66 protein-coding genes and 1 tRNA gene (2 of these 67 cut by a window edge) are annotated in these 54,730 nt (G+C 56.7%); 56 read left to right on the forward strand and 11 right to left on the reverse strand.

What is annotated here, in order from left to right:
• From nuoG to HH1059_RS05405, 12 genes are all read left to right on the forward strand, one after another.
• A protein-coding gene (gene nuoG / locus HH1059_RS05350) for an NADH-quinone oxidoreductase subunit NuoG (RefSeq protein ID WP_096409057.1) crosses the window boundary here: on the forward strand, window positions 1-1,306 show its 3' portion. The gene continues 1,154 nt to the left of window position 1, outside the view; only the last 1,306 of its 2,460 coding nucleotides appear in the window; the start codon falls outside the window, past its left edge; it ends in the stop codon at window positions 1,304-1,306.
• A gap of 25 nt (window positions 1,307-1,331) precedes the next feature.
• Window positions 1,332-2,360 (forward strand): NADH-quinone oxidoreductase subunit NuoH, encoded by a 1,029-nt coding sequence (gene nuoH, locus HH1059_RS05355; protein WP_096409058.1) that lies wholly within the window; start codon window positions 1,332-1,334, stop codon window positions 2,358-2,360.
• On the forward strand, window positions 2,357-2,845 hold the full coding sequence (nuoI, locus tag HH1059_RS05360) for an NADH-quinone oxidoreductase subunit NuoI (protein ID WP_096409060.1): 489 nt from the start codon (window positions 2,357-2,359) through the stop codon (window positions 2,843-2,845). Before nuoH ends, nuoI begins: the two co-directional genes overlap by 4 nt.
• 18 nt (window positions 2,846-2,863) lie before the next feature.
• Window positions 2,864-3,472, forward strand: coding sequence for an NADH-quinone oxidoreductase subunit J (locus HH1059_RS05365; RefSeq protein WP_096409061.1), 609 nt, complete (start codon window positions 2,864-2,866; stop codon window positions 3,470-3,472).
• Window positions 3,473-3,521: 49 nt separating this feature from the next.
• Complete coding sequence (gene nuoK, locus HH1059_RS05370; RefSeq protein ID WP_096409063.1) at window positions 3,522-3,827, forward strand: NADH-quinone oxidoreductase subunit NuoK; 306 nt, start codon at window positions 3,522-3,524, stop codon at window positions 3,825-3,827.
• Between the two features lie 18 nt (window positions 3,828-3,845).
• Entirely contained in the window at window positions 3,846-5,816 is a 1,971-nt protein-coding gene (nuoL, locus tag HH1059_RS05375; RefSeq protein ID WP_096410351.1) for an NADH-quinone oxidoreductase subunit L, read from the forward strand.
• Between the two features lie 42 nt (window positions 5,817-5,858).
• Window positions 5,859-7,379, forward strand: a complete 1,521-nt coding sequence (locus HH1059_RS05380) for an NADH-quinone oxidoreductase subunit M (protein WP_096409065.1) — start codon at window positions 5,859-5,861, stop codon at window positions 7,377-7,379.
• Window positions 7,380-7,392: 13 nt separating this feature from the next.
• Window positions 7,393-8,856: an NADH-quinone oxidoreductase subunit NuoN gene (nuoN, locus tag HH1059_RS05385; RefSeq protein WP_096409066.1), complete on the forward strand. Its 1,464-nt coding sequence runs from the start codon at window positions 7,393-7,395 to the stop codon at window positions 8,854-8,856.
• 122 nt (window positions 8,857-8,978) lie between these two features.
• Window positions 8,979-9,055, forward strand: a tRNA-Met gene (locus tag HH1059_RS05390).
• Between the two features lie 100 nt (window positions 9,056-9,155).
• On the forward strand, window positions 9,156-10,085 hold the full coding sequence (locus tag HH1059_RS05395) for a matrixin family metalloprotease (protein WP_096409068.1): 930 nt from the start codon (window positions 9,156-9,158) through the stop codon (window positions 10,083-10,085).
• 21 nt (window positions 10,086-10,106) lie between these two features.
• Window positions 10,107-10,685 (forward strand): YqiA/YcfP family alpha/beta fold hydrolase, encoded by a 579-nt coding sequence (locus HH1059_RS05400; RefSeq protein ID WP_096409069.1) that lies wholly within the window; start codon window positions 10,107-10,109, stop codon window positions 10,683-10,685.
• A gap of 12 nt (window positions 10,686-10,697) precedes the next feature.
• Window positions 10,698-11,936, forward strand: coding sequence for an iron-containing alcohol dehydrogenase (locus HH1059_RS05405; RefSeq protein WP_096409071.1), 1,239 nt, complete (start codon window positions 10,698-10,700; stop codon window positions 11,934-11,936).
• A gap of 25 nt (window positions 11,937-11,961) precedes the next feature.
• On the opposite strand, the gene HH1059_RS05410 is transcribed toward HH1059_RS05405, so the two are convergent.
• The 4 genes from HH1059_RS05410 to HH1059_RS05425 all read right to left on the reverse strand — a co-directional run bounded on the left by HH1059_RS05410 (window position 11,962) and on the right by HH1059_RS05425 (window position 14,730).
• Entirely contained in the window at window positions 11,962-13,134 is a 1,173-nt protein-coding gene (locus tag HH1059_RS05410; RefSeq protein ID WP_096409072.1) for a trans-sulfuration enzyme family protein, read from the reverse strand.
• Window positions 13,135-13,292: 158 nt separating this feature from the next.
• Window positions 13,293-13,433, reverse strand: a complete 141-nt coding sequence (locus HH1059_RS14060) for an EAL domain-containing protein (RefSeq protein ID WP_238639346.1) — start codon at window positions 13,431-13,433, stop codon at window positions 13,293-13,295.
• Between the two features lie 44 nt (window positions 13,434-13,477).
• Entirely contained in the window at window positions 13,478-14,233 is a 756-nt protein-coding gene (locus tag HH1059_RS13935) for a GAF domain-containing protein (protein WP_096409076.1), read from the reverse strand.
• 5 nt (window positions 14,234-14,238) lie between these two features.
• On the reverse strand, window positions 14,239-14,730 hold the full coding sequence (locus tag HH1059_RS05425; RefSeq protein ID WP_096409077.1) for a DUF411 domain-containing protein: 492 nt from the start codon (window positions 14,728-14,730) through the stop codon (window positions 14,239-14,241).
• 416 nt (window positions 14,731-15,146) lie between these two features.
• Between HH1059_RS05425 and HH1059_RS05430 the strand changes: the two genes are divergently transcribed.
• From HH1059_RS05430 to arsB, 3 genes are all read left to right on the forward strand, one after another.
• Window positions 15,147-15,806: an ABC transporter ATP-binding protein gene (locus HH1059_RS05430; protein ID WP_096409079.1), complete on the forward strand. Its 660-nt coding sequence runs from the start codon at window positions 15,147-15,149 to the stop codon at window positions 15,804-15,806.
• Window positions 15,803-16,600, forward strand: a complete 798-nt coding sequence (locus HH1059_RS05435) for an ABC transporter permease (protein ID WP_096409080.1) — start codon at window positions 15,803-15,805, stop codon at window positions 16,598-16,600. Before HH1059_RS05430 ends, HH1059_RS05435 begins: the two co-directional genes overlap by 4 nt.
• A 313-nt stretch (window positions 16,601-16,913) precedes the next feature.
• Window positions 16,914-18,023, forward strand: coding sequence for an ACR3 family arsenite efflux transporter (arsB, locus tag HH1059_RS05440; RefSeq protein WP_096409082.1), 1,110 nt, complete (start codon window positions 16,914-16,916; stop codon window positions 18,021-18,023).
• 207 nt (window positions 18,024-18,230) lie between these two features.
• Here the strand turns inward: arsB and HH1059_RS05445 are convergent, their stop codons facing one another.
• Both HH1059_RS05445 and HH1059_RS05450 read right to left on the reverse strand, forming a co-directional pair.
• Window positions 18,231-19,190 (reverse strand): SDR family NAD(P)-dependent oxidoreductase, encoded by a 960-nt coding sequence (locus tag HH1059_RS05445; RefSeq protein WP_096409084.1) that lies wholly within the window; start codon window positions 19,188-19,190, stop codon window positions 18,231-18,233.
• A gap of 27 nt (window positions 19,191-19,217) precedes the next feature.
• Window positions 19,218-19,871, reverse strand: coding sequence for a phage integrase N-terminal SAM-like domain-containing protein (locus HH1059_RS05450; RefSeq protein ID WP_096409086.1), 654 nt, complete (start codon window positions 19,869-19,871; stop codon window positions 19,218-19,220).
• Window positions 19,872-20,027: 156 nt separating this feature from the next.
• On the opposite strand from HH1059_RS05450, the gene HH1059_RS05455 reads away from it, so the two are divergent.
• From HH1059_RS05455 to HH1059_RS05645, 37 genes are all read left to right on the forward strand, one after another.
• A complete protein-coding gene (locus HH1059_RS05455) occupies window positions 20,028-20,885 on the forward strand; it encodes an HNH endonuclease (protein WP_197710738.1) in 858 nt (285 codons plus the stop codon).
• A gap of 69 nt (window positions 20,886-20,954) precedes the next feature.
• Entirely contained in the window at window positions 20,955-21,746 is a 792-nt protein-coding gene (locus HH1059_RS05460; protein WP_096409087.1) for an abortive infection family protein, read from the forward strand.
• Between the two features lies 1 nt (window position 21,747).
• On the forward strand, window positions 21,748-21,930 hold the full coding sequence (locus HH1059_RS05465) for a hypothetical protein (protein WP_096409089.1): 183 nt from the start codon (window positions 21,748-21,750) through the stop codon (window positions 21,928-21,930).
• Between the two features lie 13 nt (window positions 21,931-21,943).
• On the forward strand, window positions 21,944-22,990 hold the full coding sequence (locus tag HH1059_RS05470; RefSeq protein WP_096409090.1) for a DUF3800 domain-containing protein: 1,047 nt from the start codon (window positions 21,944-21,946) through the stop codon (window positions 22,988-22,990).
• A gap of 611 nt (window positions 22,991-23,601) precedes the next feature.
• Window positions 23,602-24,960, forward strand: a complete 1,359-nt coding sequence (gene ltrA / locus HH1059_RS05475; RefSeq protein ID WP_231902035.1) for a group II intron reverse transcriptase/maturase — start codon at window positions 23,602-23,604, stop codon at window positions 24,958-24,960.
• Window positions 24,961-25,092: 132 nt separating this feature from the next.
• A complete protein-coding gene (locus HH1059_RS05480; protein ID WP_096409092.1) occupies window positions 25,093-26,010 on the forward strand; it encodes a restriction endonuclease in 918 nt (305 codons plus the stop codon).
• A 244-nt stretch (window positions 26,011-26,254) separates the two neighbouring features.
• Complete coding sequence (locus HH1059_RS05485) at window positions 26,255-27,844, forward strand: AAA family ATPase (protein WP_197710739.1); 1,590 nt, start codon at window positions 26,255-26,257, stop codon at window positions 27,842-27,844.
• Window positions 27,845-28,084: 240 nt separating this feature from the next.
• The gene (locus HH1059_RS05490; protein WP_231902036.1) at window positions 28,085-28,714 is read left to right on the forward strand and encodes a hypothetical protein; all 630 of its coding nucleotides are present in this window, start codon (window positions 28,085-28,087) and stop codon (window positions 28,712-28,714) included.
• 274 nt (window positions 28,715-28,988) lie between these two features.
• Entirely contained in the window at window positions 28,989-29,726 is a 738-nt protein-coding gene (mauJ, locus tag HH1059_RS05495; RefSeq protein WP_162549377.1) for a methylamine utilization protein MauJ, read from the forward strand.
• 105 nt (window positions 29,727-29,831) lie between these two features.
• Window positions 29,832-30,032: a hypothetical protein gene (locus tag HH1059_RS13240; RefSeq protein ID WP_162549378.1), complete on the forward strand. Its 201-nt coding sequence runs from the start codon at window positions 29,832-29,834 to the stop codon at window positions 30,030-30,032.
• A 54-nt stretch (window positions 30,033-30,086) separates the two neighbouring features.
• The gene (gene tnpA / locus HH1059_RS14065; RefSeq protein ID WP_420809692.1) at window positions 30,087-30,242 is read left to right on the forward strand and encodes an IS66 family insertion sequence element accessory protein TnpA; all 156 of its coding nucleotides are present in this window, start codon (window positions 30,087-30,089) and stop codon (window positions 30,240-30,242) included.
• 1 nt (window position 30,243) lies between these two features.
• Entirely contained in the window at window positions 30,244-30,396 is a 153-nt protein-coding gene (locus HH1059_RS05505; RefSeq protein WP_096409098.1) for a DUF4160 domain-containing protein, read from the forward strand.
• On the forward strand, window positions 30,377-30,643 hold the full coding sequence (locus HH1059_RS05510; protein ID WP_096409099.1) for a DUF2442 domain-containing protein: 267 nt from the start codon (window positions 30,377-30,379) through the stop codon (window positions 30,641-30,643). The genes HH1059_RS05505 and HH1059_RS05510 overlap by 20 nt, the downstream gene beginning before the upstream one ends.
• A 29-nt stretch (window positions 30,644-30,672) precedes the next feature.
• Window positions 30,673-31,011, forward strand: a complete 339-nt coding sequence (locus HH1059_RS05515; protein WP_096409101.1) for a hypothetical protein — start codon at window positions 30,673-30,675, stop codon at window positions 31,009-31,011.
• Between the two features lie 514 nt (window positions 31,012-31,525).
• The gene (locus HH1059_RS05520; RefSeq protein WP_096409102.1) at window positions 31,526-32,026 is read left to right on the forward strand and encodes a hypothetical protein; all 501 of its coding nucleotides are present in this window, start codon (window positions 31,526-31,528) and stop codon (window positions 32,024-32,026) included.
• A gap of 117 nt (window positions 32,027-32,143) precedes the next feature.
• The gene (locus HH1059_RS05525; RefSeq protein WP_096409104.1) at window positions 32,144-32,431 is read left to right on the forward strand and encodes a BrnT family toxin; all 288 of its coding nucleotides are present in this window, start codon (window positions 32,144-32,146) and stop codon (window positions 32,429-32,431) included.
• The gene (locus HH1059_RS05530; RefSeq protein WP_096409105.1) at window positions 32,428-32,643 is read left to right on the forward strand and encodes a BrnA antitoxin family protein; all 216 of its coding nucleotides are present in this window, start codon (window positions 32,428-32,430) and stop codon (window positions 32,641-32,643) included. Before HH1059_RS05525 ends, HH1059_RS05530 begins: the two co-directional genes overlap by 4 nt.
• Before the next feature lie 79 nt (window positions 32,644-32,722).
• Entirely contained in the window at window positions 32,723-33,151 is a 429-nt protein-coding gene (locus tag HH1059_RS05535) for a phospholipase D family protein (RefSeq protein WP_096409107.1), read from the forward strand.
• 3 nt (window positions 33,152-33,154) lie between these two features.
• The gene (locus HH1059_RS05540) at window positions 33,155-33,907 is read left to right on the forward strand and encodes a hypothetical protein (RefSeq protein ID WP_096409108.1); all 753 of its coding nucleotides are present in this window, start codon (window positions 33,155-33,157) and stop codon (window positions 33,905-33,907) included.
• Window positions 33,908-34,298: 391 nt separating this feature from the next.
• Window positions 34,299-34,712, forward strand: a complete 414-nt coding sequence (locus HH1059_RS05545; RefSeq protein WP_096409110.1) for a reverse transcriptase domain-containing protein — start codon at window positions 34,299-34,301, stop codon at window positions 34,710-34,712.
• Window positions 34,663-35,127, forward strand: coding sequence for a reverse transcriptase domain-containing protein (locus HH1059_RS05550; RefSeq protein WP_162549379.1), 465 nt, complete (start codon window positions 34,663-34,665; stop codon window positions 35,125-35,127). Before HH1059_RS05545 ends, HH1059_RS05550 begins: the two co-directional genes overlap by 50 nt.
• Window positions 35,128-35,436: 309 nt before the next feature.
• Complete coding sequence (locus tag HH1059_RS05555) at window positions 35,437-35,715, forward strand: type II toxin-antitoxin system RelE/ParE family toxin (RefSeq protein ID WP_096409113.1); 279 nt, start codon at window positions 35,437-35,439, stop codon at window positions 35,713-35,715.
• 10 nt (window positions 35,716-35,725) lie between these two features.
• Window positions 35,726-36,040 (forward strand): HigA family addiction module antitoxin, encoded by a 315-nt coding sequence (locus tag HH1059_RS05560; protein ID WP_096409114.1) that lies wholly within the window; start codon window positions 35,726-35,728, stop codon window positions 36,038-36,040.
• 67 nt (window positions 36,041-36,107) lie between these two features.
• Complete coding sequence (locus HH1059_RS05565; RefSeq protein WP_096409116.1) at window positions 36,108-36,572, forward strand: DUF1643 domain-containing protein; 465 nt, start codon at window positions 36,108-36,110, stop codon at window positions 36,570-36,572.
• 80 nt (window positions 36,573-36,652) lie between these two features.
• Entirely contained in the window at window positions 36,653-37,465 is an 813-nt protein-coding gene (locus HH1059_RS05570) for a DUF3800 domain-containing protein (RefSeq protein WP_096409117.1), read from the forward strand.
• Between the two features lie 130 nt (window positions 37,466-37,595).
• On the forward strand, window positions 37,596-38,753 hold the full coding sequence (locus HH1059_RS05575; RefSeq protein ID WP_231902038.1) for an SIR2 family protein: 1,158 nt from the start codon (window positions 37,596-37,598) through the stop codon (window positions 38,751-38,753).
• A 5-nt stretch (window positions 38,754-38,758) separates the two neighbouring features.
• Window positions 38,759-38,944 (forward strand): DUF4160 domain-containing protein, encoded by a 186-nt coding sequence (locus HH1059_RS05580; RefSeq protein WP_231902076.1) that lies wholly within the window; start codon window positions 38,759-38,761, stop codon window positions 38,942-38,944.
• A gap of 102 nt (window positions 38,945-39,046) precedes the next feature.
• Entirely contained in the window at window positions 39,047-39,319 is a 273-nt protein-coding gene (locus HH1059_RS05585; RefSeq protein ID WP_096409120.1) for a DUF2442 domain-containing protein, read from the forward strand.
• Window positions 39,320-39,790: 471 nt separating this feature from the next.
• Window positions 39,791-40,021: an addiction module protein gene (locus HH1059_RS05595; RefSeq protein WP_096409123.1), complete on the forward strand. Its 231-nt coding sequence runs from the start codon at window positions 39,791-39,793 to the stop codon at window positions 40,019-40,021.
• The gene (locus HH1059_RS05600) at window positions 40,021-40,317 is read left to right on the forward strand and encodes a type II toxin-antitoxin system RelE/ParE family toxin (protein ID WP_096409125.1); all 297 of its coding nucleotides are present in this window, start codon (window positions 40,021-40,023) and stop codon (window positions 40,315-40,317) included. The genes HH1059_RS05595 and HH1059_RS05600 overlap by 1 nt, the downstream gene beginning before the upstream one ends.
• Before the next feature lie 135 nt (window positions 40,318-40,452).
• On the forward strand, window positions 40,453-40,719 hold the full coding sequence (locus HH1059_RS05605) for a DUF4160 domain-containing protein (protein ID WP_096409126.1): 267 nt from the start codon (window positions 40,453-40,455) through the stop codon (window positions 40,717-40,719).
• 8 nt (window positions 40,720-40,727) lie between these two features.
• Window positions 40,728-40,976 carry a DUF2442 domain-containing protein gene (locus tag HH1059_RS05610; RefSeq protein ID WP_096409128.1) on the forward strand — a complete coding sequence of 83 codons (249 nt, stop codon included), beginning with the start codon at window positions 40,728-40,730 and terminating at the stop codon, window positions 40,974-40,976.
• Between the two features lie 442 nt (window positions 40,977-41,418).
• Window positions 41,419-41,691, forward strand: a complete 273-nt coding sequence (locus tag HH1059_RS05620) for an antitoxin (RefSeq protein WP_096409129.1) — start codon at window positions 41,419-41,421, stop codon at window positions 41,689-41,691.
• 453 nt (window positions 41,692-42,144) lie between these two features.
• Window positions 42,145-42,438 (forward strand): BrnT family toxin, encoded by a 294-nt coding sequence (locus HH1059_RS05625; RefSeq protein ID WP_096410355.1) that lies wholly within the window; start codon window positions 42,145-42,147, stop codon window positions 42,436-42,438.
• Window positions 42,431-42,682, forward strand: a complete 252-nt coding sequence (locus HH1059_RS05630) for a BrnA antitoxin family protein (protein ID WP_096409131.1) — start codon at window positions 42,431-42,433, stop codon at window positions 42,680-42,682. The genes HH1059_RS05625 and HH1059_RS05630 overlap by 8 nt, the downstream gene beginning before the upstream one ends.
• Before the next feature lie 259 nt (window positions 42,683-42,941).
• Window positions 42,942-43,532 (forward strand): reverse transcriptase domain-containing protein, encoded by a 591-nt coding sequence (locus HH1059_RS05635; RefSeq protein WP_231902039.1) that lies wholly within the window; start codon window positions 42,942-42,944, stop codon window positions 43,530-43,532.
• 395 nt (window positions 43,533-43,927) lie between these two features.
• Window positions 43,928-44,140: a type II toxin-antitoxin system HicB family antitoxin gene (locus HH1059_RS05645; RefSeq protein WP_096409134.1), complete on the forward strand. Its 213-nt coding sequence runs from the start codon at window positions 43,928-43,930 to the stop codon at window positions 44,138-44,140.
• Window positions 44,141-44,298: 158 nt separating this feature from the next.
• Here HH1059_RS05645 and tnpA (HH1059_RS05650) read toward each other — a convergent pair whose 3' ends face one another.
• Window positions 44,299-44,739 (reverse strand): IS200/IS605 family transposase, encoded by a 441-nt coding sequence (gene tnpA / locus HH1059_RS05650; RefSeq protein ID WP_231902040.1) that lies wholly within the window; start codon window positions 44,737-44,739, stop codon window positions 44,299-44,301.
• On the opposite strand from tnpA (HH1059_RS05650), the gene HH1059_RS05655 reads away from it, so the two are divergent.
• Window positions 44,738-46,012 carry an RNA-guided endonuclease InsQ/TnpB family protein gene (locus HH1059_RS05655; RefSeq protein ID WP_096409135.1) on the forward strand — a complete coding sequence of 425 codons (1,275 nt, stop codon included), beginning with the start codon at window positions 44,738-44,740 and terminating at the stop codon, window positions 46,010-46,012. The two genes, tnpA (HH1059_RS05650) and HH1059_RS05655, sit on opposite strands and share 2 nt — an antisense overlap.
• 121 nt (window positions 46,013-46,133) lie before the next feature.
• Window positions 46,134-47,453, forward strand: a complete 1,320-nt coding sequence (locus HH1059_RS05660; RefSeq protein WP_096409137.1) for a glycerate kinase type-2 family protein — start codon at window positions 46,134-46,136, stop codon at window positions 47,451-47,453.
• A 196-nt stretch (window positions 47,454-47,649) separates the two neighbouring features.
• Here HH1059_RS05660 and HH1059_RS05665 read toward each other — a convergent pair whose 3' ends face one another.
• The 4 genes from HH1059_RS05665 to HH1059_RS05680 all read right to left on the reverse strand — a co-directional run bounded on the left by HH1059_RS05665 (window position 47,650) and on the right by HH1059_RS05680 (window position 52,669).
• Entirely contained in the window at window positions 47,650-51,213 is a 3,564-nt protein-coding gene (locus tag HH1059_RS05665) for an SNF2-related protein (RefSeq protein WP_096409138.1), read from the reverse strand.
• 88 nt (window positions 51,214-51,301) lie between these two features.
• Window positions 51,302-52,075: a sulfate transporter CysZ gene (gene cysZ / locus HH1059_RS05670; RefSeq protein ID WP_096409140.1), complete on the reverse strand. Its 774-nt coding sequence runs from the start codon at window positions 52,073-52,075 to the stop codon at window positions 51,302-51,304.
• A gap of 32 nt (window positions 52,076-52,107) precedes the next feature.
• Window positions 52,108-52,383, reverse strand: coding sequence for a BrnA antitoxin family protein (locus tag HH1059_RS05675; RefSeq protein WP_096409142.1), 276 nt, complete (start codon window positions 52,381-52,383; stop codon window positions 52,108-52,110).
• Window positions 52,358-52,669 (reverse strand): BrnT family toxin, encoded by a 312-nt coding sequence (locus HH1059_RS05680; RefSeq protein WP_096409143.1) that lies wholly within the window; start codon window positions 52,667-52,669, stop codon window positions 52,358-52,360. Before HH1059_RS05680 ends, HH1059_RS05675 begins: the two co-directional genes overlap by 26 nt.
• Before the next feature lie 560 nt (window positions 52,670-53,229).
• Between HH1059_RS05680 and rimP the strand changes: the two genes are divergently transcribed.
• Both rimP and nusA read left to right on the forward strand, forming a co-directional pair.
• Window positions 53,230-53,688, forward strand: coding sequence for a ribosome maturation factor RimP (rimP, locus tag HH1059_RS05685; RefSeq protein ID WP_096409145.1), 459 nt, complete (start codon window positions 53,230-53,232; stop codon window positions 53,686-53,688).
• Window positions 53,689-53,725: 37 nt separating this feature from the next.
• Window positions 53,726-54,730, forward strand: partial view of a transcription termination factor NusA gene (gene nusA, locus HH1059_RS05690; protein WP_096409146.1) — the 5' portion only. Its footprint extends 495 nt past the window's final position; the window shows 1,005 of its 1,500 coding nt (coding positions 1-1,005); it begins with the start codon at window positions 53,726-53,728; its stop codon lies off the right edge, out of view.

Raw genomic sequence — 54,730 nt, forward strand, 5'->3', positions numbered from 1 at the left:
GATTGGTAGTTATCCGCGTCATGAACAGCCACTGATCAACCACCGGCTGCGTAAGGCAGCGCAGGCTGGTGGTGATGTTATGGCGATCAACCCGCGCGGCTTTGACTGGAACTTTGATTTGGCAAGAGAACTCGCCGTTGCCCCCGATAAACTCCTCGCGGAGCTAGCAGGTGTGGCGCAGGCCCTAGCTGAAAAGCGCCAACAGAAGCTTCCCCAGCACCTCGGTGCTGAGATAGGCCAGATCAAGGTAACTGATGCGGCGCGAGATATAGCGCAGCGCTTGCTCGATGGCCAACAATCTAGCGTACTGCTTGGCAATCTGGCTATGAGCCATCCTCAGGCCGCTACTCTGCGGGCCCTAGGTAGCCTTATCGGTGAGTGGAGTCGATCCCGCTTTGGGGTGCTTGCAGAGGCGGCTAATAGCGTTGGTGGATGGTTAGCTGGTGCGTTGCCTCATCGCAGGGTAGGTGGTGCTAGTTCGGCAAGGCAAGGACTCGCCGCTAATCAGATGCTGCGCGCCGGTTTGCGCGCTTATCTGCTCTTTAACGTGGAGCCGGATAACGATCTATGGGATCCGGCAGCGGGCCGCGCAGCGCTGGAGCAGGCTGATCACGTGGTGGCAATAACCACCTTTGCCGATGAGCGTCTGCGCGAGGTTGCCGACCTGCTTTTGCCGGCGGCGGCGTTTGGCGAGACAGCTGGTACTTACGTCAACAATGAAGGGGCTTGGCAGAGCATTCGCGGCGTCGCCAAACCCTATGCCCAGGCTAGGCCGGGGTGGCGCATTTGGCGGGCCCTGGGTACTGTGCTTGAGTTGGATGGTTTTGATTACGAGGATATTGCCCAAGTTCATGCAGAGATAGCGGGCAAGTGTCGTGATATCACTCCCGCAGCGCAATATCCGGTAGATGCTTTGCAGGCTTCAAAACAAGCCACATCTAGTGATACTAAGCAGGACCATAAGCGGAATGAAAAGAATAAAAGCAAACAAACAAATTGCCTGGCGCTGGGAGGAGACGTGCCCATCTATTCAGGCGATCCTTTGGTTCGGCGCTCAGCGCCGCTGCAGCAGGCCCCAATAGCCGGGGCCCTGGGAGTAGCTGTCGCGCCGCAGACGGCCCGGCAGCTAGGGGTAAACACAGATCAGGTCACCCCGGTTAGGGTGCGGGCTAACGGCGCGGCACTTGAGTTGCCGCTAACCGTTTGCTCACATATCCCCGCGGGTACGGCTTGGATCCCGGCAGGGCTTGCTGAGCGGGCGCCGCTCGGCCCGGCTTACGGGACCGTGACCATAGAAGCGCTCTAGGCGGCAGCAAAGGACGATCAAGGGCATGTTCGAGACACTTTTGTGGCATTCCGCCAAGATCTGGGCCATATTGATACCGCTGTTCATAGCTGTGGCTTATTACACCTATGTTGAGCGGCGTGTTATAGGCTATATGCAGGATCGGCGTGGCCCTAACCGGGTGGGATATGCGGGGCTACTCCAACCCATTGCTGATGCCCTGAAGCTCCTGTTCAAGGAGATCACGGTTCCGAGCAACGCCAACCGCGTACTGTTTTTGATTGCGCCGACCATGGCCATCATGCCTGCCCTGGCAGCCTGGGCGGTGGTGCCTTTCGGCGAGGGGATGGCGGTAGCCGCTATCAATGCCGGGGCTCTCTACATCCTGGCAATGACCTCATTGGGTATATACGGCCTGCTGCTTGCCGGGTGGGCTTCCAACTCTAAATACGCCCTGCTGGGCACTTTACGGGCCTCGGCGCAGGTCGTCTCTTACGAGATAGCCCTCGGATTCGCCTTAGTCGGTGTTTTAATGGCTGCCGGAACTATGAATATGGGCGGTATCGTTGAGGCTCAAGCCGGGCCGTTCTGGGAGTGGTTCTGGCTGCCTCTGCTCCCCCTGTTTATCGTCTATTGGATCTCCGGTGTAGCAGAGACGAACCGGTCACCGTTCGATATAGCCGAGGGTGAGTCGGAGATTGTCGCCGGCTTCCACGTCGAGTACTCAGGTATGGCCTTTGCCATATTCTTTTTGGCCGAATACGCCAATATGCTGCTTATCTCGATCCTGGCGGCGACCTTCTTCCTCGGTGGTTGGTATTCACCTTTTGAGGGGTTGCCGGTACTGGGGCCGGCCTTCGACTGGGTGCCGGGGACGGTATGGGTACTGCTTAAGACAGCTTTCTTTGCCTTCTGCTATCTGTGGTTCCGCGCTACCTTCCCGCGCTATCGTTATGATCAGTTGATGCGCCTGGGCTGGAAGGTTTTGATCCCAGTGACAGTGGTATGGCTGGTGGTGCTTGCCGGCCTTATCTATGTCGGCGTCGGCCCCTGGTTTGATGGAGTGAGCACATGAGGCCGCTAAGCGATTACTTGCGAAGCTTTTTCCTGGTGGAGTTGTTGCGCGGGATGCGCCTTACCGGGCGGCACTTTATTAACCGCAGCATCACCCTGGAATTCCCCGAGGAGCGCGCGCCGAAGTCACCGCGCTTTAGGGGCCATCTGGCTTTGCGCCGCTATCCGAATGGCGAGGAGCGCTGCATTGCCTGCAAGCTCTGCGAAGTGGTATGTCCGGCGCAGGCAATAACCATCGAATCGCACCAGCGCGAGGATGGGACACGGCGTACAACCCGCTACGAAGTGGATATGTTCAAGTGTATCTATTGCGGTTTCTGTGAAGAGTCTTGCCCGGTAGATTCAATAGTGTTGACCCGTTTAGATACTTATCACGCTGAACAGAGTAGTGAGCGGGTGATAGATAAACAGAAGTTGCTGCATATGGGCGATCAGTATGAGAGTCAGATCGCGGCAGATCGCGCCGTCGACGCGCCATACCGATAAGCGAGGGCGGTACTGACGATGGAACAGATAATTTTCTACATCTTTGCCGGCGTGTTGCTGTTCGCGGCAACGATGGTCATTAGTGTCCGTAACCCAGTGCACGCCGCCTTATTTCTGGTCTTGGCCTTTTTTAATGCGGCGATTATTTGGGTGCTCTCCGGCGCCGAGTTTCTCGGCCTTGCCTTGATAGTGGTCTATGTCGGAGCAGTGATGGTGCTGTTTATGTTCGTGCTGATGATGCTCGACATAAATACCGCCGTAATGCGCGAGGGCTTTGCTAGATACTTGCCGGTAGGGCTGCTAGTGGCCGTGTTAATGTTCGTGCAACTGGTTGTGGTGATCCTCTCAGAGCAGGTTGACCTGGTCGGTGGCTTTATTCCCGAGCCATCGGCCGATGTCAACAACATCCGCGCCATAGGCGAGGTGCTCTACACGGTCTACGTCTATCCATTCGAGATAGCTGCGGTGATTCTCCTCGTTGCGATAGTCGCTGCCATCTCATTGACCATGCGCCGCCGGCCGGATACTGCTCGTCAGGATGTGCCTAAGCAGCTCTCGGCGCGCAAAGAGCAGCGCCTGCGCTTAGTACAAATGGGGCGCAAAGACCGGAGGCGCTCGTCAGAATGAGCGGTTCGAGGCGTATTCAACCAACAATGAATATAAGCGGGAAGGCCCAATGATCGAGCTCTCCAATTACCTGATCCTAGGGGCACTGCTCTTCAGCCTCGGTGTGGCGGGGATCTTCATAAACCGCAAAAACGTTATTTTGTTGCTGATGTGCATTGAGCTGATTCTGCTCGCTGTGAACATCAACTTCATCGGTTTCTCCGCCTATCTTGAGGATTTGGCTGGGCAGATCTTTGTCTTCTTCATCCTCACAGTAGCGGCGGCAGAGGTTGCTATCGGGTTGGCGATAGTAGTCGTGCTCTTCAGATCACGCGGTGATATCAACGTCGCCGCCATGGATGCTATGAGGGGGTAAGCCATGGATCAGGTTATGATGGAACCGATTCTGTTAGCCATAGTCCTGCTGCCGCTTGTTGCCTCAATTATTGCCGGCATCGGTGGACCTTGGATAGGCCGTTCCGGGGCACATTGGGTAACCATCAGCGCAGTGGGGATCGCTACGCTGCTCTCTTTTTGGGTCCTAGCCGGCTTGGTGCGCGGTAGCCTCGAGCCGGTAGATTTCACTATCTATACCTGGGCGGCAGTCGGTGATCTTAGCTTCGAGATAGGGTTTCTCGTCGATCGTCTCACGGCGGTGATGATGGCCACGGTGACATTCGTGGCCTTGATGGTGCATATCTACACCATCGGATACATGCACGACGATCCCGGTTATCAGCGCTTTTTCAGCTATATCTCGCTGTTCACCTTCGCCATGCTGATGCTGGTTATGGCGAATAACCTGCTGCAGCTGTTTTTCGCTTGGGAAGCGGTAGGGCTGGTCTCCTATCTGCTGATCGGCTTCTGGTATACGCGCGAGAGCGCGATATTTGCCAATCTTAAGGCCTTTCTGGTCAACCGGGTAGGGGATCTGGGTCTACTGCTCGGCATCGCCGTCCTCGCTGGCGCCTACGGCACACTGCATTACGGCGAGCTATTTGCGGCTATCGAGCAGAGCGCCGAGCTGACCTTGAACGTATTCGGTGCCGCTGAGTGGAGCCTGATAACTGTTGCCTGTGTACTCATATTCATTGGCTGTATGGGCAAGTCTGCTCAGGTGCCGCTCCACGTCTGGCTACCCGACTCCATGGAGGGTCCGACGCCGATCTCGGCGCTGATCCACGCGGCGACCATGGTTACTGCCGGCATCTTCCTAGTAGCGCGGCTTTCGCCGGTCTTTGAGTTGTCAAGCGTAGCGCTTACTGTGGTGTTAGTAGTGGGGGCTTTGACAGCCTTCTTTATGGGCCTTATTGGCTTGGTGCAGAATGACATCAAGCGCGTAGTTGCCTACTCAACACTCTCACAGCTTGGCTACATGACCGCCGCCCTTGGCGTCTCCGCCTACGCCGCCGGTGTCTATCACCTGTTTACTCACGCCTTTTTCAAGGCGCTGTTGTTCCTCGCCGCCGGATCGGTGATTGTTGCGCTGCACCATGAGCAGGATATGCGCAAGATGGGCGGACTGGCTAAGTACATGCCGATCACCTACGTCACCATGCTGATCGGTACCTTGGCCTTGGTTGGATTCCCTGGCTTTTCCGGGTTCTTCTCTAAAGAGGCCGTGATCGCCGCGGTTGGCTATAGTGCCGGCGGTTGGGCGGTATTCGCTTATTGGCTGCTGGTGCTGGGGGTCTTCGTAACCGCCTTGTATAGCTTTAGGCTGCTGTTCATGGTCTTTCATGGCGAGGAGCGCGTTGATGCCCATGCCCGCGAGCACTTGCATGAAAGTCCGCGGGTGGTCACCTGGCCGTTAATCCTGTTGGCAGTACCGTCGATATTTATCGGGCTGTTCACCTTTGCGCCGATGGTGGTGGGTGATTTCTTCAAGGTTGATGGCTCGATCCAGGTGCTGGCTACAGAGCATGGCTTGGCCAGGCTGGCCGAGGGCTATACCGGTATCATGGGCTTTATCGCTCACGCCTTTGCTACTCCGGTGCCTTATTTGGCGTTAGGCGGTTTCCTGGTGGCCTGGTTGCTATATCTCAAGAGGCCGGAATGGCGGGCGCGGGTTACTGCTCCGCTGTTGCCTGTTCAGCGTCTGCTTGAGCATAAGTACGGTTTCGATTGGCTTTACATCCAGGGCTTTGCCGGTGGTGGCAGGGCAGTGGCACGCCTTTTATCGACGGTTGGCGAGCGGTGGATTATTGATGGCGCGTTGGTTAATGGCTCGGCGCGTTTGGTTGGTCGCCTGGCCGCAGGTGTTCGTCAAGCGCAGACCGGTTATCTGTACCACTACGCTTTTGTCATGGTCATCGGCGTCCTGCTGCTGATCACACTTTTTGTAGTGCGCACGTTGCTCGTCTAAGACGAGACTGGCTAAAGCGCCTAGAAAGCAGGGGAATAACGGATGTTCGACGGTTGGTTGTTGAGCCTGATCATCTGGGTGCCGATTTTAGGCGGTGCCGCAGTGCTCGCGATCGGGGATCGCTCACCGGGGGCTGTCAAAGCAGTGGCGAGCGGAGCAGCCGCTCTGGCGTTATTGCTTAGCCTTATCCTGTGGGTCGGGTTTGATCCCGGCGCGGGTATGCAGTTCGTCGAAAAACGCAGTTGGGTACCGACCTTCGATATCCATTACCACTTGGGAGTCGATGGTATCTCCATGCCGTTGGTCTTGCTGACCACCTTTGCGACCCTGTTGGTGGTGGTGGCGGCCTGGAAGGGGATTGAGTACCGCCTGGCTCAGTACATGGGAGCCTTCCTGATAATGGAAGGTCTCATGGTCGGCGTTTTCGCAGCCCTTGATGCGATACTCTTCTACGTCTTTTGGGAGGCGATGCTGGTACCGATGTTCCTGCTCATCGGTATCTGGGGAGGTGCTAACCGCATCTATGCGACGATAAAGTTTTTCCTCTACACCTTCCTCGGTTCGGTGTTGATGCTCATCGCCTTTCTCTATCTGCGCTGGCAGGCAGATAGCTTCGGGGTATTGGATTTCCACGGTCTGGAACTCGCCTTTGAGGCACAGATACTGATCTTCTTGGCGATGCTCGCCGCGTTTGCGGTGAAAGTGCCGATGTGGCCGGTTCACACTTGGTTGCCTGATGCCCATACAGAAGCACCGACCGGGGGCTCGGTAATCCTGGCGGCCATAACCCTGAAGATGGGGGCATATGGCTTTTTGCGCTTCGCCCTGCCGATTGCCCCCGAGGCGAGCCAAGAGCTAGCCTGGCTGGTTATTGGCATGTCACTCATTGCCATCGTCTACATTGGCTTGGTGGCGATGGTCCAAGAGGACATCAAACGGCTGATAGCCTATTCTTCAATTGCCCATATGGGGTTTGCCACCCTTGGTTTTTTCGTGATTTTCCAAGCTGGCCTGTCAGCAACCGAAGGCGGTGGTCTGTTGGCCATGACCGGAGGCTATGTTCAGCTTATCTCTCACGGTTTCATATCAGCGGCCCTGTTTTTATGCGTGGGAGTACTCTACGACCGTATGCATACCCGGCGGATCGCGGATTTTGGCGGCGTAATTAATAAAATGCCGATCTTTGGGGCCTTTTTTGTACTCTTTGCTATGGCCAATGCCGGTTTGCCGGGTACCTCAGGCTTTGTCGGCGAGTTTATGGTCATCTTAGGCAGCTATCACGCCAGCTTCTGGTATGCCGCCATCGCCGGTCTAACTCTCATAGTAGGTGCGGCGTACTCGTTGTGGGTTGTTAAACGGGTTATATTCGGGCCGGTGGCTAACGAAAGAGTCGATCGGCTCCAGGATCTCGATGGCCGTGAACTGACATTGTTATCGGTATTGGCGGTTGCAGTGCTTGGCCTAGGCCTTTATCCGGCGATACTTATTTCAGTAGCGGAGCCAACCTTGATCAACCTGCTTGAAGAGGTCTCCGCAACCCTGTCCAGCGCTGCTGCCCGGTAAGGAAGGAGAAGCAATGAGCTTCGAGACGCCCGATTTTTCATTAGCGCTGCCAGAAATATGGTTGCTGGGTGCTATCTGCACCATATTGGTCGTGGATCTTTTTGTGCGCGGTTCACGGCGCACAGTGACCTTTTTGCTCACCCAGCTGGCTTTGTTAGTTACCGCGGCATTGGCGATCCTTACCCAGTGGGGGGTGACTGATACCACTTTCTCCGGGCACTACGTTGTCGATCCCTTGGCCGCCATGCTCAAGGCAGCTGTAGCGCTGTTGGCGGCGTTGGCCTTGGCCTACAGTCGGCCTTACCTAGAAGAGCGCGGACTGTTGCAGGGCGAGGTCTATCTGCTCGCCTTATTCGCTACCCTAGGGATGATCATCATCGCCTCGGGCGGAAGCATGCTGACGCTCTATCTGGGCTTAGAACTGATGTCGCTTGCCCTATATGCCCTGGTAGCCTATCAGCGCGACTCCCAGCGCGCAGCCGAGGCGGCCATGAAGTATTTCGTCCTCGGCTCGTTGGCATCAGGGATCCTGCTATACGGCATGTCCATGGTCTATGGCGGTTCAGGGAGCCTGATTCTCACCGAGATAGCCGCAGCCGCAGCGAGTGAGGAGCAGCCTATGCTGCTGCTCTTTGGCATGTCGTTCATGCTTGTGGGTGTGGCGTTTAAACTGGGGGCAGCACCCTTCCACTCTTGGGTTCCGGATGTCTATCAAGGTGCCCCGAGCGCGGTGACACTATTTGTCAGCACTGCTCCCAAAGTGGCGGCCGTCGCGCTATTCTTGCGGCTATTGGCAGACGGCATGGGTCCCCTACATGAGACCCTGCAACCGATGCTGCTAGTGGTCGCTGTTGTTTCGCTGCTCCTGGGTAATTTGGCTGCGATCATGCAGACCAATCTCAAGCGCATGCTCGCCTATTCAGGCATTGCCCATGCTGGCTTTATTGTGCTTGCCTTGGCCGCGGGGACCGATGCGGGACATTCAGCGGCGCTATTCTATGTTATCGCCTATGCGATCATGGCAGCTGGCGCCTTCGGTTTGGTTACCGTGCTTTCCCACACCGGCATAGAGGCCGAAAGGATTGCCGACTATCGGGGGCTTAACGAGCGCCATCCGGTCTTTGCCGGTGTGTTGTTGTTGCTAATGGTCTCTATGACCGGCATCCCGGGCACCGTAGGGTTCTATGCCAAGTACCTAGTACTCAAGTCGGTGGTGGAAGCCGATCTAATCGCCTATGCTGTTCTGGCAGTGGTTGCTGCCGTAATAGGTGCTTTCTACTATCTGCGAGTTCTCAAGGCTGCCTATTTTGATAGGCCTGATAGTGATAGCGCTGATGATGATGAAGTTAAAGAGTTGTCGCCCGGTGCCTCATTGCCGATTAGGGCGCTGTTAGTGGTCAATGGTGTGGCGGTGCTGGTTCTGGGTATCTTCCCGGAACAGCTTATCTCGCTGTGCCAGTCAGCCCTAGGTATGTAGTAGGCCAGGTCGGCTAATAGGGCGGAGGGGCATACTTCTTTACGCAGGGGCATTAATTTTGCATAAAAGTGCTAAAGAAGGTTGCAAACCTCCGCTCTAATGAATACAATACATACATCGATTGCGGGGTGGAGCAGTCAGGCAGCTCGTCGGGCTCATAACCCGAAGGTCGCAGGTTCAAATCCTGCCCCCGCTACCAGATTTCAGTTTCATGCCTAGAGACTTATCCCCTCAAAAAACACCTCATCTGATCCCATTCCGTCTGTAAATTCCTCTGCAGTTACTGAGATCTTGCGGTTTTGTCTGGGTTAGGAAGGCTTTTTCCGGTAGCTTTATCGCTTACGCTGATCGGCCTGGGCGGCTCAGTTCTGTTTGGGCTTGGGGCACAGACACATAATCCCTGCCAGCGCCCCTTGGCCTACAGCATTACCGAGGTAGATGCGCGTTACGATATTGATCGTGATGAGCTGGGTCGGCAGATCGCAGAGGCAGCATCTTTATGGGAAGAGGCCGCCGGGCGAAGCCTGTTTCGTCGCGTAGACGATAACCCAGAGCTGGAAATCCGTCTGGTCTATGGTGAACTTCAGGGACACTTGGAGCGCCAGCGGGACTCCCACGAAGAGCTTAAGCAGGAGCAGGAGCGTCACCGCGAGCGTTGGGATGCTTTTCGCGAGCGTGTCCAGCGATTCGAGCAGCGCTGGGAAGAGCATGAGCAACAGGTAACGGATTACGAACAGCGGCAAGTTAGTTTCGAGAGAGATGTTGAGCGCTGGAACCGCGGTGAAGTCGAGCGTACTGCGCAGGCGCGTGAGCGGCTTAAGAGCGAGCAGGAAGAGTTGCAGCAAGAGGCCGTGACGCTCAATGACCGAGCCGCGCAACTACGCAATCGCTCGGCGCAGTTAGAGCAGCGCCAGAACCAACTCCTCGCCGAGCAGCAGAGACTTAACGATCACGCCGATCGGTTACGCAGCCAAGCTGAGCGCATCCAGGGGTTTCAGGCTGGGGAGTATGAAGGTCGTGGTCGCGAGGGACGGATCACCGTCTACCAGTTTCGGGATCGGCAGGAATTGCGCACTATACTAGCCCATGAGTTAGGCCACGCCCTCGGCATCGGCCATGTTGATGATCGCCGATCGGTAATGTATCCCACGATGAGTGAAGCTAACCGCGATGCAAGCTCGCTCTCGCGACATGATCGTGCGGCATTGCGCGAGGTTTGCGCGCGCTGATCGGTAGTCAGGATTTGATTTATGATTATCTATATTCACGGTTTTGGCGGTAGCGGGCGCAGCCGCAAGGCGGTGGTTTTGCGGCGGCTATTGCAGGATGAAAATTTTTTGGCACCGTCGCTGCCCAATCATCCGCGGTTGGCGTTAGAGACGTTGAGCGAGATCGTGGAGTATGTCACGCGGTTCGAGCCAGTAGGCGTCATTGGCAGTTCACTCGGTGGCTTCTATGCGCTTTGTCTCAGCGAGCGGTTCCCTGAGCTGCGAGCGGTGCTGATTAATCCGGCTCTGCGCCCCTATGAGACGTTGCGCTGTGCGCTGGGTCCGACCGGCGGTGTTGAGCTCCACGACGGCAGCCGTTACGAATGGCACGAAGGCCATTTGGAGGCACTAAAAGAATTGGCTCCAGAGAGATATTGTACTCAGAATCTGTTGTTGCTGAGCCAGCTCGGCGATGAGTTGCTGGATGCCCGTGAGGCAATCGAGGCCCTGAACGGCTGCGCGCAAGTGGTAGAGGATGGTGGCAGCCACAGTTTTGACGGCGTCGAGCGTTACGTTGGGCGTATCCGTGAGTTTTTCGAGGTTTCTTCAAACGTTACGTGAGGGAGTTTGGCCATGGCCCCATCGGTGCTTTCGCCCATACATCTGCCCCAGATAGCCCACCATCCCGGTGCTGCGCAGACGTATCTGGCGAGCTGGGTCCAGGAGCTTGCGCCGGCGCCTGGAGAACAAGGGCAAAGAGAATTGGTCCTGGTCACAGGGGGTACCACCCTGGAGCGTTTACCGTCCGTAGCAGGGGGCCTGGAGCTTCTCCAGGAGCTGGGCTGGCGGATCACGGAAGTGCGCATCAGCGGCGAGCCGAGCGCCGAATGGGTCGATGAGCAGCGGCGGCGGTTGCCGCTCGGCGGAGGTGATGTGGTGGTCGCCATAGGCGGTGGCAGCGTCCTCGACGTCGGCAAGACACTTGCTGCCATGGCCTGCGAGGAGGGTCCGACCAAGGCCTACTTGGAGGGGGTAGGGGATCGCTCACCCAGCGGCAAGCGGCTGCCGTGGTTGGCCGTGCCGACCACCATGGGCACAGGCAGTGAAGCGACCCACAACGCCGTGCTTGGCCGTCCGGCGTTAGAGGGCGGCTATAAGAAATCCCTGCGCCACCCAGCCTTTGTCGCCGACCGTGTTATCCTCGACGCGCACTTGACCCGTACTCTGCCGCGTCGCGTTGTTGCCAGCGCTGGGATGGACGCCTTTGCGCAGTTGCTGGAGAGCTACCTGGCGCCTACTTCGACGCCGCTGCTGGATCGCTGGCTACTCTACGGCCTGGAACTGGCCGGCGGCGCCCTCCCGGAGCTTCTGCGCCGCCACGGCGACGACGATCTCGAAGCAGAGCGTCACGACATGGCGCTGGCAGCCACGCTCTCCGGGGTGGCGCTGACCTATACCGGCCTGGGTGCGGTGCACGGAGTGATCGGCCCGCTCGGCTCTCTGGCGCCGATCGGGCACGGTGATGCTGCCGCCAACGTCCTGGCACCGGCCATGGAATCGACACTGGCGGCAGCGCGCGCCGCCGGAGGCGATACGGAGTCCTTCGTCGAGAGCCGTATGGCCCGTATAGCTCGCCTTATTGCGGAGGATGAGGTGCCTCCAGTTCGTGAAGCAGACCAAGCGGACGCCCTGGTGGCGACCCTCTACCGCTGGCGGGAGGAGGCCCGAGAGTACGCTGGTCTACCAGGGCTGGCAGCGGCGGGAGTGAGCGCCAATCACGTCGAGGCAGTCCTGAGCAAGGTCTCCGAGCGCCGTAATCCGGTCTCGCTCACGGCCGAGCAGTGGCGTGCCCTGGTCGAGAAGGCGCTCTAAGCCGTGCGCAGGAGTTTGGGCGGTGTCATGCCAGCGCCTGCTCCAGGTCGGCGATCAAGTCGTTGGTCTCTTCCAGGCCTACCGAGAGCCGCAGCAAACCATCCTCAATGCCGCGTCGAACCCGCTCCTCGTGAGGCAGTCCATGGTGGGTGGTGGTGCAGGGCTGGGTGGCTAGGCTTTCGGTGCCGCCCAGGCTAGGTGCTAGGGCGAATAGTTTGAGGCGATCGGCTACCCTAGTGGCCGCTTCTCCACCGCCCTCAATATCAATGCTGAGCATGCCGCCGAACCCCTGCATCTGTCGTTTGGCAAGTTCGTGACCCGGAAAATTAGCTAGGCCGGGATAGTAAACGCGCCGAACGCTCTGGTGCTTCTCCATGGATTCCGCGATCGTCTGTGCCGAGGCATTCTGCTGACGAACCCGCACTACTAAGGTGCGCAGGCTGCGTGCTAGCAGAGAGGCGGTCGCCGGAGCCGGCATCGAGCCTAGGTTCTTGCGCCAATTCCAGATCGGACCTAGCAACTCTTTTGAGCCCATCAGGGTGCCGGCAGTCAGGTCGCTGTGGCCGCCCAAATACTTGGTGGCACTGTGGACCACCACGTCGGCGCCCAGCGCCAGCGGCTGCTGGTTGACGGGTGAGGCAAAGGTGTTGTCGACCACCAGGATAGCGCCATGGGCATGGGCTCTTTCGGCAATAGCCTCTATATCGAATAGTTCTAAGGTGGGGTTGGTAGGCGTTTCCAGGAAGACCATACCAGCGCCTTCGGCGAGCAGCTCGTCTAATTGATCGAGTTCGCTGCCGAGAATCAATCGGGTGGGTATGCCCAACTCCGGGAGCTGACTGCTCAGCAGTTCCATGGTTCCGCCATAGGCATCGCCGATACCAATTATGCCCTGGCGCCCATGGGTCAGAAACAGTGCCGTTTCGGCGGCCATTCCCGAACAAAAGACCCAGGCCATCTCGGCACCCTCGAGGCCCGCCAACGTCTCCTCCAGTGCAAAGATGGAAGGATTCAGGCCGAAGCGGGTATAGAAGCTGCCCAGCTTGCGTCCCTCTATTGCGTCCAGCACATCCTGGGTCGTCTCGAAGGTGAAGGTGCTAGTATCGTAGATCGGCATGTGCGGGCTGCCATGGGCATCCTTGAAGCCGTGGCCGTGAATGCTGCGGGTGGCCAGGCCCTGGGCACGGGTGAAGGTCATTCAGCAATCTCCTATCATCAACAACATTAATTTGTTGAATGTTGGCCGGATTGCAATATGGTGTCAATTTTCGTGCCGTAGGTACTCACCCAGGAAGTGCTCTCGCACCGCCGCTTACAGCAATTATCAGCTAGATGGCTTATAGCTTATCGCTCCTACTAGTGGAGCGCCCCTAAAAGAGCAGGCCGGGCATAGTAAAATCCCTGACCGATCTCGCACCCTGCTTCGCGCAGGTAAGCCTCCTGCTCACGGGTCTCGATCCCCTCGGCGATGATGGTTAGACCCAGGCTATGGCCCAAGGCGAGAATGGCATCGGTGATAGCAGTAGCTCGGGATTCGTGATCTATTTGCGGCTGGTAATAGCCGCTTGCTGGAGTTCTTGCTCGCGCAGCCGCAGAGCATGCTCAGTCTGCTTGAGCTGTTCGATCTCAACATGGGTCCCCATTAGCAGCTGCGGTTGGCCATCCGGAGCGCGTTTCACTATGTGTCCCCTGCCCTGTACCCAGAGCCAAGCGCCATCGGCGCATTTATAGCGAAACTCGATGGTAAAGGGTTCGCTGCGTCTGACCTGCGCTATAACCACAGGCTCACCCCTAGCCAAATCATCGGGATGCACCAGATCTCGCCAATCCGCGAACGCCAGTGTTCGCCCCTCGGCAGGGTCGTAGCCGAGCATGCGCCAGCACGCCTCGTCCCAGTGGACTGAATCGTGCTCAAGGTTCCACTCCCAGATCCCGAAGCGGGCCGCCTCCTGCGCAAGGCGATAGCGCTCGCGCTCGGCTTCCTGCTCGCTAAGATCCATGCAGGATCCGGCCACACCAGCTAATTGGTGGTCCTCATCATGCTCGGTGGCCCATGCTAGTTCGCGATGGGCAAGGCGCAGTTCCAGCTCATCGGTGACCATCTGCGCTAGGTCGTGGAGGGGAGTTAAGTCCAACTCAGAAAAGCTGCGCGGGCGCTGATCCTGTACACAGAGGACCCCAATGGCGAAACCGTCCGGCGAGACAATCGGCACGCCTGCGTAGGCGCGCACATGAGGGGGTCCGGTAACGAGCGGGTTATCGTGGAAACGCTCATCTTGGTGAGTATCGTCAACCATGGTTTTTATGGCGAATGGTGATTAAATACTCGTGTTTGGCCATCCTCTTGGAAGGCAATGACATCGAAAGGCTCCGGTGCAGCGCCAGGCACCTCCATACCAGGCGATCCAATCGGCATGCGCGGTACAGCTAATCCGGCTATATCAGGGCGCTCTTCAAGCATGCTCTTGATGTCTTCAGCAGGTACATGTCCCTCAACTGCATATCCCTCTATAACTCCTGTGTGGCAGGAGACCAACTCAGGGGTGATGCCGTGTTGGTAACGAACTTGGTTGATCTGCTGCTGCTCGGCTATGACTGACTCCACATCAAAGCCAGCTTCACGCAAATGCTCTTCCCAGTGATCGCAGCATTCACAGGAAGGGGACTTATAAACAGTTATCTGTTCTTCACCGATATCCCCTTTAGAGTCTGATAAAAGGCCCCACCCTAGGCCGATAGCCCCGAGCACTCCAGCGACACCGCCAATACCCACGTAAGTAAGACTTCTTGGCATTATGTTTGCCCCTGCTGTTGCGTTGAAAAAGAAAGGTCCGCATCTCCTAGATGATCAACATGTATTGATTCATGTCAATAGTAAACTTGGTTGGCGTACGAACCATCGATGGCTTGTCCTCATGTAAGGCGATAGGATGCTCCGCTTCATAAGCAAAGATGGTGCAGAGTGCAGCTGGTGACTGCTCCCCGCCCTGACGGACGAGGCTTTCAACTTCTCAGGCAGCTGCGAGTGCGCAGTCATCCGCTTATATCCCGCCCGTATTGGGCGAGGGTATAGGCGGGGTTTGCTAAAATAGGCCCTCTAAATCCTTTGACCAGAAAATCACCACCCCCGCTCGGGCAATAGCTCGTGCGGCAAGGTAATGCGAAGCTCGCCAGCATGAGCTTCGTTTATGCCTTAAAATACGAGATTAAATGAACAACCAAGAGCTATCTCCAGCTGTCGGCGCACTACTTGTGGGTGAAGGGCAGGGCGAGCCTCCCCGCCTGGAGCTGCGGGAACTTCGGTGTGCCGTGGCAGCCTGGCCCGCGCTATTCCTGCCACCCGGTGGTTGCACCGCGGTCGCCGGGCCGTCCGGCTCGGGCAAGAGCCGGCTGCTGCGTGCCATCGCCGATCTGGACCCCAGCGAGGGCGAGGTTCGTCTCGACGGCGCCTCCCGTGAGGCCTTCACCGGCCATGCCTGGCGGGCGCGAGTAATCTATTTGGCCGCGGACAGCGCCTGGTGGAGTGACCGCGTCGGGGATCACCTCGCGGTGGTCGAGCCCTCAGTACTGGCGCCACTGGGCTTTGAGGCGGATGTCGCTGACTGGTCCGTACGGCGGCTTTCTACCGGCGAGCGCAGTCGGCTGGCCCTGGCGCGGGCCCTTGCCCTGCAGCCGCGGGTGCTGCTGCTGGATGAGCCGACAGCGAACCTCGACGCCGCCACTACCGAGGCCGTCGAGACCGTGACCGAGCAGCAGCGCCGCCAAGGGCTAAGCCTGGTCTGGGTGACCCACGATCAGGAGCAGGTTCGACGCATGGCAGCCCAGCGCTTCGTTATCCGCGACGGGGTCGCCGAGGAGATCGATTCGTGACCGGTGAAATTATCGAGCTGCAGGCCCTGGATCTGGCCATCGCCGGGGCGCTAGTGGTCGCGCTGGCCGGATTGTCGTGGGCCGGTCGGCTCGGCGTCGAGCGCTCCCTGCTCATCGCCGCGGCGCGCACCGTAATCCAGCTTCTGCTGGTAGGTTTGGTGCTGGAGACCCTCTTCGCCCATGCCACGCTGTACTGGGTGGCGCTGATGGGGCTGATTATGCTACTGGTCGCCGGGCGCGAGGTTATGGCTCGGCAGAAGCGTCGCTTTGCCGGCTTCTGGGGCTTCGGCCTGGGGACGCTGGCGATGTTTTTGTCGTCGTTCAGCGTTGCGGTGCTGGCCCTGGTGGCCTTGGTGCAGCCGCAGCCGTGGTATCAGCCGCAGTACGCCATCCCCCTGCTCGGTATGTTGCTCGGCAACACCATGAACGGCATCGCCTTGTCTGTAGACCGGCTCACCGACGGCGCCTGGCAGCAGCGCGATGTCATCGAGGCGCAGCTCGCCCTAGGATACACCTGGAGCGAGGCCGTTGAGGGCATCCGCCGCGATGCCACCCGATCGGGTATGATCCCCATGATAAACGCCATGGCAGCGGCCGGAATTGTAAGCCTGCCGGGGATGATGACGGGCCAGATCCTCTCTGGAGTACCGCCGATGGAGGCAGTCAAGTACCAGATTCTGATCATGTTCCTGATCACGGTAGGCACCGGGATCGGGACCCTGGCTGCAGTATGGCTCGCCTCAGGGCGGCTGTTCGACGAACGCGAGCGGCTGCGCCTGGATCGGCTGCGCTGAGTAAGAACACCGGGAGCACTTCGCCTGCCAGCCTGATTGCTGCTGGGAGCCGAGCATTGGCTCAGGGGGGAGTCTTTAGAGGCACCCGTTAGCTGTGAATTATCTCCGCCTGACATCCTCACCGCTTTGTCCGCTATAGCCGAGCTGTTATTTCCTGCGGCCTATCGGTTGCCGTTGATTACGCTCGAGCAATAGTATATGGTTGTCCGTATATCTGTTAATGCGTATATCATTAAATGTCCTGGCGGAAGGCTAGGGACCTTCTAGGTTGTATGACCTGTCCTCCACCGCTCTAATAACGGGAGAGTGAATAATGAGTGAGAAGCAGCGCACCGCTGCCGACGAAGCGCCCTCTACCAAGGAGGGCATGAACCTCTTCGAGCGCTACCTAACCATCTGGGTAGCGCTAGGGATGATCGCCGGCGTGCTTCTGGGGCAGTTTCTGCCCGTTGTGCCGAATACTCTGGCGCAGTTTGAGTATGCGCAGGTCTCCATCCCGGTGGCCATCCTCATCTGGGCCATGATCTACCCGATGATGGTGCAGATCGATTTAACTTCCATCCTGGGGGTGCGTCGGCAGCCGAAGGGGCTGATCATTACCACTACGGTGAACTGGCTAATCAAGCCTTTCACCATGTTCGCCATCGCCTGGTTCTTTCTGCTGGTGCTCTTTCAGCCATTCATCCCCGAGGATTTGGCTCGGGAGTACTTGGCCGGGGCTATCCTGCTGGGTGCAGCGCCCTGTACGGCGATGGTCTTCGTTTGGAGCTATCTCACTCGGGGGGATGCTGCCTATACCCTGGTGCAGGTATCGGTGAACGATATCATCATGCTCTTCGCTTTCGCCCCTATCGTGGTGCTACTGCTGGGTATTTCTGACATTCAGGTCCCCTGGGATACTGTGGCGCTGTCGGTGTTTCTCTATATCGTTATCCCGCTTACCGCTGGCTATTTGACCCGGGTGCTGCTTATCCGGCAAAAGGGCTTGGAGTGGTTCAATAACATCTTCATGAAGCGCCTGGCGCCGGTGACCCCGATTGGGTTGATTCTCACCCTGATCTTACTGTTTGCCTTCCAGGGCGAAGTTATCCTGAATAACCCGTTACACATCCTGCTGATCGCCATCCCGCTTATCGTTCAGACTTTTCTGATCTTTTTCATCGCCTACCGCTGGGCGAAGGCGTGGCGGGTGCAGCACTCGGTGGCAGCCCCTGGTGCGATGATCGGCGCGAGCAACTTCTTCGAGCTTGCCGTAGCGGCTGCTATTGCACTGTTCGGTTTGCAGTCGGGAGCGGCCCTCGCCACAGTGGTGGGTGTGCTGGTTGAGGTACCATTGATGCTCGCATTGGTGCGCATCGCCAACCGAACGAAGCATTGGTTCCCAGAGGAGACCCAACCGGGGCTTGTGCCGAAAGCGGGATGAGGTAAAAAGTGCCGCTGAGCGGGTTTGGCGGAGCACTGCGGCTCTTGGTTGCCGAGCAGCGGATCGAGGTACTCACGGGCAAGCATCCAGGCACTGAATGGCAGCCATAGCAGAGGGGCTAGCACTAATCGGAACCCACGCAGGAACCAGCGGGCGCCATTGCGGAGGCTGATCGTGAGGTGGTAAGCAGGTCTTTTCATCCGTGGATCAGCCGGATGCGGCTGATGCGCCGTCGGCCTTCACGTCATCGCCGTTGAGGTAGATCGCCTCAGGAGCCGTGATCTGGAGCAGAACCCCGGCGATATCCTCCGGCTCGGCGATGCGGCCCATGGGGTGAGCCTCGTCCGCTCCTTCCAGGGAGCCGCCGCGGAACCGGCGAAGCAGCTCGGTACGTGTTCCCCCCGGAGAGAGGCTCACCACCCGGAGCCCATGGCCGACCTCCGCCGCCGCGGTCGAGCGGGTCAGGCCGATGACAGCGTGCTTCGTCGCAGCATAGGCGCCGGCGTGGGAAGATCCTGTGTGCGAGAGCATGGAGCCTGTGTTGACGATCACCCCGTGGCCCTGCTCGCGCATGACCGGGATCTCGTAGCGCATGGCGTAGTAGACCCCATCGACGTTGGTGCGCATGACATCTCGATAACCGTTCTCACCGGAGACATCGATGGCGTCGAACTCGCCGATCGGACCCTCGATCCCCGCGTTGTTGAAGGCAATATCCAGGCGACCGTAGGCCTCCAGGCACCCATCAACGAAGTCGCGCATGTCGTCGCGCTCACGCACATCCGCGCTCATAAAGGTGGCCTCGCCGCCGGTCTCCCGGATGGAGGCGGCCACAGATTCGCCAAGCTCCTCGCGCCGGCCACAGAAGAAGACCTTGGCCCCCTCCCGTGCGTACGCGCGTGCCGCTGCCTCGCCGATGCCGGAGGTAGCCCCGGTGATCAACACTACGGCGCCGGCATAGCGGCCCTCGCCCTCTCGCATGCCCTCGGGCCACCCACCAAAAGCAGTGCCGGCCGCAGCCATCCCGACCAAGCCTGCGGTGGCTCCGGTCAAAAAGCGGCGGCGCTCGGGGTCGTCGGGGGCCTGGCCGTGCTCACTGCGCCGTGACCGGTCCGGACTCTCGCCGGAGTCTTGCTGTGATTCCAAGGGCATCGGCTGCTTTCTCATGGGTTGAACCTCCCGGTTAGCCGCGTCCTATGGAGCGGCTTGTGCAGTTCTGATCGAACGATCGCGGACACCAGTTTTGGTTAACCTTACCAAGTGGCAAATCCTCGAAGCTAGCATTGCTTGGACCAGCTTGACACCGTCATTGGCCCGGATGAAGCGACAAGCCCAATGCAGATACGTTTTCTCGGTACGGATTGCCTTTCCGCGTAGATGAATCGCATCGGAGAGTCGATGAAAGAGTTCCGGGTGAGAGCGGATGGTATGGGCGAAGCGGGTGTTTCCGGCGCGCTCGGCAAAATGCTCCGCCGAAAGCGCCGGGGTGGTGCGGGCGATAGTGGGATGTTGAGTGGATAGTGTCATCGCGGAATCGAGCCAGTGTTGCCAGTCAATGGCGTTCACTGACGCGTATTGAATGGTGTTCAACAGCGTCCGTATAGCATCGATGGCCTGACGGTATTGCCAGTCTTCGAGGCGGCTATCACGGCCAAGGCTCTTCAAGTAGCCATTTACTTGCTCTGGGTCAATGTTGTGGATTCTTCGGTTGGGGAAAGCGGCGATGAACTGCTCGGCGCGCTTCAAGTACCACTTGGCAGCAGATGGCTTGACACCTTGGGACTGAAGCTGGTGGATGTAGCGATCCCAGAAGCGGGCTACAGAGTTCGCGTCCTTGCTAGAAGGCATGGTAGGTTGCTCCTCAGTCATCCTTGACGTCTGGTACAGGAAGCAACAGGAAGGCACAGAGATGCAAGAGCTGGAAGGTGTTATACAGCGTCCGTATAACACGCAAAAAGCCGCATCCGTTGAATCAACTTATGTTTCCCAAATAGGCTCGACGCAATGAATAAGAACACTGCACGCAATTTGGCAAAAGTCCTGAAGCACGATCTCGGTAGTTGTCCTGAGTTTCATCTTTCGGAGGAAATTCGGCACCTCCCTCTGGGAGGGTTCCACTCATTTGCGGATGGCAAGCCCTGCATGGGTGCGTTCCGAATTGAGCGAGTTGATGGTGAAGCACTTTGGTTGCTAGTCATCGATTGGTATGACGATGGTAATTACTATGTTGTCCTGTACCCGAGTAACAATAATCTTGCCCCAATAGCGGAATTGCACAATCAACGGAACGGACAAGAGTCAGTCGATCTAATCTGGACCTACAGCCCGAGAAAACGCGACGGGCGCAACAACGAAAGGAAAGAAGCTTTCGTTCAAGCGGCCGGATCCGCTGATTATGTTGTGTCGCTTCCAGGCGCCCTCGTGACCCTTGAAGATTTTCTGGAGGATGTTTTTCAGCTCTCGGCCCTCCGACTCGCCGCGGATGAGCTATCGGACTATAGCCATGAGTCAACGCGCCAGTCTTTCCCGGAAGGCAAAAGAATAGAGCGTCTACATAAGTTCAGGGAGCGAGATTCAAGGGCGGTCCGCCAAGCGAAACACCGACACGCCCAGCGAAACAACGGAGCATTGCCTTGCGAAGTTTGCCGCTTCGATTTCGCACGAACGTATGGTCCTCTTGGGGAGTCGTACATCGAGGCGCACCACACCAGGCCCCTAAGTGAGCTTGCTGACGGAGAAATGCAAATTACAGAAGTTGATGATTTTGTGTTGGTCTGTGCGAATTGCCATCGAATGCTCCATAGGAAGCGGCCGTGGGCTAGTGTTGACGAACTCAGGAAGGCACTTAAAAGCGAAACATAACCAAGCCATGTAGCCGACGCTCGTACCTCGCGCGGCTGATGGCTGGCGTTGGGCGTCACTCGAATTACTATGGTAGACCTAAAGCGTTCGCAGATCAGAGCCATTGAAGAGGCCATGGGGTATCCCAGGGGTTTCGGCTACGTTCTTGATTTTTCGGACCGGACTATGGAGGAATTCTTCGAGGACGAGTTCGGGGTCGAGATCTATGATGAGCAGAATCAATCGCTCGGGACTTCCAAGCGAAATTGCCTTACAGGCTTCCTCCTGCGCGCGGACAAGCAGACTGCTCTGCGCGTACTTCGTGCGCTGTGGGAACGGAGGGAAGGCCTGATCGATGCTGCTCCGAGCTCTGCGGATGCGCGGGAGGCAAAGTCGAAGTCGGGGCCATTCCAGGAGGTCATTGATTATCTTGAAGGCGACCTAGGCAGCCCGAACACGGAGGGCGTCGAAACATTCGAGCGCGACCGGACGCTGGAGGAGTTGGTGGCTGATATCGAGCGCACGCTCGCCGCAAATAAGCCAGAGGTCGCGATCGATCACTTGCATACGTACTGTATGAAGAAGTTTGCCCATCTCTTGAAAGCTCGAGGAATCAATTGCGACAAGGATGAGCCCCTCCATTCTCGGTTTGGAAAGTACCGCAAATGTCTTGAGGCGGAGCAAGATCTTCCTGAGTTCACCGTCCGGGCTCTGAAGTCCTTCATTAGCTTGCTCGAGAGTTTTAACGATCTGAGGAACAATCGATCGTTGGCGCACGACAACGAAATATTGAAGCCTGCCGAGGCGCGTTTTATCTTCTCCAGCATCAGCGCGATTTTGGTAATGGTACGCGCTCTTGAAGCAGCCCGGTACGGTGATTGAAATGACGCCCAACAATATACTCCAGCCGACCGCTCAACTGCTGCGCGGTTTCCCGGCGGCTGAGCATAAGCGTTGGGCGGCAGTGGCTCGTCAACATTGCACTGGGCCGATATCCGGTTGCGAGTTACGACCAGACGGTAGAGGCAATACCAGCGATCGGTTAAACGGTACTGGAATCGGATAACAAGAGGTTTCTCATGGAGTGTTTCCGGATCGACGAGAGTGGCTACACGGGGTTCGATTTAATGAACTCTGACCAACCCTTTCAGGGGGCAGCCGCGATCGCGATCAGCAACGAGCACGCTGAGTATCTTATCAAGAAGCACTTCCCGACGCTCCAGGCCGATGAGCTCAAATACCGATCGCTCGCCCGTCGGCCCAAGAACCATCCCCGACTGCTAGGTTTACTAGGTGACATACTGGCTAACTACAAGTCCGTGACCTACGTCTGTGACAAGCGTTTTCTGCTGTTGCTGATGTTCTTGGACTACGCCGTTGAGCCCTTTTACTACGAACGGGGGCTGAACTTTTACGAGTACGGCCAGAACTATTCGCTCGCGTCGCTTCTTTATTTCGTTGGGCCAACGGTATTGGGCAAAGATGCATTTTACGAACTGGAGGCGGCTTTTCAGGTCGCAATGAAGGAGAAGACACCAAAAGCGTTGAACGAACTCGTGCGTTCGGCCCAAAAGACAAAGTGGCATGAGCTACCCGAGGCTCTCGGGCCTCTAGCGGGCTATCGGGCCCCGGAGTGCCTATCGGCTATTGCGACGCCCGGTGTGAGCACGGACGCTGCCTTCATCGTTCTACAAGCGCTGATCAGTCGAATGGAAGTGATGACAGAAGGGCCGTATCGGGTTGAGCACGATCAGTCGAAGAACCTGCGCACTTACCACACTCTACTGGAGCGCTACATTAACCACGACGATGAGATTGAGTTCCGCCAATCGGAAATCGCGAGCATTAGGTTTCCGCTTAAGCTTGTGTCAGTGAGTCAGGTAGATTCAAAGACGAGCCCGGCGGTACAGCTTGCGGACGTGATGATAGGCGCAGCCGTTGAAATGGCGAGAAGCTTAAGTGGGCGGCGGACAGGACCATTGGATCCCGAGGCGGTGTTAGCGCTATATGCGGACAATCAACTAATACATATGCTTCCGTCGTTAGACTTCGAGGAGCAGCGGCGGTTTCGGCAAGGAACACAAGCGGCAGAGGTAATTGACTACTTTTCGCAGTTTCATGATTAGAGGGCTCACCGCCCAACGAGACGCTGCAGCCGACGCGGCAAGGCCGCGCCGCTTAGCTGTGTCGTTATCGCGCCGAGCAAAGCTCGGAGTATCTTGCGGGGTGGATGTCCCCGTCGGGCAAGGGTTAGCCACCCACCCGTATCGAGTCTTGGACCTGTGGCGGAGTAAGGGAAGACGAACAAGGCAGGTTAAGCGTAGACAGAGAATCCTGTAGGCCGTAGGGGTTATCGTGCGCCCTGAAGTGCTGGTACAGCTTCGACAAGCTCAGTTCCGGACGCCGAGGGTTTTAACGTGCCCGAAGGCAACACGAAGCACCCGCAATGGCGAGGGTGTGGAGGTCTGGCGGAGTCATCAGGCCGTGGCATGCAGGGAGAGATACGTCGGAGAACTCGGGAAGCCCCTATGAGCTCCTGTGGTGGTGAAGGCCGGCAAGGGCCTACGGCTATTGAGACACGAAGGGGAAACCCGGAGACGGAGTTATGCCGGAGCCTACGACCGGAGTGACCGGAACCACGCGCAGGTGGGGCGTTGAGAGGCGCCTAGAAGCGCTCGGGGTGTCTTATCAAGCATAGTACTCGGGGGTGGGGAAAGCCCATCACAAGGGGAAGGACTTGACGGAAGTACGCAGCCCAAAAAGGAAACTCATGCCGGACACGGTCGGGCCGGGAGACCATGAGCGAACCTCACTGTGGGGGATAGCCAAGCGGGCGAGGGTCTGCAAGGACCATCGTTTCCAGGACCTTTACCGGCTGCTGGATGCGGAGCTATTGCACGCGAGTTGGCGCGATCTGAACAAGAAGGCGGCGGCTGGCGTGGATGGCGTGGCGATGGCGGTGTACGAGGAGGATCTGGACGCCAACATCGGCGCACTGGTGGAGCGACTGAAGACGAAGCGCTACCGGACCCGGCGGGTCCGGCGTTGCTACATCCCCAAGGAGGATGGCGGCGAGCGTCCATTGGGGATACCGGCGGTGGAGGACAGGCTGGTGCAAGCGGCCTGTGCTCGGATACTGACCGTCATCTACGAGGCGGACTTTCTGGACGTGAGCTACGGCTACCGGCCAGGGAGGAGCGCTAAGGACGCGGTGGCCGATCTGGGTTTCAACCTCCAGTACGGCAAGTTTGGTCACGTGGTCGAAGCGGACATCAAGGGCTACTTCGACGCAATTGACCATGACTGGCTGCTGGAGATGTTGTCGCTGCGGATCGACGACGGTGCGTTCCTGGGGCTGATCCGCCAGTGGTTGCAGGCGGGGATACTGGACATGGACGGGGAGGTCCTGCACCCGGTGACGGGCAGCCCCCAAGGTGGGGTCGTCTCGCCGGTGTTGGCGAACGTGTATCTGCACTATGCGTTGGACCTTTGGTTCGAGCGGGTGGTGAAGCCACGTTGCCGAGGTCAGGCGCTTCTGGTTCGGTACGCCGATGACTATGTTTGCGCGTTTCAGTTTCAGGAGGACGCCGCGCGCTTCTATCGCGTGGTGCCGCGCCGACTGATGCGGTTTGGGCTACAGGTGGCGCCGGAGAAGACGCGATTGATGCGTTTCAGCCGGTTCCACCCGGGCTTGCGGCGACGTTTCGCCTTTCTCGGCTTTGAGTTGTACTGGAATCGGGATAGACGGGGCGAGTTGCGGGTGATGAAGCGCACGGCCCGCAAGAAACTGCAAGCAGCCAAGCGACGGTTGAAGGGCTGGATACGGGCCAACCGGCATCTGCCGGGGCGCGTGTTTATCCAGGAGCTGAATCGTAGACTGGTAGGTCATTACAACTACTTCGAGCTCCGCAGCAATGAGCAGGGTCTAGGGAGCTACTACATCTTCGCCATACGGTGTGCCTTCAAGTGGCTGAACCGGCGAGGTGGCAAGCGCAGTAGTTTCAACTGGGCGCAATACATTGCGGCGTTGAGGAAGCTGGGAGCGGCGCAGCCGCGGATCGCGGAGAGGCAACGAGCGCATGCGGTCTTTGCATAAGGGCACGCCCGGCGCGAAGGCGAGTACAACCGAGGAACCGGATGCGGGAAAACTGCATTTCCGGGTCTGTGCGGCGGCGCCTGGCAACGGGCGTTCCTACCGTGAGATAGGTAAAGAGTATGGGAGAACCCCTTGGCTGTACCTGATTTTCAATCATTGATGTTGCCGTTGCTCAAATTTTCCGCTGATGGCGAAGAGCATACGATGCAGGAAGCCCGTGAGGGTTTGGCTAAAATAATGGAGCTTTCCCAAGAAGATCTCGAGGAAAGACTGCCAAGCGGTCGGCAATCTACATTTGCAAACCGCGTAGCCTGGGCCAAGGTCTATTTGACCCAAGCTGGAGTCCTGGAGTCGCCCAAGCGGGGCAAATTTCATATTTCTGATCGCGGTCGAAAAATTCTTTCAGAAAACCCAGATCGGATAGACATAAAATTTTTGCAGCGGTTTGAGGAGTTTCAGGCATTCCGGCAGGCAAGCAGCAAAAACCGAACCGAGAAAGTAACCCACACGGGCGAAGATGAGACAGCGACTACGACTCCGGAAGAGACATTAGAGCAAGCCTACCAGCAATTACGGGATGAAACGGCAAACGAGCTGCTTCATCTGGTAAAGGACAATACGCCGGAATTTTTCGAAAAGCTGGTTGTTCACCTTATCGTTTCAATGGGCTATGGGGGCTCTGTAAATGAAGCGGGAAGGGCTACCCGGAAAACAGCGGATGAAGGTATTGATGGCGTCATCAAAGAAGATCGTCTCGGTCTGGAAACCATATACCTTCAGGCAAAGCGCTGGGAAGCAGCGGTTGGTCGACCAGAGATTCAGAAATTTGTTGGAGCACTTCATGGCCAACGGGCCAAGAAGGGGGTCTTCATCACAACCAGCCGATTCTCGAAAGAGGCTCTGGATTACGTCGGTCAAATTGATCCGAAGGTTGTTCTGATAGATGGCGCAGATCTCGTGCAACTGATGATTGATCACGGTGTTGGAGTCAGTACGGCAACGATATATGAAGTCAGAAAAGTGGATACGGACTTCTTCATTGAAGATTGACCGAGACACCTATAACAAGACGCGCCACGCGGATGGCCTTTTCTCCGCGTTGCTCCAAAAATGCCACCGGTGCGCTCTGCGTTGGGCCTGTAAAGTCCAAACCCAGTTTTCAAGCAAACATTTTGATGATTTATGTGACTGCATTGTATAAGTTACGCGATAAACGAGCCAAACGGCTTTTACTTTTGGAATCAACAGTAATGAAGTTGATCCGCAGCATGGATGAGCTCGAACCAGTGGAAGTATGATGTCAAATAAGCCTCAATCAATCCTATTTCACATCATTGGCCCGCGCGCCAGCGTTCCGCTTGCCGCCAAAAGATGGTCGGCATACCTGAGTCGCGATCAGTGGGATGACTGGGGGAAGTATTGTACTCAATTTTACTTGACCGTTGTTGGCCAAGACGGAGAGCAACACGACATCGGTCAGGTAAAGATAGGGCAGCGCGGATTAAAGCCTCACGGAGGGTCTGCGGAGCTTCCACCAGGACATCGTAAGCCGAATGTTCCATCTGCCTTCGAACAATTGGAAGATGACTTCTTTTCCGTCGGGCAAGATGACGAGTATTACGCGAATCTTGGGTCCCTTGGCGACACAGTCCGAGAGAGAATTCTCACTTGCCTGCGTGATGTGGCCTGGGATAAGGAGCGTTGGGAATGGGCACAGAAAGAATATGTCATGGAGGAGTCGCTGCTTCGCTCTGTAACCCGTAGCATAGTTGAAGGACAATTTCGCCGTATGGCGCATGGTGATGCACGCGTGACACGTTATGATTTCGCGTACACTCCTCCCAAAAGGTTGGGTGATGGTGCACCACCCTTCACGCTAGATTTCAGCGTCGAACCTAAGTCACCGATTCCTACGAATGTCCATGTTCTCATTGGTCGGAATGGGGTTGGAAAAACCCGGTTACTTTCGCTGATGACAAAGGCGCTCGTCGCGAGGGACGCCGCAGCGAGACAATCAGGAAAGTTCGAGTTTACTGAGTTTAGGGAGCAAGATGGAACTTTTGCCAACGTGGTGGCGGTTTCGTTTAGCGCATTTGATGAAGCGGACCTATTGCCAGATCGAAATCCGGAGCCTGATTCCTTAGGTTTTTCTTACATCGGGCTGCGTGGTTGGTCTAGTAAATTACAATCGTCGTCAACCAAGCCTAAATCTCCTAACATACTTGCGAGTGAGTTCGTGGACAGTTTGAAAGAGTGTCGCGTTGGAGCACGACGAAGGAGGTGGATTAATGTGATAACCACCCTCCAGACGGATCCGGTTTTTAAGGCGGCCCAACTGGCCTCGATGATTGACGTGAACCTTTCCGACAAGGAAGAGCGAGAAGTGGTCTTGAAAACCTTCAAGGCCCTAAGCTCGGGACATAAAATCGTTCTCCTCACGCTAACACGTCTCGTTGAAAAGGTTGAGGAAAGAACGCTTGTTCTGATTGATGAACCAGAGGCTCACCTGCATCCCCCACTGTTGTCAGCAATGACACGCGCAATATCCGAATTTATGGTGAAACGAAATGGAGTGGCGATTGTAGCAACTCATTCTCCCGTGATTCTTCAAGAGGTTCCGAAGTCCTGCGTTTGGATACTCGATCGCATGTTAACAGTTTCGAAGGCGGAGCGGCCCTCAATTGAAACATTTGCCGAGAGCGTAGGCATCCTGAGCCGGGAAGTGTTCCAGTTAGAACTCTCAAAATCGGGCTATCACCAGCTTTTAGGCGGATTATGTCAAAAATCAGCCAGCTATGAAGACGCGCTCGACCAGCTGGAAGGTCAACTCGGTGCAGAAGGCAAGGCTGTACTGAGGGGTATGTATCTGAACGATGAGGAATAATCACTGGTAATGAGATACCTACCACCACCAACAGACGAGGATGAAAAGCCCTTCGCTGCAGGCGACGTCTTCGAGACCTGCGTTTCTATGGTGAGAAACCCCGCTCTGAGAGCACAGCTGCGGGCCATTCGCTCGGATGTGGAGACTGAGGCCTCAGATTACGATGTTAAGGCAGCAGGCAGGCAGCTCTACCGAAAGCAACCTCATGGTCAAGTAGGGTCTGTTTCAGGCGACGAAATAGTGAAGGTTTATACACTCCGGATGGTGCCCAAAAAGTCAAAGGGGCGCTCTATTTACGACCGAATAATGGCAGCGCCCGTGCATGGTAGATGCCCCCTATGTGGCATAGGGACAGTAAACACGCTTGATCACTATCTGCCCAAGACATTTTTTCCGGTCTATTCGGTGGCGCCCAACAATCTGGTTCCTGCCTGCAATTGGTGCCAGGGGGAAAAATCCGAGTATTATCCCATTACAAGAGACGGTCAGCTTCTCCATCCTTATTTTGACAATGTGGGCAACGAGGTTTGGCTTGGGGCCGAAGTGGTGGTTGGTGCGCCAGCTGGATTCCGCTACTTTGCCACACCACCCAGCCATTGGACGCAATCAGAAAAGGCACGAGTAGCGGTGCATATGAAGGAGCTAAATCTCCCGGTGTTGTTCTCCTCAAATGCCGGCAGCCGCCTTTCGGAAATTCGCGCCCGCCTCGCGAGCCTGCATCAAAAAGGTGGAGAGGCTGCCGTCCGTAATCACTTGCGCGATGAGCTTGCAAGCATAGAGGCTGACCATAATAATTCGTGGGCAGCGGCAATGTATCGGGCAGCCGTAGCAAGCGATTGGTTTTGTAATGGTGGATTTTTGGAAACCTGACACACGCCAAACCAAATTGGCAAGATTTTGATATATAGACCAGCCCAACAATGCAATTTCACGCGGACTGCCAAAAACTGCTCCGCTTTGCTATACAGTTTTTGGTATACAGTGATTTGCGGCGTTATGCGGATTACAGTGATGCTGGTGTACAATGCGATGGCTTGACCTTGCGGTTTCTCCCCGTTTCTCTTGGCCTAATCGGCAAGTCGAGATCCCGTTTGAGGGTTATAGGGTTGTTCTCCAGCCTCGCCGCCAAGCTCCAGAGGATGAAGTGGAACTGGCCGCTACGATGTCAGTGTTTGATTCGAATGGTACATCCTTCGAAGTAGGGGGCACGGTTGCAAGTAGGTTCCTCAGCCGGATTGCATGGTCACATAACGGGGGGGTGGTTGAGCTATTTGCGGTCGGATCAAATTTCCCTGGAAGACCAGGACGACTTGGTCAAGGTACTTACGAGCGTTCAGGATGGGCTCAGATTGAGCCTTGGGATTTTATCTATCTTCCCGCTGCCGATGACCAAGAAGCAGATTTGGCACTGGGCTTGTTCCGGGAAGGTATGTCCGTCAACTCAACGCCGTTCGCCTTCCTCAGCTACTTCAAGGTTTTGAACATTCACCACGGCGGCGGGGCGGGTCAGAAGACTTGGATTAACGACAATCTTCACCGCATTTGGTATCGCCCGGCTCTCAATCGTTTGGCTGAGATTCAGAAGAACGAAGCGGATGTTGGAAGATACCTCTATGAAGAAGGGCGGTGCGCTGTTGCACATGCACACGGGACACCTTTGGTGAATCCAGACAGCTATGCTGATAGACGGCGGATGGAAGGTGATCTGAAGCTAATGAAAGAAATAGCAGCCTTGTTTATTGAGACGGAGTTCGGCGTATTGTCCGACAGCTCGTACTGGGAGAGCCTGCGCGAGGGTGGATCTCCGAAGTCTGAACTGTTACGGAAGGCGGTACAAGAGGATGGTCGTATCGTTTATGTGCCAGAACAACTATCCGCATAATCGGGTAAGGGCGGGTTTCTAGCCTGCCCTCCCCACAACACCTAGCATGAGGGTCCGCACTAGGCGGTTCACGAGAATGGAGCACACAATGGATCAGGCATATCCGTGGGCTTTCATCCACTGATCCCGGACGGAGATCAACCCTTGGTTCGCGAGCCAAGCATTCGTCATCCCGGTCTGCATCGCCAGCGTCCGCGACAGTCGCCAATAGCTCTTGCTACTGAGTGCCGTGAGGATCGCGTGGCGTTTGCCCGTCCCGAGGGCCAGCAGGTTGTAAGCGATCAATCCAAGGCGTTATTTAGCTAACTTTTTCTCATCACTATTCTGTCTCTACCATTTATTCAACGGAGACGGCAAGTGATGACGACCACAAGACAAACAACTGTTTTACTCTCAGAGAGCGAGTGGCTAGCACTCCTCGAAAAGCAAGAAGCAAGTGATCTAACCATAAAGGACTTTTGTGCTCAACATGGCGTGTCACGCTCAGCCTTTTTTAGTTGGCGGAGAAGAGTCTAGGATGTATGTTCATGTGATATCGACAGATGGAGAAGCCAAGTTTTGGCTGGAGCCTGACCTTCAACTGGCCCGCAACTATCGGTATGGTCGGCCACAGCTGAGAGAAATCGAAGCCCTAATAGGGGTGCATTACGATGAGCTTGTCGACGCTTAGAAACAGCACTTCGGAAGTTGAAGTAACCAACATTTCGAGTCACGGCGTGTGGCTCCTTGCTCACGATAAGGAGCTTTTTATGCCGTATGAGGAGTTCCCGTGGTTCAAGGATCAGCCGGTGAAGTCGATCCTCCATGTCGAGGAGCCTTCGCCAGGTCATTACTATTGGCCGGATATCGATGTCGATTTAACCGACGAGATTATTGAGCACCCGGAAAGGTTCCCGAATCTTGCAAAAAGTATATAAACCACTGTTAGGCATCAGAAGGATTAGGTATGAGCTTCCAGTCAGGTAGAGTCTTTCTTCACTGGAACTACTACATTGCACTTGAGCAGGATCTGGCCAAGCTGTCGCGCTATATAGAATTTACAGAGGGCAATTTTTCAACGTATTCAATTGAGCTTGCGCACCTTCTGTTGGCCGCTTCCTCCGAAGTGGATGTTGTGATGAAGGAACTTTGCAGTATTCTGAGCCCCAATGACCGACGGAGGAATATAGGCGATTATAAACGGGTCGTTGAGAGAGGGTTGCCCCGTGTTGTTGGCTGCCAAAATCCGTACATATTTGGCGGAGGATTCAAGAATAAGCATATCTACTGGGTAGCTACAAGCTAAGACTAACTACCACGCTCTGTGTCGATTTCTGCTTTCGCTTGTCCCTTCTTTTCCTTATAAACCAGTAGCTGGCTCTGTGGGCCCTGTGGGCGAGAGCCCTGAGAGTCTGGGCAGGCGGCGGGCAACCCGCAGGGTTGTCCACGGGCTGTCCACACGGCCCGTAGGGCTCAGGGCGGCGCGAAGCGCTCGTCCACAAGTCCACAGAGCTATTGCTTAAGCAGCTAAAAGTACTGGAGTTTTGCTTATAAGAGGGTGAGAATCGGTAGGCAAGTAGTAAGGGCGACGCGACATCAGGTAACCAGAGGCTGACAACCCTCCTGATGCCGCGCCCACCGCGTCCTGCGACACGGCACTTATCAGTATCCTCGGGTTTAGCGCCGTTGTCCAGTGTTTGCAATTTACCTGGATAAGCGCGCGGGAGCCCCGCGACAACAGGCCGTATCGGCAGCGCGCGCACACCAGATAAACGCTTCATCGTTGGACGACAGGTAGATGATAGGAGTCAAGGTGGCGTATGGATCCTATTCAGAAAGGCATCGCCGAGCTTGAGCGGCAGCGGAAGGCTGTAAGATTCAATTACTGCGTTTTTGCCGCAGCTCTGCGCGAAAGCTCAGAACACTTTCAGTGCGTCAGGGAAGCCGATTACGGGCGGGTAGCCTCTCTTGACCGAGTCCTTCGCATAGCGCTCGCGGAGCAAAGTGGGGAGGCGCGGTGCCCTCCCTATTGGAGTAAACGCGCCGAGGCCCACGCTACATCTGTGGCAGTCTACAGCAAGTTCTACGCCGCGATGATGGGGGTGTTCGGGTTGGGTACTGCCTACTTCCTTGGGGACAGCAACTGGGCCTTAACGGTTACACTCGGTCTATTGCTCGCGGTGCTGACGAAGGCAAAATGGGGTGTGGACAAGTATGCCGCTGGTCTTCAGCGGGTTCGGGACGCTCTGGAGCGCATTGAAGATTCCCCGAAACCCGATACGCTCGAGCGTCCGAGTGTAGAGCGTCCAACAAAAGCTTGAACCCGACCGGCTTCTCCGCTGGCGCTCCGAAGCCGTCGGGTTAAGCTGGGCGTTGGGCCATGAACTCCTGCACATGACGCGGTTGACCAAGCGGTAGTCCGTGCATACAATGTATGTATGATAGGTTTTGATTGGGATCCGCAAAAGGCGCGTGCAAATCTCGAGAAGCACGGCATTTCTTTTGAAGAAGCGAAATCCGTATTCTTTGATGAATATGCGCGGCAGTTCTTCGATGAAGAACATTCGTCTAGCGAAGAGCGGTTCATTATGCTTGGTTTGAGCAATGCACTACGGATTCTGGTCGTATGCCACTGCGAGCGTTCCGGCGGAGATGTCATCAGAATCATTTCCGCGCGGAAAGCGACTACCAATGAGCGTAAGTATTACGAAGGTCCGCCGCTATGAAAGATGAGTATGATTTTTCGAAGATGAAGTCGCGTCGCAACCCGTACGCTTCGAAGTTAAAGCGACAGGTGACGATTCGCATGGGCGACGACGTCGTGGAGTATTTCAAGCAGCTTTCGGAAGAAACGGGGATTCCGTATCAGAGTTTGATCAATCTCTATTTGCGCGATTGCATGGCCCACGGAAGGAGGCCTGACTTGTCATGGCGTTAATCGCCCAACAAAGCCATGCAGCCGACGCTCGTACCTCGCGCGGCTGATGGCTCGCGTTGGGCCTCAAGGAGATGAAACGTTGCAGCTGATATCAAGCAACAAGAAACTTGCTCGAACACTATCGCGCCTTATTGAAAGCCATGCCGAGGCCAAGTTTGCGGTTGCATGGGCTTCCTCGGGAAACTCCGTTTTTGACCTCATTCAAGAACATACATCGCGGATTACGCGGGCCATAATTGGAACCCACTTCTACCAAACACACCCTGATGTAATTGATGCATTTCAGGGGAAGGAAAACGCCCGGTTTGTGCTTCAGCCGAGTGGTGTATTTCACCCAAAGCTATACCTTTTTACCAGTGAGGATCGATGGGAGGCGCTGATTGGAAGTGCCAATCTCACATCTGGAGCCCTCAGTACAAACTCAGAAGCCATGTTGCTGATTGGAGGCGCCGGTGACGACTCAACTTCAGTGCGGAACGAAGTCGTCAGTCTCATTGACCGCTACTAGGAAATGGCCAAACCAATCAAGAAGAGCGAAGCGGCGGCCTACCGCGAGGTATGGAAACGAAAACAGCCGGCACTCCGCCGTTTGACGGGGCAGTACGGGTCGAGCAAAACAGAGAAGCCGCCTACTGCTTCATCTGTGATGTCAATGGCATGGGATAATTACATCAACGCAGTGAAGGCCGATCGGCATCATGGTTTTGAGGGGCGCTGTGAACTTCTCGCAACTGTGGCCCGTGCCTTTGCCGAGCATCGAACCTTCGAATCAATGCCTTTGCCCTTGCGAAAGACGATTGCCGGACTGCCGAACGACCAAGAAAGCCGTTGGGGTTGGTTCGAAAGCATGCAGGGAGCGGGCTACTATCACCAAGCCGTTAACGAAAACAATAAGCATCTTTCTAAGGCTCTCGACAGGATACCGTCGCGGGGCGTGGTCTCGCGCTCGGAGTATGAAGCATACATCGCAGAGTTCCTAAAGGCCTTTCCAAATGGAAGACATGGGGTTGCTATCGCCAGTCGCCTTTTGGCATTAAAGCGACCAGACCAATTCGTTTGCCTAGACTCAAAGAACCAACGCGGACTCTGTCGTGATTTCGGCATCGTTCGAAATGGTATCGACTACGACAGGTATTGGGACGAAATTATCGAGCGCATTACCGATTCGCCCTGGTGGAACTCAACGCGACCAAGAAATGCCAAGGAAGCTGCCGTCTGGGACGGACGAGCTGCAATGCTCGACGCGATCTTTTATGAAGAATGAAGCCCAACAATGAGCTGCACCTGACGTTTGACGCGAGGCGCTTTTTGTGAAGCACAAAACCACCACACGTCAAACGCAGGTGAGCCCGGGCGTTATCGCGCCGAGCAAAGCTCGGCGTATCTTGCGGGGTGGAAGTCCCCGTCGGGCAAGGGTTTGCCACCCACCCGTACCGAGTCTTGGACCTGTGGCGGAGTGAGGGAAGACGAACAAGGCAGGTTAAGCGTAGACAGAGAATCCTGTAGGCCGTAGGGGTGGTCGCGCACCCTGAAGTGCTGGTACAGCTTCGACAAGCTCAGTTCCGGACGCCGAGGGTTTTAACGTGCCCGAGGGCAACACGAAGCACCCGCAATGGCGAGGGTGTGGAGGTCTGGCGGGGTCATCAGGCCGTGGCATGCAGGGAGAGATACGTCGGAGAACTCGGGAAGCCCCGAAGGGCTCCTGTGGTGGTGAAGGCCGGCAAGGGCCTACGGCTATTGAGACACGAAGGGGAAACCTGGAGACGAAGCGCTACCGGACCCGTCGGGTCCGGCGTTGCTACATCCCCAAGGAGGATGGCGGCGAGCGTCCATTGGGGATACCGGCGGTGGAGGACAGGCTGTTGCAAGCGGCCTGTGCTCGGATACTGACCGCCATCTACGAGGCGGACTTTCTGGACGGGAGCTACGGCTACCGGCCAGGGAAGAGCGCTAAGGACGCGGTGGCTGATCTGGGTTCAACCTCTGCACTATGCGCTGGACCTCTGGTTCGAGCAGGTGGTGAAGCCACGTTGTCGAGGACAGGCGCTGCTGGTTCGGTATGCCGATGACTATGTCTGCGCGTTTCAGTTTCAGGAGGATGCCCAGCGCTTCTATCGTGCAGTGCCGCGCCGGCTGGGTCGGTTTGGGCTGCAGGTGGCGCCGGAGAAGACACGGCTGATGCGATTCAGCCGGTTCCATCCGGGGTTGCGGCGACGATTTGGCTTTCTCGGCTTCGAGTTGAACTGGAGCCGGGATCGACGGGGCGAGCTGCGGGTGATGAAGCGCACGGCCCGCAAGAAACTGCAAGCAGCCAAGCGACGGTTGAAGGGCTGGATACGGGCCAACCGGCACCTGCCGGGGCGCGTGTTTATCCAGGAGCTGAATCGTAGACTGGTAGGTCATTACAACTACTTCGGGCTCCGCAGCAATGAGCAGGGTCTAGGGAGCTACCACATCTTCGCCATCCGGTGCGCCTTCAAGTAGCTGAACCGGCGAGGCGGCAAGCGCAGTAGTTTCAACTGGGCGCAATACATTGAGGCCTTGCGGAAGCTGGGAGTGGCACAGCCGCGGATTACGGAGAGGCAACGAGCGCATGGGGTCTTTGCATAAGGGCACGCCCGGCGCGAAGGCGAGTACAACCGAGGAACCGGATGCGGGAAAACCGCACGTCCGGGTCTGTGCGGGGGGGGGCGCCCGGCAACGGGCGTTCCTACCGTGAGAGGCCCATCTCAGCTGCACCATCTTGCCATAGTAACGCTTGACGTTATTAACGCTTAGCGTCATTATTGAGTCATGATCATCTCGTTCAAGTGTAGGGATACAGAGAAGCTGGCCAGGGGGCAGCGCGTCAAACGCTTTGTGAATTTTGAGCGGGTTGCGCTGAGGAAGCTCCGCCAGCTTCAAGTCGCAAACCAGCTGGAGGACCTTAAGGTGCCGCCCGGCAATAGGCTGGAAGCGTTGAGTGGTGATCGCCGAGGCCAGTACAGCATCCGGATCAATCAGCAGTTTCGATTGTGCTTCCGGTGGACGAAAGCTGGCGCGGAAGATGTCGAAATCGTTGATTACCATTAGGGGGTGACTTATGCGCGATATTGATCCTGTAACGCCTGGCGAGTTGCTGAAAGAAGAGTTTCTTGAGCCTATGGGGATCTCTCAGTATCGACTTGCCAAAGAAATTGGAGTACCGGCTCAGCGTATTGGACAAATAATTGCTGGGAAGCGCTCTATAACCGCCGATACGGATCTACGACTCTGTCGTTTCTTTGGGCTATCCAATGGCTATTGGCTTCGGGCGCAAGCTGCTTACGATACTGAGGTGACTGAAGATGCTTTGGCCGAGCAGCTGAGTAATATTAGACCTTGGAATTCGGGCTCACCCGCAGATCGCAGGGCATAACCAGTCGCGTCACGCGGACGCGCTAAAGCGCGCCGGTGCGCTTTGCCGTTAAATGCCAAGAGGAATCATGCAGAAGTCAGCAATAATTTCCGAATGCGGAAACTACAGGTATGAACTAAAACGGATTTGGGATGATTCCAAGCCTTGGGTTCTATTTGTTTGTCTCAATCCGTCAACGGCAGACCATGAAGAAGAGGACAATACTTCTCGGGTATGTATAAACTACGCTAAACGTTGGGGCTATGGTGGGCTAGTTATAGCAAATCTATTTGCATACAGATCTACTTATAAGTCAGTGCTCTATCAAGCTCCAGACCCAGTGGGCCCAGAAAATGACCAGCACTTGCACCGGCTCAGCAAAGAGGCAGTCGAAACGGTATGCGCATGGACAGATGATGGCGCATTCATGGAGCGTGACTTGGCTGTATTGCCAATCTTAAAATCACCAAAGTGCTTAACCAAGCTAAAAAGCGGCAGGCCGGGCCATCCGCTGTATAAAAGCAAAGAACTAAAGCCTACTCCTTTGCTATAAGCATTTAACAAGTCACTGCACCGGATGCCAATTCCGCTGACGCTCCATTGCCACCGGTGAGTTCAACGTTGGGTGTTAGTATGAAGTTTTGCTATTTCGATGAGAGCGGGACGGGCGGTCAGCAGGTGGCCGTCATGGCCGGAGTAATTGTAGATGCAAACAGGATGCATCTTACAAAAGACGCATGGAGCGAGCTTCTCGCTGAACTCTCGCGAATTGTCGGCGTGGAAGTTCAGGAATTTCATACGCACAAATTCTACTCCGGACAAGGAATCTGGAAAGGAATTGACGGGCCAGACCGCGCCAGTATCATTTCAGCAATAATCCAGTGGATGGCGGATAGGAAACACCGGGTGACCTATTCAGCTGTCGACCGCGAAAAATTTGAATCAATTCAGCCGAAGGACGGTCGGTTGAGCGACCTCAGCATATGGCGAACACTCGGCCTGCATACGGCTCTTGGCCTGCAACGCTGCCACCAGAAAGAAAGCAAGACAAAAGGGCATACGGTTCTTGTTTATGATGAGCAGGTGATCGAGAAAGAGAAATTCACGGACCTGATCCTTAACCCGCCAGAGTGGACTGAATCCTACTACGGTCGTGCAAAGAAAGATCCGCCTCTGCAGCAGCTTATAGATGTTCCCCATTTTGTAGATTCAAGGAAGGTAGAAATGGTACAGGTGGCAGACCTATATGCCTTTATTTTGCGCCGATTTTTTGAACTGACCGAGGGGCATGACTCGCCGAAGTACGCCGACGAAATCGACCGGATCAACGAATGGGAGGAGGCGATATTCGAACAGACCATCTCGAACGGACACATTTATCCCAAGAAGGGCGCACCCGAGGCGGCAATGGTTTTCAAACAAGTGGCGCCGAACTCTTGCGCGTAACACCCAACAAGACGCTGCAGCAGACCGCGCAACCGCTGGGCGGTTGCGCGGCGGCTGAGTGCACTCGTTAGACCCGCTGGGAAGTGAGGATCTCACATGCACAAACGCTTCTGGGTAGGAATGACCCCAAATGCAGATCATCACCGACGGCCCTGATATTCCGGAAGCGCTACTGCAGGCGCACGAGGAAGGTCGTGTGGTGTTTTTCTGCGGCGCGGGCATTTCCTACCCTGCCGGTTTGCCGGGTTTCAAGGGGCTGGTGGAGCAGATCTACAAGCTGAATGGCACATCACTCAACGATATTGAGCGTGACGCCTTCGAGCGCGGAGAGTTCGATGCCACGCTCGATCTCCTGGAGCGGCGCCTGCCAGGGCAGCGACTGGCTGTCCGAAGCAAACTGGCGCAAGCGCTGAAACCGAAGCTCCGCCGCAAAGGTGCTACCGATACGCAGGCGGCGCTGTTACGTCTGGCGCGCAGCCGCGAGGGCGCGCTACGGCTGGTCACCACCAACTTCGACCGCATCTTTCATGTGGCAGCCAAACGCACGGGCCAAGCGTTTCAAGCCCACGCTGCCCCGATGCTGCCGATTCCGAAAAACAGCCGCTGGGATGGGCTGGTCTATCTGCACGGATTGCTGTCGGAAAAGGCCGACGACACCGCCCTGAATCGGCTGGTGGTCACCAGTGGTGATTTCGGCTTGGCGTATCTGACCGAACGTTGGGCGGCCCGCTTCGTGAGCGAGTTGTTCCGCAACTACGTGGTCTGTTTCGTGGGCTACAGCATCAACGACCCGGTACTGCGCTACATGATGGATGCGCTGGCAGCTGATCGGATGCTGGGTGAAGTCACTCCGCAAGCCTGGGCACTGGGTGATTGTGAACCGGGGCAGGAGCACCGGAAAACCATCGAATGGGAAGCGAAGGGTGTCACGCCCATTCTCTACAACGTGCCGACTGGCAGCTACGACCATTCCACGCTGCACCAGACCCTGCACGCTTGGGCAGAGACATACCGTGACGGCGTGCTGGCCAAAGAAGCCATCGTTGTTAAACATGCACTGACGCGCCCGCAGGAGAGCACGCAGCAGGACGATTTCGTCGGGCGAATGCTTTGGGCTCTGTCGGATAAATCAGGCTTACCGGCAAAACGCTTCGCCGACTTCAACCCCGCTCCGTCACTGGACTGGCTGCTGGAAGCTTTCTCGGACGAACGTTTTCAGTACAGAGATCTGACTCGATTCGGAGTGCCGCTAACATGCCAGAGATATCTCGTTTTTTCGGTATCGTGATCAGGATGTATTTTGAGGATCACAATCCGCCGCATGTACACGTAGAGTACCAAGGCGACAGGGCGATTTTCGATTTCGAGGGGAATATCCTTAAAGGTGGGCTTTCGTCACGGACCGCGGTAAAGCTAGTAAGGGAGTGGATTGACCTTCGGGCCGTAAGCGGTCATTCTGTGACGTACTACCTAAACTAACAGGCAATAGCTACCCTTGCCCGACGAGCTCCGCAAGGACTGGGAGCTGGCGCAATCCGGACGTGCCCTGGAAAAGATAGATCCATTGCCGTGAGAGAAACCATGTGGGATTTTAACGACGTTGTCCGGCTTGAGTATAAAGGCGAGTACACGTACTTCGTAGAGTTCGACGATGGAGTAAGTGGTATCGTAGATTTCTCGTCACTTCTTGAGCGTGGGCCAGTGTTTAGCGCACTAAAGGACAAGAAAGTGTTCTCGCAGGCCCGAATTGAGGGCGGTACGATCGCCTGGCCAAACGGTGCCGATATCGCGCCTGAAACGCTATACCGAGAATGCGAACAAGCAGGTTCAGGCGACGCTTTGCAGCGCGCCTGACCTGCGGCGTTATGCAGCCAAGGCACAAGGGTGGGGCTCATGGAGTTAGTTAGATCTATCACTCAGGTAGTCCGAAACGCGGAAGAATTTAGTCGTTTGGACGCTCAGAGCGCATCGGTCGCGCTGGAGCGATTCTCACAGTTCTTCCATTGGTACTATTTTTCTCATATAGATACCTTCGCGCCTAGCAAGTTTATCGGGTATGCCGACACCACTCTCGAAGATTACTCGGGAGAAGGTACGGGCACAGACACGCAAGCATGCCTCGCAAAGTGGTTCCGAAAAGTAGAGCCTGGGGATGAGCAATATGATGAGCTGGCGAAAAAACTCCGGTCATACGCGTCGAAGCTAGGTAAGAGTATAAGTCGAAGGACATTTCAAGCGGCCCTTCCAACTACCGCTGAGCTCAGCCGTTAGCGGAAGGAAGTCATCGGGGCTATACTGAGAGCCCGAGCTGAATCGGAGACTGAAATGGCAAAGGCAATTTCTGAAATTAAAGCTGAAATTCAGGAACTTGAGCTACTACAGAAGCGCGAGCTCTTGGGTCTTCTGGTGGCCGACTTGGAAGAATCCGAAGGTGGGGAGTTGGACGAGATTTGGCTGAAGGAAGCTCAGCGGCGTTTCCAGGAATTGAAGGACGGCTCTGTCACGGGAGTTCCGGCTAGTCAGGTGTTCGCGAAACTTGAGCGTCGCCTTGGCTGATGGATTGGGAGTTCCATCCTGAAGCTGAAGCGGAGTTTATAGAATCAGCGGCTAACTACGAAAGTGAAGTACCTGGGCTTGGCCGAAGATTCGGGCGCGCCGTATACGAAGCCCTGGACCTAATGATGGAAAACCCCAAAATGGGATCACCGCTTGATGGTGTGCTTCGATCCTTTGTTGTTGGCAATTTCCCCTACTCCATCATCTATGCCCCCTATGAAGATTACCTTTTTGTACTGGCCGTTGCCCACAGTAGCCGCAAGCCTGGATACTGGAGGAAACGGCCTTTCCGCTAACAAGTCGCTCAAGTACGTTCCGCGCTTCGCGCTCCACCGGACGCGGCTGACGCCGCGCAGCTTAGCTTAGACGTTCGGCAGGAACTATGGGAACGTGCCAAAATGATAGGGATATCCACATAAAGGGGTGAATATATGCCCGTGATTTCAATGTTCTACGGGATCATCATCCGGATGTACTTCTTGGACAACCAGCACCATGGCGTGCCGCACATCCATGCGCGCTATGGGGAGCACGAAGCGTCAGTCGGACTGTACGATGGTGAAATACTCGCAGGAGAGCTTTCAAGGAAACAGTTGCGCCTCGTTCAAGCTTGGATCGAGCTGCATCGTGATGAACTGGTGGCTGACTGGGAGTTGGCGGTGGCCGGAGAGACCCCATACAAGATAGATCCATTGTGAGGTTGAGTATGTATTGGGATGTGAAGAAAGTGCGTCCGTTGGACGACTATCAAATCTACGTTGAACTGGAAGATGGAAGGAAAGGTCTTTTTGATCTCAAGCCATATTTAGAGCACGGCGTTTTTAGAGAGTTAAAAGATAAATCGTACTTTCGCCAGGTCGACGTTGTGTTTGGCGCTGTTACATGGCCCCATGAACAGGATATTGCGCCAGAAACGCTGCTGGCCGGGCTGAAACCAGTTGAAAACACACATTGAGGTCGCACGCCGTCGGCCCGAAAGGCCAGTGGTTCGGTTGTGGCTTGATCGCGAGTGACCATGACCTAACAACCGGTTGCGGCGGACGGTCCCCTGCGCTGCCCCTCACCGAACCGGAACGTTAGCTCATGAGTACAAAAAGCACACAATGTGCTATACTCCAACTTATGAAGCCAATCACATGGAACCCAGAGAAGAACAAGCTCCACAAAGAGGAAAGGAGCATCTCGTTCGAGGATGTGGTTTTGCATATCTCGATAGGGGGTATCCTGAATACGTTCGAGCACCCGAATCAGGAACGGTACCCGGGCCAACAGATTCACGTGATTGATATAGAGGGGTATGCATATCTGGTGCCCTTCGTTGAGTCGGAAAATGAGGTTTTTCTGAAAACGATCATTCCGAGCCGGAGAGCGACCAAAATCTATTTGGGAGGTCCGAAATGAGCAGGCTGGATAAAGAAGAGCAGGAAATTCTGGATGCGTTCGAGGCTGGAGAGCTACAGCGAGCACCAGATATTGACGATCGGAAAGCGCGGCATCAGCAGTACGCAGAGGCCATGTTCAAAAAAGATGCCCGCATCAATATCAGGCTTTCTTCCAAGGATCTTCGGGGGCTTCAGAAGAAAGCTCTGGCTGAAGGTATTCCCTACCAAACACTTGTTGCCAGCATCCTTCATAAGTATGTGGAAGGTCGCTTGCATGAGGATCGTTAGCTAACGAGGCCATGCATCGGATGCCAAAACCTCATCGAGACGGATAAACCGCTGGATGCGGCGCTAAAGCAACTGCAGGTTGATAGTAACGAGCGAATTGACAGGCTCAACCGAGAATCACGCGGCATTTTTATAATCAGCGCCGGCAGTGGATGGGTAGATGAGGATATTGTGCACTGTGGCCACGATGTTACTGCTCAGTATGTAACCTCGCCACCTGGAGAAGGAACCCCAGCTTCCCGAGCTTGGCCTTGTTGCATAATCCATGGGTGTTGAGAGTTGGCGGCGGAGTTCTGGTAATCGTAGTAGGTGGTTTAGCGGTGAGATGGCTATGGACATAGCGCCCTATAAACAGTCGGTCAACCGGACGCCAAAAGCTTGCCGCTTTTGGTGCCCTCCGCTGGCGCTCCGGCGCCGGTTACCTTTGCGTTGGGCGCTGCCCTGTTGGCTGATATGCATATCATATGCATACTAGGCGCATGGAGAATCGAATTCGACCCGGAAAAGGCGGCATCTAACCTTCGCAAACACCGCCCCAGCTTTGCGCATGCCGAGCAGGCGCTCCGGGATCCACTTGGCATCACCAGTGAGGATCCCGACTCGAAAGGTGAGCCCCGCTTCGTCACTCTTGGCGCAGACTCCCTGGGCCGAATTCTGGTCTTAGTCCACACCCCGCGGGACGATCGAGTCCGAATCATTTCCGCGCGAAAAGCCAGCCCACACGAGGCAAGGAACTACCATGCGTAAAGAGTATGACTTCAGTAAGGGTAAGCGAGGTCCTGCCGTAGAATCCCCTGGAAAGACCCGAATCACCATCATGCTTGATAACGACATTATTGAGTCATTTCGAGCGCGGGCTGAAGCCAGAGGTGTTGGTTATCAAACCGCGATTAATGAGGCCCTCCGGGCGGCCCTGAATGACGAGAATGTACCGTTAACTGCCGGCAAACTAAGGGAGATACTTCGGCAGGAGTTGCATCATGCCGACTAAGCGCCCAACAAAATGCTCAAGCGGACGCGGGGTAACTTTCGGGCCGGCAAAGCCGGGTTGGTTCCGTGCCCGCGCCGCTTAGCATAGACGTTATCGCGCCGAGCAAAGCTCGGCGTATCTTGCGGGGTGAAAGTCCCCCCGGGTAAGGGTTTGCAACCCACCCGTATCGAGTCTTGGACCTGTGGCGGAGTCAGGGAGGGCGAACAAGGCAGGTTAAGCGTATCTGCACTACGCGCTGGACCTTTGGTTCGAGCGGGTGGTGAAGCCACGTTGCCGAGGACAGGCGCTGCTGGTTCGGTATGCCGATGACTATGTCTGCGCGTTTCAGTTTCAGGAGGATGCCCAGCGCTTCTATCGTGCAGTGCCGCGCCGGCTGGGTCGGTTTGGGCTGCAGGTGGCGCCGGAGAAGACACGGCTGATGCGATTCAGCCGGTTCCATCCGGGGTTGCGGCGACGATTTGGCTTTCTCGGCTTCGAGTTGTACTGGAGCCGGGATCGGCGGGGCGAGCTGCGGGTGATGAAGCGTACGGTCCGCAAGAAACTGCAAGCAGCCAAGCGGCGGTTGAAGGGCTGGATACGGGCCAACCGGCACCTGCCGGGGCGCGTGTTTATCCAGGAGCTGAATCGTAGACTGGTAGGTCATTACAACTACTTCGGGCTCCGCAGCAATGAGCAGGGTCTAGAGAGCTACTACATCTTCGCCACCCGGTGCGCCTTCAAGTGGCTGAACCGCCGAGGTGGCAAGCGCAGTAGTTTCAACTGGGCGCAATACATTGCGGCGTTGAGGAAGCTGGGAGTGGAGCAGCCGCGGATTACGGAGAGGCAACGAGCGCATGCGGTCTTTGCATAAGGGCACGCCCGTCGCGAAGGCGAGTACAACCGAGGAACCGGATGCGGGAAAACTGCACGTCCGGGTCTGTGCGGGGGCGGCCGGCAACGGGCGTTCCTACCGTGAGATGCAGGCCGGACACCGAGGATTACAAGGACGGTGAAGCGATGAGAAAATATTCGAAGATTCGGCAGAAGATTCTGTCGGGCAGCTCAGACTCGAATGTTGAATTCTCAGTCCTTTGTCAGCTTCTGGTCCGGCTAGGATTTGAGGAGCGTGTCAGAGGTAGTCATCACATATTTACCCGGGATGGTGTAGCGGAATACTCAACCTGCAGCCCAAAGGGAGCAAGGCCAAGCCGTATCAGGTCAAACAGGTCAGGAGTATCTTGGTCAAGTACCGGTTGGGAGAGACTGATGTCGATTAAGTATGAGCTGATAATCTACTGGAGTGATGAGGACCAGTCCTTCGTCGTAGAGGTTCCGGAGTTGCCGGGCTGCATGGCGGACGGCGAAACTTATGAAGAGGCTGTGGCGAACGCCCAGCAGGTTATTAAAGAGTGGATCGAGACCGCCCGTGAGCTTGGCCGGCCGGTCCCGGAGCCGCGAGGGCGATTGATGTATGCATAACAAAGCCATTCAGCCGACGCTCGTGCCTCACGTGGCTGATGGCTGACGTTATGTACTAAGGAGGGTAGGTGAGTCCTACCAAAACGCGCCGCAGTGCTCCGCCTATAGCCGCGCAGCGGCTTAGGGGGTGGTGAAGCGGCGCATGGCGCGCAGCGCCATTACTCTGGGGCTTCCTGTTGTTCGATGTACTGCTTCAAGACCGACAGCGGCGCACCACCGACGGTAATGATGCAGTAGCTGCGACTCCAGAATACCGGTTTGCGCCAGTAATACTGTTGAAGATGCTCCCCGAACTCCTTGCGGATGAGCCGGGAGGTCACCGTCTTTAGATTGTTGACGAAGGCGGAGGGGGCGGTGCGCGGCGTCAACTCCAAGAGCAGGTGCAGATGGTCGGGCTCGCCGTTGAACTCCAGCACCTCGCCTTCCCACTTTTCGGTCGTCGCCCGAGCGATTGCCTCTAAGCGGGAGAGCATCGGTTGGGTGATGCACGGGCGTCGATACTTGGTAACCACAACCAAGTGGTATTGAAGTCGGAAGGTGCAGTGATATAGCTGCTTTAGTGGTTGCGATTCCATAACAACCAAGTATACTGGAAACATGATCCAACGCAAAGCCACCTATCGACTTTACCCAACAGCTGAGCAGCTTGCCGCCTTGGAGCATCAGCTGTGGGTTCACTGCCTGCTGTGGAACGAGGCGCTCGCCGAGCGGCGCTGGGCTTGGAGCGAGCGGCAGGAGTCGTTGGGGTTCTCGGCACAGTGCAAGCGGCTGACCGAGTGGCGTAGCCAATCGAAACTTCTGAGTGGACTCAATGCCCAGTCTGAGCAGGTCACCCTCAAACGGTTGGATCTGGCGTTTCAGCACTTCTTTCGCCGGGTGAAGCAGGGCGAGACGCCGGGCTTCCCCCGCTTCAAGTCCCTGCACCGGTTCAAGGGCTGGGGGTACAAGACCCACGGCGACGGCTGGCGGCTGTTGACCAACGAGCAGATGCAGCACGGCACCCTGCGTCTCTCCGGCGTTGGTGCGGTCGCCGTTCGGGGCAGACCCCGCACCCCTGGCACACCCAAGACTTGCGAGATCATCAAACGCGGTGATCGCTGGTATGCCAGCATTACGCTGAACTGCGAGCCGGTGCGAGAGTGTGGCGAGAAGATGGGCGGGCTCGACTGGGGCTTGGAGACCTTCGCCACTGTGGCGACCGCGCAAGGTGCCGAGACCATCGATAACCCCCGCCACCTTGCCGGCACCTTGGATGCCATCCGTGGCGTACAGCGCGAGATCTCCCGCAAGGAGGAGGCGGCCAAGAAGGCGTCGGGTAGGAGTCGGGGCTTCCCCATCTCCAACCGGTTGCGCAAGGCGTACGATGAGTTGCGCCGGCTGCATCGCAAGGTGGCCAATCAGCGCCACGACTTTCTCCATCAGGTCTCTGCCCGACTGATCAAAGAGTTCAGCGCTTTGGGCCTGGAGGCGCTGAGCATTCGGAACATGACCGCCAAAGGCGGTCAGCATAAGAGGGGCTTGAACCGCGGTATTCTTGATGCCGCTGGCGGGGCCTTCCATCAATTGCTCGGGTACAAAGCGGAAGAGGCTGGTGCTTGGGCGGTGGAGGCCCCGACGCGGCAGATCAAACCCTCGCAGACCTGCCACGCCTGCGGGCAGCAAGAGAAGAAACCGCTCGGCCAGCGCTGGCACAGCTGCCCTTGCGGCGCGTCCTGTTCACGGGACGAGAACGCCGCTCGGGTGCTGTTGGCTTGGCTGGAGCGGAGTTTATCCGGTCGGGAACCGGCCGATGCGTGGAGGGAGGTCAGACCGGGTCATCCTTTGGATGAATCGGCACTCCCGTCGAAGCGCGAAACTCACGCCATAGCGTAAGCTTGGCGGGAGTAGTTCATCGGGCACTGCCGGATGCCGACATGGCGCGGAATCGCGTGGCTGAGCGGGAGGAGGGCGATCTAAGGTCGGGCGGTGTCTAGTGTAGTGTTGGAGGCCAGGGATGCAACTGAGTCGATCCCAAGCGTGTGGGGCGATCTTTCGTGCCGGAGTGGCGGCAGTAGATGGTTACGCGGCGGTGGCGAAGGCGCTGCAGCTGGAAGGCGAGTGGCTGCGCATCGGCGAGGAGTGGCTCGATCTAAGCACGATGCGGCGGTTGATTGTCATCGGTGCTGGGAAGGCGACTTGGGCGATGGCGGCTGCAGTGGAGGCGGCCCTCGGTGAACGCATCGATAGTGGCGTGATCAGCGTAAAGTACGGGCACACGGGCAGCCCTGCCCTGGAGCGCATCCGTGTTATCGAGGCAGGTCACCCGCTGCCCGACGCCGCTAGCTTGAAGGGGGCTAGTGAGGCATTGGCTCTGCTCGACGGATGCGAGGATAACGATCTTGTCATCGGCTTGCTATCTGGCGGAGCTTCAGCCCTGTGGGAGCAACCGGTAGCGGGGCTGAAGTTGGCCGATCTTGAAGAGACGCAGCGGGTATTGCTGGCGTCCGGGGCCGATATCGCCGCGATGAATAGCGTACGGCGTGCGCTGTCGACCATTAAAGGCGGCGGAGCGGCTCGCCACGCCTCACCTGCCCGCTGTAGCGTGTTGGTGATCTCTGATGTGCTTGGCGATGACCTGGATACCATAGCCTCGGCACCCTTTCGTCCCGCAGCTGCCGTTAGTCGCCACAGTGCGTGCGCGGAGATAGAGCGCCTCGGGCTGCGGCCACATCTTCCCGCTGCCGTGCTGCGCTTTTTAGACAGTGCGGATGGAGTGGAGGAGGGTTCCGGAGAGGTGGCGACTAGCAATCCACCGCACACCGTTGTTGCGAACAACGCTCAAGCGGTGGCGGCGGCCGCCGAACATGCGCGCCGTCTGGGCTATCGGGTGGAATGCTGGCCAGAGCCTTTGGTTGGCCCGGTGGAGTCGGTGGTTGAGGCATGGTGGCAGGCGGTAGCAGGCGTGGATCTCAGCGAGGGGCCGGTATGTCTTATCGGCGGTGGTGAGCCAACAGTGACCCTGCCGCAATCGCCGGAGGAGGGCGGGCGAAGTCAGCACGCCGCCTTGTTATTGGCGCTCCGGGCGCGGGCGCGGGGGCGTGACGATGTAACCTTGCTTTGTGCTGGCACTGACGGTACTGATGGGCCGACCACCGTTGCTGGGGGCTGTGTTGATGGCGAGAGTGCTGCACGCATGGAGGCGGCTGGCTATGACCCGGTTAATGCCGTCGAGAACTTTGCCTCCGGACCGGCACTGGCGGCTGCTGGTGCGCAGGTAGTAACCGGGCCGACCCAGACCAACGTTATGGATCTGTGGGTGGCGTTGGTCGGCTGATGGCGAGGCGGTAAGCAGGTCTTTAATCGCCTGATCAACCGCTTCAGTCCGTTTACGAGCCAACTTCTTGTGGTCTCGCTTGAAGCTCTTGCCCAGCTCACTCCCACCAAACTAGAAGAGTTAGCCTCGGCAGAAGTTAGCTGAGCTACGGCTGCTCATTCGGTGTCCGAAATCATTTGGCCAGAACAAACCGCTATCATGAGTTGCTCAAACTGAAGATCTGGCTGAGTTGAGTATCGTCCAGATTGCCGATCCATTGCTCCCCGCTTTCCACTGTCATCTCAGTGAGGGCGCGCTTGGACTGGATCATGTCATTGATCCGCTCCTCGAAGGTGCCCTGGGTAAGCAGGCGGTGGACCTGTACCGTCTGAGATTGGCCGATGCGGTAGGCGCGGTCGGTGGCCTGAGCTTCGACTGCCGGGTTCCACCAAAGGTCAAAGTGGATGACATGGGATGCCGCAGTCAGGTTAAGGCCGGTGCCGGCGGCCTTAAGCGATAACACCAACACCCGCTCGGTGCGATCGTTCTGGAAGCGGTTAACAATCTCGTCGCGCTGGTTACGAGAAAGCCCGCCGTGGAGAAATGCCGGGGATCGCCCGGTGGTAGCGGCAACCGCATCCTGAAGAAGGCTGCCTGCCTCGCGGAACTGAGTGAAGATTATTGCCTTCTCATGGCGATGGTGGATCGGCTCAAGGAGTTCGAGCAGGCGCTGCATCTTGCCAGATGCTTCGCTGGCGCTATCGCCCTCCTTGAGATACTGACGCGGATGGTTACAGATCTGCTTGAGGGCTAGGATCATCTGTAGCACTAGGCCTTGACGCTGGAAGGTGTCAGAGGTTCCGTGGATAACCTCCAGGCCCTCGCGCACCACCGATTCATACAGCGCGCTCTGCTCAGGGGTAAGCTGACAGTACTGATCCTGCTCTATCTTCTCCGGCAGATCGGTGATTATGCTGCGGTCGGTCTTCAGTCGCCGCATCAGGAAGGGGGCAGTTATCTGGCGAAAACGCGCAGCCGCTTGCTGATCACCGTGGGTTTGAATAGGGGTGATGTAATCGCGCGTGAAGCGCTTTAATGGCCCCAGAAAGCCCGGATTGCAGAAATCCATTAGGCTCCAGTATTCGGCTAAGCGGTTCTCGACCGGGGTGCCACTCATGGCCACCCGGGTGCCGGCGGAGAGCGACTTGACCGCTTTAGTCTGGGTCGCCTGGGGGTTTTTAAGGTTCTGCGCCTCATCGGCTACCAGCACCCGCCACGCCCGACGGCGCAGGCGAGTGGCGTCGCTGCGCGCAACACCATAAGTGGTGAGCACAATCTGTGGCGGCTCTTCTTTATCTGGCAGGGAGCGCTGAGCGCCGTGATAGATCGTAGCGCTCAGCGTCGGGGCGAACTGCTCAATCTCGCGCAGCCAGTTACTGAGCAGGCTAGTCGGAACCACGATCAACGCTGGCCGCTGCGCCAACTCACCCTCGTCGTGAAGCTGCGCAAGCAGTGCCAATACCTGCACGGTCTTGCCCAAGCCCATATCGTCAGCGATCACGCAGCCTAGCCCGGCCCTGACGTTGCCGTAGAGCCACTGGAAACCGCGGTGCTGGTAAGGGCGCAGCTCAGCGGCTAACGTGGGCGGCTGAGGGCGTTCGATCTCCTGGTGCAGTGCCGCTACGCGTTCTTTAGCGCTCTCGTCTAACTCCACCGGGTTCCCGGCGTACTCCCCGGTAAGGGCGACCCGAGTCAACTCAGCACCGTCAACCTTTGGCGGATTGGCTAGGTGGCGGCGCAGACGTTCGATTTGCTGCGGATCAAGGTAGACGTATTGACCACGAAAGCGAACTAGACCGGTTGCCCCTGCAACCAGCTCCTCGAAGGTCTCCGGATCAACTATCGAATTCCCGACCGCCACTTGCCAGTCGAAGCGAAACAGGTCGTTGGCACTAAGATGGCCACTTCCTTCGCTGCTGCTGGAGGTAAGCTTCATGGTTGCGCTCGGCGGCCGCCCGAGACGCTCTAGGGCACGGGGTAGCAGGGTACGTACACCAAGTAGCTGCAGGGTCGGTAAGACCTCAAAGAGCAGCTGCGGTATCTCCTCAAGGGTCAGTGCCAGCGGCTTACGGGCACTGTCGCGCAGGTACTCGCGGAGCGGCGGATAGGCGTCGGCAAGCATAGCCGTGGTGCGCAGCAGACTGCTATGGCCCTGGCCACCCTCGGCGAGAACCTCGGCGAGTGGTCGATGGGGCCTGGTGCCATTCTGGGTGCCGGCCCCCGCGCCGCCGCTGCTATCCGGATCCTCACCAACCTCAATGGAGAGCTCGAAGGCCTCCGGCTCCGGCTCATCTATGCGCAAGGTCAGGGTCTGCGCCGACTCAGCTAAGTGAAGCCAGCGTAGCCAATTGTGGAGGCTAGCGGCGGTGCCAGCTTGACCTGGATCGGTTAAACGTGCACAGCCACCCCCGAACAGCAGATTGGCTACCGCATCGTTGCGCGCACTGTCGGAGAGTTCACTCCCCTCACGGATCCAATAATCCATAAACAGTCCGCACAGCAGGCGCCCCCGAGTTAGCCGGTCGAGCCGACTATCGGCGGCAGATTCGGTCAGCTGGATGAGGCTATCCGGAGTCCCCGCGGCTAGGGTTTGAAGGAGGTTTTTGACTTGCTGATCCAGGCTAGCTGGCATCCACAGAACACTAGTGCTTCCCCCGCTGACGGTCAGTACCCAGGGCACTGCCGCACCTGCTGCGGTGAGGTGCAAGGCCGTGCGGTAGGCTGCATGCAGAGCCGCTACCTCAGGCTGCAGGTCGGCAACCCGTTCGGCGTCCAGGGGGGAGAGCAGCTCAATAAGATCGGCAATCTCGGCGGCTGAACTGCAGCCGTCGATACGCAAATCGTCCTCAGCATCTAACACCAGCGTCGGGCGATCTTCCGGCGTCAAGGTCAAGGTATCGAGTTGACCCTCGTGACCCTGAGCATCACTGCGTGCGGTCTCGGCCAAGGCGCGCTGAGCATGGCGTGCAACACGCCGCATTTGCGTGCGCCAGAGCTTACGGTAACTGTTTAGCCCACCGACTGGTGGCTCTTGAGGCAGGGCATCGGGGATCGCCTCGACGCGCTCGGGCAGCTGTGAGAAGTCTAGTTCTGCTAATGCGCCCGGGTCGGCGGCAGTCTCTTGCGGCGGTTTTGCGCTACTACTTATGCTTAGCGCCGCGGCAAGGCCCGGCGGCTCGTCCGTGCCGTCACCCTCAGCGATATGGTGACCGCGCTCGCGCAGCGCGGCAAGCAGGTCGATGCCGCGCAATCGGAAGACCAGGAATGGGTCGGCATCTATCTCCCGGGTTAACAGGTATATAGCCGCCGCTAGGTGCTTGCACGGCACCGCCCAGTCCGGACAGGAACAGCCCATCTGAAGCTCCTGCCAGCTGCCCGGAAAGACCGGTACACCCTCCTTTTGAGCGCGCTCTAACACTGCCGGGTCGAGCTGGCGATTTAGCAGCCCAGCGAGCAGGGCCGGGTCGTCTGCAATGGTATCGATTAGCTGACGGGTCTGTTGTGCCTTTAAGGGAGGAACTTGTAGGGATACCTTATATGGCTGGCGGCGTGAGCCTTTGACCCGTGCCTTAATCTCGCCCTGGTTTACGGTCAGATCCTGCACTGATCCGTTGTTGGCATAGCGCCGCCCCCGCGGTAAGCGGTTTGAGTAATCGATCTTATGCAGGGCGCCGAGCCACTGCTCACCCCACCAGGTTCTGCCGAAGGTTGCGCGTTTCATGAAAAAGCTCCGTTTTAAAAAGGCCCTAATATTGGATAGTGAATAACTCCTTATGTCGATGCCCTAGTCGGTTTTTGCTGTGTGGACGTTATGCTGTCAGCTCTTTTTCGGCTAGCATCCCCTCGTTGACCATCGCTGCAGCTCCAGCTACAGCGACCGGCAGGATACAGAAGTTGAGCAACGGCACGGTATTGGCTATCGATGCGGCGCCTCCGAAACCAAGTGCTGCCCAGCGGTAGCGACCAATGATGCTGCCTTGTTGGCGAAAGCTCAGATCGTGGTTGCCGAGCGGCGGATCGAGGTACTCACGGGCAAGCATCCAGGCGCCGAAGAGTAGCCACAACAGCGGGGCTAGGGCGTTTAGGCCTGGAATCACAAAGAGTAGCAGCAGTGGCAACGCGCAGGCTGCGAAGTAGACGAGCTTGTAGATTTCCGAAATCACGGCGGGTAAGGCATTGCGCAAAAACAACAGCTTGCCTCGCTGCTGTTTCGGAGGCAGTTTGCCGCTTAGATGAGCCTCCACGGCCGCTGCTAGTGGCCCCATAAAAGGGGCAGCTACCACGTTAGCGACTAGGCTGGCGACATAAAATAGCACCAGTAGCGCGGCAATTATATAGAGTGGCCACAGCAGCCACGTCAGCCACTCCAGCCAAGCAGGCACTCCGCTTTGCAGCCATAAGATAAGCTCATAGACTGCCATCCCGCCGGTCAGCAGCACCCCTGCGAAGAGTAGCACGTTGATAACCAGTGGGGCGGCTACGTAGCGCTTTACCCCTGGAGCCATGACTAATCGGAACCCACGCAGGAACCAGCAGGCGCCACTCCGGAGACTGTTGGTGTTAAAAGCGTTCCTGGTGAACATACCTCGCGCGGCTCATGGATGGCGTTAGCACCTCACTCGGTCCGACGGTTCTGGTCGACATCGTCTGCCAGCCAAACCTTGATGAGTGATTGATAGGGCATATCGCGTTTGTTCGCTTCGATCTTGATTCGATCAAGCAGAGCTTCGGGCAAACGCAGTGATATTGTCTTGGTTGAGGGCTTCAGCTTGGGGAAAGAGGCGCGTTGAGCCTGGCTCCAGTCTACATAATCGGCAGAGTCATGGCTTTCCCAGAATTCTCTTTCTTCAGCTTCGTTCTTGAAATCAGGCGTCTTTTTCAGCTTGCTCATAAATGACCCTCTCTTTGCGGTGCATGTCACGAGCGGAAATCACCCGGATCAGTAAACCGCCTTGTCTCAATGTGAAAGTGATATGCAACAGTCTTTCATCGTCAGTTTCACCAAGGGCGTGGTAACGGGCTTCTTTCTGGCTGTGCTTGGCGTCCTCCAGCACCAGAAGCGGCTCGTTAAAAAATATCGCTTCCGCTTCGGACTGGCTCACATCGTGTTTCTCCACATTCTTGCGGGAATTGCCTTCATCCCAGTCAAAGCCTGTAACTTGCGCCCAATCGATCATATTTGTATATTATCACCATATACCAATCCGTCAACACGTGCTAACAAGGCGCGCCATGCGGGTGGCCTTTTTCTCCGCGTTGCTCCGAAAAGGCCACCGGTGCGCTCTGCGATGGCAGGTCCACGCCCCACAGGTGGGGAGTGTTCTGTGCGCCATCGCCGTGGGCGAGAGCGTCTACCACGCCATCGATAACGCCGGACGGCTGCGGCGGGAGCGCTTCGCAGATTAAAGTTGGTGGTGGTGGTCGTGAGCTTGAGCTCAGCGCTCTGCGGTGTTCCTGCAATGTGCATAGCCTCACCTCCAGCATTAATACTCCCGCCGTTGCATACAAGCATCCCACCACTTAACTCATGGCCCCCTCACCCAAGAGATCAGCTGATTTAGTGGTACTTTTTTTGCCCAATATTTTGTCGTTAGCGCCACGGCTGTGTATAATTGCCCGATAAAGGTGGCCTTGAAGAGCCATGCTCTTTGGGCCGCACGCCCGATGGCTCATTGAAGCGCCAGCGGGCTGAGAGTTAGGGCCGTAGGCCCTTTTTTTGTTTGTATGTGGTGGTGCAATGGCTGAGATTCAGACCCTTCATGCTTTGCTAGAGCCCACGGTCGAAGGGCTTGGCTACGAGTTGGTGGGAGTGGAGATGACCGGGGCCAAAGGCAATCTGACCCTTAGGCTCTATATTGATACGCCTGCCGGCATCCGCCTGGAGGACTGTGAGGCGGTGAGTCATCAGGTCAGTGGGCTCTTGGATGTAGAAGACCCAATCCCTGGGGCGTACTCGCTAGAGGTCTCATCGCCCGGGCTGGACAGGCCTATCTTCAAGGTGGCCGACTACGACCGGTTCAGCGGCGAGAGGGTCAAGCTGCGCCTCCATGAGCTTTATGAGGGGCGGCGTAAGCTTACGGGGAGACTGCTCGGTATTGAAGGCGACAGGATTAAGGTACAAGAAGAGGGCGATGGGCAAGAGTACAGCATCCCCATCGAGTTGATTGAAAAGGCTCGGCTAGATTTGGAGCCGTAATTGGTTTGCCGCAGTTTAACAGCGGAGTCGTTGAGGCATGAGTAAAGATATATTGCTGGTCGTGGAGGCCACCTCTAACGAGAAGGGTGTCGATAGGGAGGTGATCTTTGAGGCCATTGAGGCGGCATTAGCGTCAGCCACCCGTAAGCGTCATCCAGAGGATATTGATGCCCGCGTGTCGGTTGATCGGGTAAGCGGTGATTACAGTACCTACCGGCGCTGGGAAGTGGTCGAGGATGAGTTCGAGATTGAGTCGCCGCAGCGGCAAATCACCCTGGAGCAAGCGCGCGAGAAAGATCCTGATGTTCAGATAGGCGACCACGTGGAAGAGCAGATCGAGTCGGTAGATTTTGGCCGTATCGCAGCTCAGACCGCCAAGCAGGTGATAGTCCAGAAGGTCAGAGATGCCGAACGGGCGAAGATAGTCGAAGCCTACAAGAGCCGTATCGGCGAGCTGCTGACCGGTACCGTCAAGCGGATGGACAAGGGGGCGGCGATACTCGATTTAGGTGACAGTACCGAGGCTATAGTTAGTCGCGAAGACCTAATTCCGCGCGAGGCGGTCAGGCCTAATGATCGCCTGCGGGGCTATCTGCGTGATGTCCGCTCAGAACAGCGGGGACCGCAGCTTTTTATTAGCCGAACTAGTAATGAGTTCCTTGTCGAACTGTTCAAGATAGAGGTGCCGGAGGTCGGCCAGGGTCTGATTGAGATTCTCGGTGCAGCGCGTGATCCAGGTCTGCGCGCCAAGATCTCGGTGCGCCCACTCGACCCGCGCATTGACCCGGTTGGTGCCTGCGTCGGCATGCGTGGTTCAAGGGTTCAGGCAGTTTCCAATGAGCTCAGCGGTGAACGGATAGACATAATCCCTTGGGATGAGAATCCGGCTCAATTTGTCATAAATGCCCTTGCTCCGGCTGAGGTTGAATCGATAGTAGTCGACGAGGAGCGCGGTGCAATGGACATTGCCGTGGCCGAAGAACAGCTTTCCCAGGCCATAGGTCGCGGCGGTCAGAACGTGCGCCTAGCTAGTGAGTTGACT

The sequence above is a fragment of the Halorhodospira halochloris genome, from assembly GCF_002356555.2.
GTDB lineage: Bacteria > Pseudomonadota > Gammaproteobacteria > Nitrococcales > Halorhodospiraceae > Halorhodospira > Halorhodospira halochloris.

Bases quoted from the DNA above. Each gene is read 5' to 3' on its own strand.
- tnpA (WP_420809692.1), top strand. From the start codon at position 30,087: ATGACGACCACAAGACAAACAACTGTTTTACTCTCAGAGAGCGAGTGG.
- nuoI (WP_096409060.1), top strand. From the start codon at position 2,357: ATGAGGCCGCTAAGCGATTACTTGCGAAGCTTTTTCCTGGTGGAGTTG.
- HH1059_RS05525 (WP_096409104.1), top strand. From the start codon at position 32,144: ATGATAGGTTTTGATTGGGATCCGCAAAAGGCGCGTGCAAATCTCGAG.
- HH1059_RS05630 (WP_096409131.1), top strand. From the start codon at position 42,431: ATGCGTAAAGAGTATGACTTCAGTAAGGGTAAGCGAGGTCCTGCCGTA.
- HH1059_RS05540 (WP_096409108.1), top strand. From the start codon at position 33,155: ATGGCCAAACCAATCAAGAAGAGCGAAGCGGCGGCCTACCGCGAGGTA.
- HH1059_RS05510 (WP_096409099.1), top strand. From the start codon at position 30,377: ATGAGCTTGTCGACGCTTAGAAACAGCACTTCGGAAGTTGAAGTAACC.
- HH1059_RS05530 (WP_096409105.1), top strand. From the start codon at position 32,428: ATGAAAGATGAGTATGATTTTTCGAAGATGAAGTCGCGTCGCAACCCG.
- HH1059_RS05400 (WP_096409069.1), top strand. From the start codon at position 10,107: ATGATTATCTATATTCACGGTTTTGGCGGTAGCGGGCGCAGCCGCAAG.
- HH1059_RS05470 (WP_096409090.1), top strand. From the start codon at position 21,944: ATGGAGTGTTTCCGGATCGACGAGAGTGGCTACACGGGGTTCGATTTA.
- nuoN (WP_096409066.1), top strand. From the start codon at position 7,393: ATGAGCTTCGAGACGCCCGATTTTTCATTAGCGCTGCCAGAAATATGG.
- rimP (WP_096409145.1), top strand. From the start codon at position 53,230: ATGGCTGAGATTCAGACCCTTCATGCTTTGCTAGAGCCCACGGTCGAA.
- HH1059_RS05585 (WP_096409120.1), top strand. From the start codon at position 39,047: ATGTGGGATTTTAACGACGTTGTCCGGCTTGAGTATAAAGGCGAGTAC.
- HH1059_RS05665 (WP_096409138.1), bottom strand. From the start codon at position 51,213: ATGAAACGCGCAACCTTCGGCAGAACCTGGTGGGGTGAGCAGTGGCTC.
- HH1059_RS05425 (WP_096409077.1), bottom strand. From the start codon at position 14,730: ATGCCAAGAAGTCTTACTTACGTGGGTATTGGCGGTGTCGCTGGAGTG.
- HH1059_RS05485 (WP_197710739.1), top strand. From the start codon at position 26,255: ATGATGTCAAATAAGCCTCAATCAATCCTATTTCACATCATTGGCCCG.
- HH1059_RS05380 (WP_096409065.1), top strand. From the start codon at position 5,859: ATGTTCGACGGTTGGTTGTTGAGCCTGATCATCTGGGTGCCGATTTTA.
- HH1059_RS05655 (WP_096409135.1), top strand. From the start codon at position 44,738: ATGATCCAACGCAAAGCCACCTATCGACTTTACCCAACAGCTGAGCAG.
- arsB (WP_096409082.1), top strand. From the start codon at position 16,914: ATGAGTGAGAAGCAGCGCACCGCTGCCGACGAAGCGCCCTCTACCAAG.
- HH1059_RS05465 (WP_096409089.1), top strand. From the start codon at position 21,748: ATGACGCCCAACAATATACTCCAGCCGACCGCTCAACTGCTGCGCGGT.
- HH1059_RS05520 (WP_096409102.1), top strand. From the start codon at position 31,526: ATGGATCCTATTCAGAAAGGCATCGCCGAGCTTGAGCGGCAGCGGAAG.
- HH1059_RS05625 (WP_096410355.1), top strand. From the start codon at position 42,145: ATGCATATCATATGCATACTAGGCGCATGGAGAATCGAATTCGACCCG.
- nuoH (WP_096409058.1), top strand. From the start codon at position 1,332: ATGTTCGAGACACTTTTGTGGCATTCCGCCAAGATCTGGGCCATATTG.
- HH1059_RS05605 (WP_096409126.1), top strand. From the start codon at position 40,453: ATGCCCGTGATTTCAATGTTCTACGGGATCATCATCCGGATGTACTTC.
- nuoL (WP_096410351.1), top strand. From the start codon at position 3,846: ATGGAACCGATTCTGTTAGCCATAGTCCTGCTGCCGCTTGTTGCCTCA.
- HH1059_RS05410 (WP_096409072.1), bottom strand. From the start codon at position 13,134: ATGACCTTCACCCGTGCCCAGGGCCTGGCCACCCGCAGCATTCACGGC.
- HH1059_RS05610 (WP_096409128.1), top strand. From the start codon at position 40,728: ATGTATTGGGATGTGAAGAAAGTGCGTCCGTTGGACGACTATCAAATC.
- HH1059_RS05555 (WP_096409113.1), top strand. From the start codon at position 35,437: ATGATCATCTCGTTCAAGTGTAGGGATACAGAGAAGCTGGCCAGGGGG.
- HH1059_RS13935 (WP_096409076.1), bottom strand. From the start codon at position 14,233: ATGGTTGACGATACTCACCAAGATGAGCGTTTCCACGATAACCCGCTC.
- HH1059_RS05365 (WP_096409061.1), top strand. From the start codon at position 2,864: ATGGAACAGATAATTTTCTACATCTTTGCCGGCGTGTTGCTGTTCGCG.
- HH1059_RS05660 (WP_096409137.1), top strand. From the start codon at position 46,134: ATGCAACTGAGTCGATCCCAAGCGTGTGGGGCGATCTTTCGTGCCGGA.
- HH1059_RS05580 (WP_231902076.1), top strand. From the start codon at position 38,759: ATGTATTTTGAGGATCACAATCCGCCGCATGTACACGTAGAGTACCAA.
- HH1059_RS05505 (WP_096409098.1), top strand. From the start codon at position 30,244: ATGTATGTTCATGTGATATCGACAGATGGAGAAGCCAAGTTTTGGCTG.
- HH1059_RS05570 (WP_096409117.1), top strand. From the start codon at position 36,653: ATGAAGTTTTGCTATTTCGATGAGAGCGGGACGGGCGGTCAGCAGGTG.
- nuoK (WP_096409063.1), top strand. From the start codon at position 3,522: ATGATCGAGCTCTCCAATTACCTGATCCTAGGGGCACTGCTCTTCAGC.
- HH1059_RS05575 (WP_231902038.1), top strand. From the start codon at position 37,596: ATGCAGATCATCACCGACGGCCCTGATATTCCGGAAGCGCTACTGCAG.
- HH1059_RS05675 (WP_096409142.1), bottom strand. From the start codon at position 52,383: ATGAGCAAGCTGAAAAAGACGCCTGATTTCAAGAACGAAGCTGAAGAA.
- HH1059_RS05450 (WP_096409086.1), bottom strand. From the start codon at position 19,871: ATGCCTTCTAGCAAGGACGCGAACTCTGTAGCCCGCTTCTGGGATCGC.
- HH1059_RS05445 (WP_096409084.1), bottom strand. From the start codon at position 19,190: ATGAGAAAGCAGCCGATGCCCTTGGAATCACAGCAAGACTCCGGCGAG.
- HH1059_RS05560 (WP_096409114.1), top strand. From the start codon at position 35,726: ATGCGCGATATTGATCCTGTAACGCCTGGCGAGTTGCTGAAAGAAGAG.
- HH1059_RS05545 (WP_096409110.1), top strand. From the start codon at position 34,299: ATGCAGGGAGAGATACGTCGGAGAACTCGGGAAGCCCCGAAGGGCTCC.
- HH1059_RS05515 (WP_096409101.1), top strand. From the start codon at position 30,673: ATGAGCTTCCAGTCAGGTAGAGTCTTTCTTCACTGGAACTACTACATT.
- HH1059_RS05620 (WP_096409129.1), top strand. From the start codon at position 41,419: ATGAGCAGGCTGGATAAAGAAGAGCAGGAAATTCTGGATGCGTTCGAG.
- HH1059_RS05460 (WP_096409087.1), top strand. From the start codon at position 20,955: ATGGTAGACCTAAAGCGTTCGCAGATCAGAGCCATTGAAGAGGCCATG.
- HH1059_RS05600 (WP_096409125.1), top strand. From the start codon at position 40,021: ATGGATTGGGAGTTCCATCCTGAAGCTGAAGCGGAGTTTATAGAATCA.
- HH1059_RS05455 (WP_197710738.1), top strand. From the start codon at position 20,028: ATGAATAAGAACACTGCACGCAATTTGGCAAAAGTCCTGAAGCACGAT.
- HH1059_RS05430 (WP_096409079.1), top strand. From the start codon at position 15,147: ATGAACAACCAAGAGCTATCTCCAGCTGTCGGCGCACTACTTGTGGGT.
- HH1059_RS05680 (WP_096409143.1), bottom strand. From the start codon at position 52,669: ATGATCGATTGGGCGCAAGTTACAGGCTTTGACTGGGATGAAGGCAAT.
- HH1059_RS05565 (WP_096409116.1), top strand. From the start codon at position 36,108: ATGCAGAAGTCAGCAATAATTTCCGAATGCGGAAACTACAGGTATGAA.
- HH1059_RS05645 (WP_096409134.1), top strand. From the start codon at position 43,928: ATGTCGATTAAGTATGAGCTGATAATCTACTGGAGTGATGAGGACCAG.
- cysZ (WP_096409140.1), bottom strand. From the start codon at position 52,075: ATGTTCACCAGGAACGCTTTTAACACCAACAGTCTCCGGAGTGGCGCC.
- HH1059_RS05595 (WP_096409123.1), top strand. From the start codon at position 39,791: ATGGCAAAGGCAATTTCTGAAATTAAAGCTGAAATTCAGGAACTTGAG.
- HH1059_RS05405 (WP_096409071.1), top strand. From the start codon at position 10,698: ATGGCCCCATCGGTGCTTTCGCCCATACATCTGCCCCAGATAGCCCAC.
- tnpA (WP_231902040.1), bottom strand. From the start codon at position 44,739: ATGTTTCCAGTATACTTGGTTGTTATGGAATCGCAACCACTAAAGCAG.